The sequence below is a fragment of the Maribacter polysiphoniae genome (assembly GCF_003148665.1).
Classification (GTDB): domain Bacteria; phylum Bacteroidota; class Bacteroidia; order Flavobacteriales; family Flavobacteriaceae; genus Maribacter_A; species Maribacter_A polysiphoniae.
In genome coordinates this window covers 1-57,671 of the sequence record NZ_QGGQ01000006.1, presented here as the reverse complement: position 1 = coordinate 57,671, position 57,671 = coordinate 1, and the positions used below count along the sequence as shown (strand labels likewise).

Here is a 57,671-nt window from a genome sequence, read left to right as displayed (position 1 = left end):
ATTATTGATTATCAGCTTGGTATTCTAGACTTTTTCCTTGTTTCGTTTCTTGGAAGGTATCAAAGAAAGTGTCTTACAATGGAATATCTGATTTTATTGCCCCATTTTCTGCGATTTAAGGTAATGTCATTCCTAAGATTGCTGCCTTTTAGGCTATACTTCGTTTCCTACTTCTTTTTGCTCCCATTGTCTATGGTTTAAAAGGGATGTCCGGTTTAACTGGAATATGGATGGCATTGGCCGATAGTGATGGTTTGGCAGCTTTGATTTTCCTACAGTCCGTTTGAAAATATGCAGTTGTGACATAAAATGGGGATACATGGAATTAGGGGAAGGACTTTGGTTTTATACTTGGAACGACTATCTCAACAACCTGATGTTGTATGAAGGGGCATTTGTTGTTTTCAGTGGGCTAAAGCTTATAGGGTCGTGGCGGCAATCTGATGATGTAATTCCTTGGGGGTTGCCTGACTGTAAACCGCTTTGACTATCTCGTACAAATCGGGAATCACCGTCTTGGCAAGGGGTGAATTATTGTTCATCAATACACAGATTCCCAAATCCGATTCAGGATATACGGCAATCTCGTTTCTGTAGTTATTGACACTTCCACCGTGGTGCCATATGGTTTTTTCAAAAGTGCTATCCCCTTCGGTAAACTTGTGGATTCTCCACCCAAAACCGTAATACGACCTCGTGTGGCCCGGCCATCGTTGATAGTATTTACGATGTCCTGAAATCTCAATAAAAGGGTTGAATGCCTCGTCGATGGCCTCGCTTTTCATGACCTCGGGATGGTGTCCCAATAAAAAACGCATCCAACGGCCCATATCGTGGGCATTGGAACTGATGCCGCCAGCAGCTACCGCATTGTAATAATTATCCTTAAGATGGGCCGCCTTCCAACCATTCCGTGTTTTAACATGGGGCATGGCAATGTTGGCCTCATGGGTCAAGGTCTCATAATCGGTAGTAGTGGCACACATTTCCAAAGGTTTGAAAAATCGATTGTCCAAAAGGGTGTTGATTTTTTTACCGGTTGCTTTTTTCATCATTTCCCCACAAAGGGCGAACATGGCATTTTGATAGCTGTACATGAGCCCCGGTTTGCTTATGGGCATTACTTCCTTAAAACGTTTGGCTATATCCTTTAAGGGTAGGCCTGCCTCAACAAGATTCGTATAACTGTGGTATGGCGTACCCGATGTATGCGATAAAATATTCGCTAGGGTCACATTCGAAGTGTTCGTTCCATCACCCAATTGAAATTCAGGAAGATAATCACTCACTTTATCCGTCCAATTTAACTTTCCTTCACTTTTGATATTTGCGGCCAATATGCCGGCAAAACCTTTTGATAATGAACCCAGCCTAAAAACGGTTTCCCCGTTTACCGTACTTTGTTCAGCACTGTTCTTTTTGCCAAACCCTTCAGAGATTATAATGGAGTCCCCTTTTACAATACTCACCCCTGCCCCAATAACATCCCCTTTGGCAATGGCTTTCTTGAAATAGACGTTTAAGGCAGTTTGCAGTTCTTTTTGTCGGGTTGTGTAAAGCAATGCGTCCCTTTTGTTTTTTGAAGTTTTTTCCGTGGTTGATATTGCTGTTCCCACTTTTTGGGTACTATCTTTTGACTTGTGACTTAATAGACGTGAAGTAAGCGCCGATAAAGTAAAGACAACAAGCGCAGATGCGATTAAAATTCTATATCTCTGCATTGACGAACGGTTCTTTGATAGTTTAGGAGGAATAAAAATAGGATGAATTGCTTAAATAACGGTTGAAATGCTTCTTTCTTATGATTTTTAGTCAATTTTTACGCGTTTTTAACATTTTACTGGAATAACGGCCCTATTTGTTTGGGTCAAATGGGGTTTGCCCAATAAAATGATGGTCAATTTCCCTTAGGAAGGGATTGGCATTCCTACCAATACAATAAAACCTCTAATAACGAATATTTTTGGGTTGAATAATACCCACTTTCGATGTATCTTGCTTTGTCTCCCTTTTTGGCAGTGCTCTTGTGCAGGTACGGAAGAAGGGAAAAGTAGGGCCAATACTGGCCCCGATATATTTCGGTAAAGTGTAAGCTATAGGTATCGGACAATGCCCAGAATATGAAACAAACACATCAATTGGCCAACCGACTTCGCGAGGTTGTTTTAAATGGTACATGGATTGCGAACACCAACTACAAAGCGCAATTGGAGGGGACGGATTGGAAGGCCGTTACCATTAAAATCGATGCATTGAATTCAATTGCGATCATAGCCCAACACATTCATTATTATATCCATGGAATAAAGAATGTGTTCGAAGGGGGTGATCTTGATATAAAGGATAAATTCAGTTTTGACTTTCCACCCATAGAATCCCAATTGGCATGGGAATCCTTCCTGTCCCAATTTTGGATGGATACTGAAAAGCTAGTTGATTTGATAACCAACTTGCCCGAGGAAAAATTGAAGCATGTATTTGTAGATGAAAAATACGGCACTTATTTTAGGAACATTGACGGAATGATAGAACACTGTTATTATCATTTGGGGCAAATTGTCCTAATCAAAAAGTTGTTATGAATAACCGTCGGCAAGGTAATCGTGCTGCTATGGGTTAAAACCTATGGGCGATTTTATTTTCCTTCCAAAATCCCATGCCTTTCATGGGTTGAAAAACAAGAATTGCCCTTATCTTTATGGGAGTTTCCGGTCTAATTTTTTTGGTTGCGGTTATTGTTTGGGAAAGGTCATATCCAGAGAGTTTGTTTTTCCATTAAATAGGTGTGCCGAAAGGTGGAAATACCTATAACCGGATTCGTAGATCAATGATAATTTACTTTTTTAAACAATGGGAAAATACATCACTTTAATTCTAGTGTCCACGGTTTTGTTTGTTGGCTGTGATCGAAAAAAACAAGAGCAAATTGCCGAGAAGCCCAATGTGGTGGTCATATTCATTGATGATGAAGGTTATGGGGATGTAGGGTCCTATGGGGCAACAGGTTTTGAAACGCCCAATTTAGACCAAATGGCCAGTAAAGGAATGAGGTTTACGAATTTCTACGCTGCCCAGCCAGTTTGTAGTGCTTCACGTGCGGGACTGTTGACAGGGTGTTACCCAAATAGGATTGGGTTCTCCGGGGCTTTATTTCCTAATGATTCGATTGGGTTGAATACCAAAGAGTATACAATGGCCGAAATGTTCAAGGATCAAGGCTATGCAACTGCCTGCTTTGGAAAATGGCATTTGGGTAGGCCAAAGGAGTTTCTTCCCTTGCAGCATGGTTTTGATGAGTATGTAGGTTTGCCTTACTCCAACGACATGTGGCCAAATAGCAATGTTACAGGGGATCGGTTAGATCATAATGGGTGGAATTTCCCGGAATTACCTTTGATAGTCGGGAATGAAGTTACAGGATTCATCACCAGCTTGGAAGACCAGGATAAACTGACGACGCTTTATACCGAAAAAGCGGTTGATTTTATCAATAGGAATGCGGCACAGCCATTCTTTTTATATGTGCCGCACTCAATGGGGCATATCCCCCTCGGGGTTTCCAAAAAGTTCAAAGGCAAAAGTGAACAGGGTCTTTATGGTGATGTAATGATGGAAATAGATTGGTCGGTAGGTGAAATTAGCAAGGCATTGGAGAAGAATAATGTAGCGGATAATACGATTTTTATTTTTACGACAGACAATGGACCTTGGCTGAATTATGGTAACCAAGCAGGTTCGTCTGGGGGTCTCCGGGAGGGAAAAAGTACGAGTTGGGAAGGAGGACAACGTGTTCCTTTTATTATTCGCTGGCCAGGTAAGGTTCCTGAAGGCACTGTATGCAATCAATTGGCATGTGCGATTGATTTGTTGCCCACCTTCGCATCGATAACAAATGGTAGTTTATCGGCCAATAAAATTGATGGGGTCGATATCACATCACTTTGGAAAGGCGATTTTGAAGCTACCCCACGAGAGACCATTCTTTATTATTACGGTAAGAACAACCTAAATGGTGTACGAAAGGGAAATTGGAAGTTGGTCTTACCCCATACCTATGGTTCCTATAATGCAAAACCCGGTAATGATGGCCACGGGGGGAAACGGATAACAACGATTGTGGAGAAACCCGAACTTTATAATATGATGAGGGATCCGGGGGAGCGGTTCAATGTAATTGGGTCTTATCCGGAAAAAGTGCAGGAACTCATGGAAGTTGTTGGACAATCCCGGGCAGAATTGGGTGATTTGAATGTCGGAATCGAAAAAGGGTCCGGTAATAGGAAGATTGGTAGGATAGGGAAATAGTAGGGTAAGTGTTTGTCTTGGGGTATTGTCATTACAGCAATATATAAACAAATGCTGGAAACTATCGGGTAGGTCCATGGATCATCAGAAAGCGAATCCGGTTTGCCCGATGGGAGGTTTTTGGGATTCAGCTTTCTTAATCTTGTTATTAGTATTAATTTCATAGTATGCCGCATATTTTAAAAAACAGCAACCTAGAGATTCATTTTGACTTTCCGGAAGAGGGTTATGCCGGTTCGCGATTCGACTGGTCAGGAAAAATCACCAGGGTCATATTCGAAGGTTGTCCAATCACTACTGTGGAAAGGACGGATTACGAAGATGGGACGCACTTGGGGAAGGGGTTGTACAATGAATTCGGTATAGATTCCGCCTTGGGTTTTGAAGATGCCGAAATAGGAGGGTGGTTTCATAAAATCGGGGTGGGCTTATTGAAAAAAGAGGATCAAGAGTATCTATTCCATAAAGCCTATCAAACGCAACCGGCCCGGTTCAAAGTCAGTACTACCCCCTTTGATATCACAATCCGTTGTACCTCGGAAATGGTTAACGGCTTTGCCTATGTCCTGAACAAAAAGATCACCATAGGGGAAAGCGGTTGGGTTATCGATTATACCCTGCATAATGTTGGACAAAAAGCTATTCATACCGATGAATATGTACACAATTTCATGGCCGTAAATAACGAATCGATGGGGTGTGGTTATGTTTTGGAATTTCCTTTTCCGTTACAACCGGAGCGGTTTGGTGAAACTTTGAATACCGAGCAACAGGTTATCATGGGGTCCAACGAAATTGGTTTTGGGGGTACGCCCAACGACCAGTTCTTTTTCAGTAATCTTTCGGGAGGGGAAGATGTGAATGCTACTTGGGAATTACATCAACATGAACATAAGATTGGCATCTGTGAAAGGGGTGGTTTTAAAACCAACAAAATAAATCTTTGGGGGTGGAAACATGTCGTTTCCCCGGAATTGTTTTACCCTATTGCAATTCAACCGGGAAAAACCACCAAATGGTCAAGGAATTATACCGTTTTCAGGATAGACTGAAAATCCGTACAAACTTAATTCTGCCAGGAAAAGGCATTCGAGGATATGGAGGCCATCGGAATTGGGGTTGACCCATCAAAGTAGGGCATGTAAGGTTACTTGGTTGTTGTTTTGCCCGTTCACCAATAGGATCCCAATAAGGCAGCTGATATAGTTTCACCCTGTGTTTTTGAATTATTCCAAATTATCATTCCTTATTATTGAATATTCCGTAAATTACCACCCTAAAAACGAGTCTTAATTACAGATGAAACAAGTAACTCCCTATATTCCTAAAAATAAAGTACGTATTATTACGGCAGCTTCACTTTTTGATGGACACGATGCATCCATTAATATCATGCGTCGCATTATTCAGGCGACCGGGGTTGAGGTCATACACCTAGGCCATGACCGGAGTGTTGATGAGGTCGTGAATACGGCCATACAGGAGGATGCCAATGCCATTGCCATGACTTCCTACCAAGGAGGGCATAACGAGTACTTTAAGTACATGTTTGACCTGTTGCAGGAAAGAGGGGCAGACCACATCAAGATCTTTTGTGGTGGTGGCGGTGTAATTCTTCCTGAGGAAATCAAGGATTTAATGGACTATGGGATTACCCGGGTATATTCGCCGGATGATGGCCGTGCCATGGGCCTTCAAGGGATGATCAATGACTTGGTTGAAAACTCCGATTTCCCCATTGGGGACCGTCTTACTGATGAACTTCAACGTATTGAAGGGAAAGAGCACAAGGCCATTGCAAGAATGATTTCCGCTGCTGAAAATTTTCCGGAGGTGGCTAAAGATTTCATGCAGGCCCTACAAGCTAAAAATGAAAAATCAAATATTCCTGTTCTGGGTATTACAGGTACTGGAGGGGCGGGAAAATCATCCCTGGTCGATGAATTGGTGCGTCGTTTCTTGATCGATTTTCCTGAAAAGACCGTTGGTATTGTATCGGTAGACCCTTCCAAACGAAAAACGGGAGGCGCCTTGCTTGGCGATAGGATTCGGATGAACGCCATTAATAATCCGAGGGTGTATATGCGCAGTTTGGCAACCCGTCAAAGTAATTTGGCACTCTCAAGACATATACAAGAGGCTGTCGATATTTTAAAGGCGGCCCATTATGACCTGATTATTCTTGAAACTTCGGGAATTGGACAATCCGATACCGAGATAATAGAGCATTGCGATGTGTCGCTTTATGTGATGACACCTGAATTTGGAGCCGCTACCCAACTTGAGAAAATTGACATGCTCGATTTTGCCGATTTAGTGGCCATCAATAAATTTGATAAACGCGGCGCCCTTGATGCGCTACGTGATGTAAAGAAGCAATACATGCGTAACCACAACTTGTGGCATGCAAATCAAGATGATTTACCCGTTTTTGGTACCATAGCATCACAATTCAACGACCCGGGGATGAATACCCTTTATAGGGCTATAATGGACCGACTGGTAGAAAAGACCGAGGCGGACCTGAAATCCAGCTTGGCTATTTCAAAGGAACAATCCGAAAAGGTATATGTGATTCCGCCGGCCCGTACCCGATATCTTTCTGAAATTGCCGAGCGTAATCGGGCTTATGATCAAAAGGTCAATGGGCAGGTGCAAATTGCGCAGCAGCTTTACGGCATATTTAAAACAATTTGTGCTGTTGCGGGCCTTTCTGACGATAGGGGGAAATCCTATTTAAACAAGTCAGGATTAAAACAGGAAGCCATATTGGAACAGGTTCTGGATGATAAAGAAAAACAACAGCTACTAGAGTTGTTGTTCAAGGAATTCGACCGTGCTAAAATGGACCTTGATCCGTATTATTGGGAGATGTTGTTGCAATGGGACGAAAAGGTGGGGAAATATAAAGATCCCATATACACTTTTAAAGTAAGGGGTAAGGAAATAAAGATAGCAACGCATACCCAAACATTATCGTTCAACGATATTCCCAAGGTGGCTTTGCCAAAATACCAAGCCTGGGGCGACCTTCTGCGGTGGATGTTGCAAGAAAATGTGCCTGGTGAATTCCCATTTACCTCGGGCTTATATCCCTTTAAAAGAACAGGGGAGGATCCCACCCGTATGTTTGCCGGTGAGGGAGGTCCTGAACGTACCAATCGACGTTTCCATTATGTGAGTATGGGGCTGCCCGCCAAAAGACTTTCAACCGCATTCGACAGTGTAACCCTATACGGTAATGACCCCGACCATCGTCCTGACATCTACGGGAAAATCGGTAATGCAGGGGTGTCAGTCTGTTGTTTGGACGATGCGAAAAAATTGTATTCAGGCTTTGATCTTGCAGATGCCATGACCTCGGTGAGTATGACGATCAATGGTCCCGCCCCCATGTTGCTGGGGTTCTTTATGAATGCGGCCATAGACCAGCAATGTGAGTTGTATATTAAGGAAAATGGCCTCGAAAAAGAGGTTCGGAAAAAGATAAAATCGATATATCAGGAAAAAGGCCTTGAGCAACCCCATTATAACGGTGCCTTGCCTGAAGGACATAACGGGTTAGGATTATTGTTGTTGGGCGTGACAGGGGACCAAGTACTACCGCAGGAAATCTATAAAGAGATTAAGGCAAGGACACTCTCCCAAGTCCGGGGTACCGTACAAGCCGATATTTTAAAGGAGGATCAGGCACAGAATACCTGTATTTTCTCAACGGAGTTCGCACTGCGGTTAATGGGTGATGTACAAGAGTATTTCATTAAGGAGAAGGTGCGTAATTTTTATTCAGTATCCATTTCGGGGTATCATATTGCGGAGGCAGGGGCAAATCCCATATCGCAATTGGCATTTACACTTTCGAATGGTTTTACGTACGTGGAGTACTATTTGAGCCGTGGAATGGATATCAACGAATTTGGTCCAAACCTATCCTTCTTCTTCAGTAATGGCATCGATCCCGAATATGCCGTTATTGGTCGCGTAGCCCGTAAAATATGGGCCAAGGCCATGAGAGAAAAATATGGCGCCAACGAACGGGCACAGATGCTCAAATACCATATACAGACCTCGGGACGGAGTTTGCATGCGCAGGAAATCGATTTCAACGATATACGAACGACCCTACAAGCCTTATATGCCATCTATGACAATTGCAATTCCTTGCATACCAATGCCTATGATGAAGCCATAACCACGCCTACAGAGGAATCGGTTCGTAGGGCAATGGCCATACAATTGATCATTAACAAGGAACTGGGATTGGCGAAGAACGAAAACCCCATTCAGGGTGCTTTCATCATTGAGGAACTGACCGATTTGGTCGAGGAGGCGGTACTGTTGGAATTTGATCGTATCACCGATCGGGGTGGGGTCTTAGGGGCTATGGAAACCATGTACCAACGAAACAAAATACAGGAAGAGAGTCTACACTATGAGACGTTGAAACACTCTGGTGGATATCCCATTATTGGGGTAAATACCTTCTTGAGTTCCAAAGGGTCCCCAACCATTATGCCAGCGGAGGTGATTCGTGCAACCGAGGAGGAAAAGCAATTTCAGATCCAGACCAAGGAGAACCTACATAAGGCGAATGCGGAACAGGTTGAAGGACTCATCAAAAGCTTGCAGAATGCGGCCATCCACAATGAAAATCTTTTTGAAATAATGATGGAGATTACGAAATTCTGTTCCTTGGGCCAGATTACCTCGGCGTTGTACGAGGTAGGGGGGCAATATCGTAGGAATATGTAAAAGGATGATTCAGGAAAGAAGCTTTAAAAATAGTGTTACAACGATAAAATAGGATCAATTACTGAATGAAAAACGCCTTATTTTTATAGGGTGTTTTTCATTTATGATGTTCTAAATAGACAATCCTAAACCCTATGAGAGTATTTCTGATTTATTTGATCCTACTACTGATGCATTTTGCAGTAGTTGCCCAAGATTCGATTTCCCAGGGCCCAAAACGTACGAATCCTTTTGCTGCCAATCCAGACCCCAATGCAGCCGTAACCTATACCAACCCCATTATTCCGGGATTTTATTCCGATCCGAGCGTTTGCAGGGTAGGGGAAGACTATTATTTGGTTACCAGTACTTTTGAATACTTTCCGGGAGTTCCTGTTTTCCATAGTAGGGATTTGGTACATTGGGAACAAGTGGGCCACTGTATCCATCGGAGGGAGCAATTACCCAACGGCATCAATATTTTTGCAGCTACGCTTCGACACCATAAGGGCATTTTTTATATGATTACCACAAATGTTGTCAATGGGGGTAATTTCTATGTTACGGCAACAAACCCGGCCGGACCTTGGTCCGATCCCATTTGGGTCGATATTCCGGGCATAGATCCTGACCTATTTTTCGATGGGGATGGAAAGGCGTATGTCATATCCTCCCCATTCATCCTATATGAAATCGATTTGGCCACAGGGAAATTATTGACCGAGGGACGAAAAATCTGGAATGGGACCGGTGGTCGATATGCCGAAGGGCCGCATTTGTATAAAAAAGACGGATTCTATTATTTGATGGGGGCCGAAGGGGGTACCGAAGAAGCCCATTCCGAAACCATTGCCCGTAGCCATAGTATTTGGGGTCCATATACCGACAATCCTGCAAATCCCATCCTAGCCCATGCCAATGCGGCGGGACAAGGCAACCCGATTCAGGGCGTTGGACATGCCGATATGATCAAAGCCCATGACGGATCGCGATGGATGGTGTTTCATGGCTATCGAAATATTGCGGATATGTCAGGAGGGGTACATCATATTTTGGGAAGGGAAACTTGTTTGGCACCCGTTGATTGGCCGGAAAACGGATGGCCGGTCGTAAACGGAAATGGAACGGTCAATGTAAATATGACTGCACCGACCCTACCGTTGAAACCTTTTCCCGAAAAATCCGGTAAGGTCGATTTTGATACGCCAAAGTTAGGACTCGAATGGAATTACATTCAGCTTCCTGATGAAAGCAATTACCAACTCGATCCTGAAAAAGGCGTTTTACACCTAAAAGGTTCCGAATTGGTCATTGGGGATCAAGGCTCTCCAACTTTTGTAGGGCGAAGGTTGCAACACCTGAATTTTACGGCCACCACATTAATGGATTTTGACCCTAAAAAGGAAAACGAGGAAGCGGGGATGATCTTGCTTAACAATGGTTCCCATTTTGATCTTTTGGTACATCGAAAGGATGGAAAAATGCTTTTGGTGGTCAAGCTTCAATTTGGTTCCACAACCTATACCTCGAAAACCATTGAATTGAAACCAGGCCCCGTTCAATTAAGGATTACTGGGGATAGGACCACTTTTACTTTTGCCTATGCGCAGGAAAATGGTGTTTTTAAGGATGTGGAAACCGTTGATGCCAAATTTTTGAGTTCAGAAGTCGTAGGGTGGTTTACAGGGGTGTATGTCGGACTATATGCCACTGGAAATGGTAAAAAGAGCAAGGAACGGGCTACTTATGATGGGTTTGAATACGAAGGGCATTAAGCGTATTTCCAATACTTGCTAAGGTATAGGGCCGCATTTTATTTCCTTGATGGCGCTATTGCGATCAATGATTTTGAGCAGGAGGACCCTGTTCATGATTGGATGGTAAAATAAGCTACTACAAGGTACTTATTACTTATATTTGAATAGGCCAATAATTAGAGCGATGAAAATACGGATCAAAGAAAATTCTGTTCGTTTTCGGTTAACACCCACCGAAGTGGAGAAATTCTGCAAAGAAGGTGCTATAGAGGAAGCTACCCAGTTTAAATCCACAACCTTTAAATATGCTGTAAAGCAAAAACAGATTGGGAATTTGCAGGTAGATTTCAATGATAATGCCATTACACTTTATGTGCCCGAAAGCTTTGCAAAAGATTGGAATACTAACAATGTGGTAGGTCTTGATCACCATGAACAACTTGTTGATGGTGGTACGTTTTTTTTGCTACTGGAGAAAGATTTTGCTTGTCTGGACAATACCCATGAAGACCAAACCGATAAATATCCCAATCCCAAGGCCGGTAAATGCTGATATTCTTTTTGTTATCCATAGTTTGATTACATTTAGGATATGGATGATGGATTTTATAGGAAAGTATCCCTTTTCGGGCCTAAGACTTTTACCAATATTAAATTAACAGCCCCCGCAAATTATGCTGCCGGAATACCAGGGGTTAAGGCTGCCATGTCACATGCCTTTAAGGAAATGGGCGTAGTGCGCTCTATGAAAGCGCTATCGCACATGAACCAAAATGAGGGATTTGAGTGTCCCAGTTGCGCCTGGCCAGATCCGGATAAGCCTTCGAAAATTGGGGAATTCTGTGAAAACGGAGCCAAGGCCTTGGCCGACGAGGCTACTACAGAACATATTGGTAGGGAGTTTTTTAAACGATATTCGGTCGAGGAACTTTCACAATGTACCGATTATGAATTGAATAGGTTCGGAAGACTTGTTGAGCCTTTGGTACTACGTTCAGGAAGTCTCCATTACGAACCCATTTCATGGCAAGATGCCTATGGAATAATAGCTGCGGAACTTTATAAATTGACTTCCCCGAATGAGGCTATTTTTTATACTTCGGGTCGTTCAAGTAATGAGGCGGCTTTTTTATATGGGATGTTCGCAAGGGCTTTTGGTACCAATAATATGCCCGATTGCTCCAATATGTGCCACGAAAGTAGTGGCGTGGCCCTATCACAAACTTTGGGTATTGGTAAAGGTTCTGTAAAACTGGAAGATCTTCATGGGGCCGAAGTCATCATTGTGGCAGGACAGAATCCCGGTACCAATCACCCCCGTATGCTTTCCGCCTTGGAAAAATGCAAGGAGAATGGGGGTAAAATCATCAGTATCAATCCGTTGGAGGAATCAGGACTTGTCAACTTCAAGAATCCACAAAGTATAAAAGGCATGATGGGTGGGGGCGAAGATCTAACGGACCTCCATCTACAGGTGAAGATCAATCAAGATATCCCCCTCGTAAAGTCCATTATCAAAAAACTGGCCGAATTGAACACCTCCAATGGTTTGGTTTTTGACCATGATTTTATTGAAGAATATGTAGATGGTTATGAATTGCTGATGAAGGATCTTGAAAAGTATGATCTTGGAAAGCTCATCGAATTGTCGGGCGTGGAAGGGGAAAGAATAGATGAAGCCGTACATCTGCTGTCATCCAAATCAAAGATCGTGGTGTGTTGGGCCATGGGGCTTACCCAACATAAAAATGGGGTAGCCACCATTCAGGAATATGTTAACCTATTATTGCTCAAGGGTGCTTTAGGAAAACCCTATGCGGGTACTTGTCCGGTTCGAGGGCATAGTAATGTGCAAGGGGATCGCAGTGTGGGCATCATGCATTATGTCAATAAAGGTTTAAATAAGCGTATCGAAAAACACCTTGGTTTCGTTCCACCGGATAAGGAGGGTGTTGATGTTGTTGGGGCCATGAAGGCCATGCATGATGGTGAAGGTAAGGTTTTCATATGTCTGGGGGGTAACTTTCTTATGGCGGCGAGCGATACCGAATATACGGCTAAGGCTTTACAACAATGTGAACTCACTGTCCAGATCAGTACCAAACTCAATCGCACCCATTTGGTAACCGGTAAAACAGCCTTGATCTTACCTACTTTCGGTCGGTCGGAAAAAGACATTAAGAACGGTAAACAACGTCATATTACCATTGAGAATAGCATGGGGAGGGTACGGAAGTCGAGGGGGTTGTTAAAACCTGCTTCCAAAATCATAAAAAGTGAACCCGAGATTATCGCTGAAATGGCTGACACCTTTTTTAAGGATGGACATCCCATGGATTGGAAGGCCTTGGGCCAGGATTATAATTTGATCAGGGCGTATATCGATAAGGTGGTAAAGGGGTTTGATAGTACCCATGGGAATTTAAAGGGGTCCGGTTATTATTTGCCCAATAATGTTCGGGAACGTGATTTTAGTATGTTACCGAATGGTAAGGCCCAGTTAACCTTGAACGCGTTACCCGATCATGGACTTGCAAAAGATGAATTTCTATTGATGACCATTCGTTCACATGACCAGTTCAATACCACGATTTATGGTTTGGATGATCGGTATAGGGGTGTTTATAATGAAAGAAGGGTCTTGTTTATGAATGAAAGGGATATGGAACGGCAGGGGTGGCAAAAACTGGAAGTCGTCGACATTCATAGTCTATACGATAACACCCAAAGGACAGCCCATAATTTTTTGGTCGTTCCGTATAATATTCCCGAAGGGAATCTTGGGGCTTATTTTCCTGAAACCAATGTCCTGGTGCCATACAATCATTTTGCGGATAAGAGTAAGACGCCCATTAGTAAATCGATTGTGGTGAAATTGAAAAAATCCGACACCAACTAAAAAGAGTCCGATCAATAAAGACCGGACTCTTTTACGAGAACACTATATGAAAATGAAAAAAATTTATTTCGTTTTTATTACATCGTAAATGTACCCTACCATTCCCTTTAGAAAAAAGAATTGATGCGTAGCAAGCAAATCTTGTGGTGAACACCTGTTTTTATGTTTTTTTATAGGATTATCATCCTTATTTAGGATTACTTTTCACAGGAATTCATCTTCGTTCAATAGGGAAAACCGAATAGGCATAGCTATGGGTTTTCTTTTAAGGAAAAAAAAGGAAGATGTATTATCATGTAGCGGCAATGATTATGGTTTTTTGCCGTTTAACCAAATCAATAAACAATCGAATCAAATTATGCTCAAAAATCCCCTAACCCTTGTTCTATTGACGATGTTGTTCATAGGATGTTCCAAAAGTGAATCCACAAATCCTACGATAATTCCTGAGGAGATACTAAGCGATGCCAAGGAAATATCATCGTTTAAGATTGCACTTGGCAATGAGGAATATACGGCCATTATCAGGAATGACAGTGTTTTGTACACATTCCCAGCAACTACCGTTTTAACGGCATTGGAACCTGTAATCACCTTTTCTGAAAAGGCGGAAATTGATCCCGCGTCCGGGGAAGCTGTTGATTTTACCAATCCGGTTAAATATACGGTGACCGCCGAGGATGAATCCAAAAAGGAATATATGGCTGTTTTGGACAAATATGATTCCGAAAAGGAGATCAAGTGGGTTTCGTTTGATGTTTCCGGTTCTTATAGTAGTGGAATATACGCCCAAAATCCTGCAGATATAGATACCCTGTATTATACGTTCACCTATGCCGATATAACTGATTTACAAGCGGAGATTGAAGTTTCTGAGGGGGCTACGGTTGAACCTGATCCTGCTGGAATAAGCGATTATTCCTCTCCGGTAAAGTATACGGTAACCGGGGCCGATGGAACGACGAACGAGGTTTTTGTGTGGGCAAAGAACTGGCCTTTGAAACAAGTGAAGATAGACGGATTTGTCTATAATGAATTTGACGAAGTTACTTTAGGAGGTGATATCACATTCGAAGTGAACGAACTAACACCCTATCAAGATAGTATTCAAGTACGTTTGTTCAGTGAACTGGAATCCTTTGATCTTGACATCAAGAGTATCAATGAAGAGACCAAGGAAATAACAGCGACCCTACCCGATTCCTATACAAATAATAGATTCGCATTGGAAGTTTCGATAGCAAGTGATAATACCGATGAATCTGACGGATTTAGGCTACTCAACGGAAAATTGAACTTTAAGGAAGTAATGACCCCGTACAATAATGGAAACCCGATACCCATTGAAACAGTCATTTGGCCAGGGCATTATTTAGACATTTTTGTGTATTTAAAGGATGATGCTGTTGATGATCATGAGTTTTTCCTCCTAAAAGATGGCATTTATTACGAAATGACAGTAAAGCAAACCTTTAATAATTTTATAACCACAGGTATTAGGGTCGAAATGCCTGATCTTCCGGATATATTGCCCGAAGGTGGTACCGATTACAAACTAGTGATACGTAATGCTGAAGGGGAAGAAACTTTTGATTTGACCAATGGTGAGGGCAATAAAATCAATGTAGTTTTGGCTCAAGCGCCAGAGGTGAATTCATTAAGTACCTATACCGTGCAAAAGGATGGGACTTTTAAGATTATGGGTGAGAATTTATTGGTAGGGCCGATTATTGGGTATACCAATTCATCGATTTTGAGTGATAGGAGTAGTATAAGGCTTAGTGATGCGCAAGGAAGCAGTTATTATATATATAGTGACACTGTGGATGCTAACGGAAACCTCGTTATTGATCTGTCCTCACGCTCTTATATGCCTTCCGGTTCGTATGGGATATTTTTCTCAAGTAATGTGAAGTTGTTTTCGGAAGTTGCTACGGGCTTAACGGTAACGGTGACACAACTGCCATCAGAGCATCCTAGCTTAGAGGTATCAAATGCCAAATTATATGGTAATAACCATGCAAGCCTACCGAAACAGATTCTTTTGACCTTTAATGAAAATATTGATAATTATAACATTAAAAGTATTGTAACAGGTAGGGAAGAAACGGTTGTCATCGAGAATTATTTTTTCTACCCGACAACGGTTCTTACAGGGACTTTGACCGATGATGAATATGGTCTTACACTACGTGACCGCGATGGTTATGTCGTTGTAGAGGATAATGGCGTAGATTATAGGATTTATTTCACATTGCAAATGGAATTCTAGAGAAGGTCCAAATGCGTATAGAATGCCCCAAGTCATAATTATGAATTGACTTGGGGCATTTTTAGTTTGGGAAATGTTCTTGAACATTTTCCAAACTAAAAAGAGTCCGATCAATGAAGACCGGACTCTTTTACGAGAACACTATATGAAAATGAAAAAATTTTATTTCGTTTTTATTACATGGTAAAAGTATACTACCAGGTCCTGTGAAGAAAAGAAATGATGTGAAGTACTCAAAAGTTGTGGTGTTTGCCCTGGATCTTGTTTTAAATGCTCAAGACACGTTGCTTTAGGAAACACCAAGGACCGTCAATAACGGATGATAACTAAAACTAAGGAACGATGTCTTTGTACTAAAAGGCGGGTATTCCCGTAATATCGGCTCCTGTGATCAAAAGGTGGATGTCATGGGTGCCTTCATAGGTAATGACACTCTCGAGGTTCATCATATGGCGCATAATGCAATAGTCCCCCGTAATTCCCATGGCTCCTAACACCTGTCTTGCTTCGCGGGCTATATGTAACGCCATGTCCACATTGTTGCGTTTTGCCATGGAGATTTGTGCCGTAGTGGCACGATCTTCGTTTTTTAACTGTCCCAATCGAAAGGCCAACAATTGGGCTTTGGTGATCTCGGTAATCATTTCGGCCAATTTTTTCTGTTGTAGTTGTTTGGACGCAATGGGTTTCCCGAATTGGATTCGTTCCTTGGCATATCTCAATGCCGTATCGTAACAATCCATAGCGGCCCCAATGGCACCCCAAGCTATACCATATCGGGCAGAATCCAGGCAGCCCAAAGGAGCCCCAAGACCATTTTTGCCGGGTAATAGGTTTTCTTTAGGCACTTTTACGTTATCGAAAATCAATTCCCCGGTAGCCGAAGCCCGTAAAGACCATTTACCGTGGGTTTCCGGGGTGGAAAAGCCTTCCATGCCACGCTCAACGATCAGACCATGGATACGGCCTTCTTCATTCTTGGCCCAGACAATGGCTATATCGGCAAAGGGGGCGTTCGATATCCAAAGTTTGGCCCCATTTAATAAGAAATGGTCGCCCATATCCTTGAATTTGGTTTCCATACCCGACGGATTTGAACCATGGTTGGGTTCGGTAAGTCCAAAACAGCCCATAAATTCACCGGAGGCTAATTTGGGTAGGTATTTTTTGCGTTGTTCCTCAGTGCCATATTTGAAAATAGGGTACATCACAAGGGATGATTGTACCGATGCCGTTGAACGCACGCCACTATCCCCGCGTTCAATTTCCTGCATAATGAGTCCATAACTGATCTGGTCTAAGCCAGCACCACCATATTCCTCGGGAATATAAGGACCGAAAGCACCGATTTCGGCCAAGCCGCCTATGATTTGTTTGGGAAACTCCGCTTTTTGGGCATACTCCTCAATAATGGGCGATACATCCCTTTTGACCCATTGACGGGCCGCATCGCGCACCAACAGATGTTCTTCTGAAAATAAATCGTCTAGATTGTAATAATCGGGAGCTTCAAATAAGTCGGGCTTCATAGGTATGGGTTTTAATCAAATATAATTAAAGAAATATAACACATCAAAAGCGAATTGTTACATATTTAAATAAAAATCTTTTGTCAAGGCTATATAGTCATCTGTATATTGATGTCTTTCCATTTCGATAATCAATTCATCCCTTAATACCTCTTTTTTGTTGAAGGAAAACTGAAGTAGACTTCTTTTGATTTCTGACGAGGGATTCCCTTTTACCCTTGTAATATGTTGAGGGTAAAGTCCTTTTTGTTCTGCAAGATCTATAAGTTGGACCTCTTCCTTGAAAGGGATGATTGTAGAAAAAATACCATCGGGGAAAAGTAACTTCGAGACCCCTTCAATCAATTCGTCAAAAGGAAGCGATTGGTTTTGCCTTGCGGTGTCCCTTGCAGCGTTTCCACTGGAGACCTCTTCGGAATAGAATGGCGGATTCGAAACGATCAAATCATACTGGTCTTCAATATCATCCAAGAACTCATCCAATCCGGCATGGTAACAAAAAAGACGGTCACCCCATGGTGAGGTCTCAAAATTGTCTACACACTGTTCATAGGCATCCTCATCGATTTCCAAAGCGTCGATGGTATCGGCCCCACTTCTTTGCGCCAACATCAAGGCCAATAAACCTGTTCCCGCACCGATGTCCAAAATAGTTCCAGGATGGTTTACGATGGATGTCCATGCCCCTAAGAGTACCCCGTCGGTGCCTATTTTCATGGCACAGCGGTCTTGGTGTATCTCGAATTGTTTGAACTTGAAGGGTTTGGTCATATTAGGTGTTGCTGTTTGTTCAGGGTAAAAATAGGATGTTTTGTCATTCCTGTCTTTGTAGGGGTCTTTTTTTTTCTGAACATTACAATGTGTTCATTGTTTTTTAATTGATTCCTGCCTTCGCAGGAATGACATGGTGTTAGGGTTTTGTTTTTAAGTGATTCCTGCCTTCGCAGGAATGACAGATCTTTGGATCTTTATAACAGGGGTCTGGCCTTCACGGGAATGACATTGTATTTGTTTCTTGTTCTTAATCATCCCTATCCTTTTTTGTAAATAAACCGATGTGATATCTAATAAGTAATATTTTATATGGTTTGTGCAGGTTCGTGTGGATTGTCATTCCTGCGCATGCAGGAATCCCTTTTAGTCATACCAATCGATTGCCAAATCCATCCATTCCGGATTATCCTCCTCGATGAGGTTTATTTTCCATTGACGTTTCCATTTTTTCATACGTTTCTCCCTTAGGATAGCATCCTGAACATATAGAAAACTTTCCATGAACACTACTTTGTCCAAGTTGTATTTTTGGGTGAAGCCCTCAACCAATTTGTTTTTGTGTTCATAGATTCTTCTTTTCAGGTTATTGGTCATTCCAATATAAAGTGTACCATGCTTTTTGTTGGTGAGGATGTAAACATAATATTGATGTTGTAAAGGTTGCATGTTTATGATGGTTTCCTGCCTTCGCAGCAATGACATGGTGTTAGGGTTTTGTTTTTAATTGATTCCTGCCTTCGGTGGAATGATAGACGATGGAATTTTATAACAGGATTCGCGTCTTCACAGGAATGGCAAAACTATTTTTGTACAATGCGTCCTGGTTCCCGTGACTCACTACCTTCCAGTTCCAAGAGGGAATCACCCAATCTAAAGCGCATGTCATTGGCAAGTAATTTTATTTCCGCTACGATTTCGGGATTCTCATCGGCAACATTCCGGGTCTCACTGACGTCGTTTTCCACATCGTACAATTCGATTTCTTCCAAGTCGACCATCCGGTATTCACCCGGTTGTCCATCTTTTCCAGGCTCCTGACCTTCCATGGTGCGATAGCGGTGTGGAAAATACAATTTCCATTTTCCGTAGCGGACGCCAAAGAGCTCATTGACCCGATAATAAAAGAAATAGGCCTTTTGTGGACTTTTTGTCGTTTGTCCGGTAAGTACATCCCAAACATTTTTACCATCGATGGTCAATTCGGGCAGTTTGGAATCGGTAAGGGCTGCAAGGGTCGGGAGCATATCAATCGCCATCACAGGAACATCAACGGTTTTTCCTGCCTGTAATTTATTCGGGTATTTCATAATAAAGGGTTCACGTTGCCCACCTTCCCAGGCTGTTCCTTTGCCCTCCCGATATGGCAAGGCACTTCCCGCATGGTTGCCATAGGACAGCCATGGGCCATTGTCCGAGGTAAAAATAACAATGGTGTTGTCTTCAAGTCCGTTCTTTTTTAGGGCCTCAAGGATTTGCCCAACAGACCAATCAATTTCCATGATCACATCACCATACAGCCCTCTTTTCGATTTTCCCTTGAATTTGTCTGAAACGAATAAAGGTACATGGGGCTGCGGATGGGGTACATACAAGAAAAAAGGATTTTCCTTATTCCTATTGATAAAATCAACACTGCGTTCGGTAATTTGGGTGGTCAATTGTGATTGTTCGGTCAAGGTGTCTATAACCGTTTCATTTTCATATAACGGTAAATCAGGGAAATTAAAGATAGGACCTTGTTGCGGATGAAAAGGCCACATGTCATTGGAGTAGGGGATACCGAAATATTCATCAAAACCATGTCGGTTCGGCATAAATTCAGGATAATGCCCCAAATGCCATTTTCCGAAAATGGCGGTTTTATAACCCTTGGCCTTAAGCATTTCGGCTATGGTGGTCTCCGAACTGTTGATGCCATGGGTGTTATCGGGCCCTAAGGCATTATGGATTCCAATACGGTTGGGGTAGCAACCGGTCAATAAGCCGGCACGCGAAGCGGAACACACGGCTTGGGCTGCGTAGTAATTGGTCAATTTCACCCCTTCCGAGGCCATTTGGTCCAAATGTGGGGTTTCTATATTGGGAGATCCGAATATGCCCACATCCTGATAACCCTGGTCATCCGTCAAAATGAGGACAACATTGGGTTGACGGGTTGGTTTTTCGGGTAAGTGCCCTTGTTTTTCTTTACAAGAAAGGCCGAATACCACTAAAAAGTAGACCAGAACATATTTTACATTGGAGCTTTTGTCAATAGTATTATTTAGGAAGGTCATAAGAAATCTTGTTAATGAACCTGAAAATAGTTAATTTTCTGAAATAATTACATTCCATGAAACATAAAGAAAAACCAGGTAGAAGAAGATTTTTGACAAATGGCTTGATGTTGGCCGCAGGCTCTACCTTGATAGGTCCGTCCCTTTTCGGGGCTCCTTCGATATTGAAGTATTACAACAAACCAAACTCCATGATCAATGGGGTACAGATAGGGGTGATCACCTACTCTTTTCGAAGTATGGGGAATCAAAGTGCGGAGGCTACCTTAAAATATGTCTTGGATTGTGGTGTCAGTGCCATTGAATTGATGGGTGATCCTGCCGAAGCCTTCGCAGGTAAACCGGAAAACCCTGTGGATCGGAAGGCTTTCTCTCGTCTTTGGAAGACAAAACGGGAAGGGAAGTTGACAAGGGACCAAGAAAAGGAAATGGCTGAATTACAGGCTCAAACGGATTCCTATAATAAGCAAGTGGCAGCTTGGAGGGGTAAAGTACCTATGGATGCCTTTGCGAAACTGCGAAAGATGTATAACGACGCTGGCGTAACCATCTACGCCTTTAAACCCAGTGCTTTTAAAAAAGGCAATTCGGATGCTGAGATTGCCTGGGGTATGAAAACGGCAAAAGTTTTAGGGGCAAGCCACGTTACTGTGGAACACCCAAGTGATGATGCCCATACCCTGCGATTGGGTAATATGGCCAAAAAACATGGTATTTATGTAGGGTACCATGGCCATGAGCAGCAGACCCCTACCTTATGGGATACTGCATTGGGGCAATCACCATATAACGCCATGAACTTGGATTTTGGGCATTATGTCGCTGCAGGAAATAAAAACCCCCTTCAAATCATTAAGGATAAACATGAGCGTATCAAGAGTATGCATATCAAAGACCGTCAGACCGTCGCCCATGGTAAGGGTAATTTGGTGTGGGGTTCAGGGGATACCCCAATCATTGAGGCACTTCAATTGATGCGGGATAACAAGTATGCTTTTCCGGCTACTATTGAGTTGGAATACGCGATTCCCGAAGGTTCAGATGCCGTAACGGAAGTTCAGAAGTGTTTGGCCTATTGTAGGCAGGCCCTGAAATAGGGGATATCCGTTTTCATTTGCGGGATTTTGGGTTATCCCAAATAAAGGTCTACCAAGCCCTCAGGGGTAGTGACATAGATGGTTTTATTCTCCCGATCCACTTTGGTGATAATCTGGTCATTGATGGGGATCAATAATTCCTTTTCGTCTTTTTTGACCTCAAACAAGGCCTGTGAGGTGGTGTCGTTGATGCTTTCTATGATACCAATATCACCATGTACGCTATCGATAAGGTTGAATCCGATGACTTCGTGGAAATAGAATTTGTCCCCACTTAATTTGGGAAGAAAGGAAAGGGGTAAGTAGAGTTCGCAACCCATGATACGGTCGGCATCATTTTCGGTTTTGACCTCCTCAAAGTCGACACGCAGGAGACTGCTTTTGTGAAGACGGCATTTGTCAATAAAAAATGGAACCAGATTGTTTCCAAGTGAAACAAATACTGATTCCATATTTTCGTAAATCTCAGGTTCGTCGGTATCGAGTTTAACAAGTACCTCCCCTTTGAAACTATATTTTGAAACGATTTTACCTAGGTAGAAACAAGAAGACTTGTCCATCGTTTCCTGTGTTATTTACTCTTTTTCCTTTGTTTCCTCAGGAGCGGCTTCCTCAGCAGCAGGTGCTTCAGTAGCGGTTTCCTCTACTACTTCAGCGGTGGCTTCTATCTCTGCCTCAGCTTCTTCCCCTTCAGGGGTTTCTGGCAATGCGGCAGCGGCAGCATCTGCAGCCCGTTTTTCGTTTATTTCTTTTTCAGCAGCCAATGCTTTGGCCTTGGCATCTGCTTTTACCTGATCTAAACCACTTACTTTGGATGCTACGGATTGTTCTTTTTCGGCCAACCAAGCTTTGAATTTTTCTTCGGCTTGCTCCTCGGTCAATGCTCCTTTACGAACACCACCTAATAAATGGTGTTTCAATAAAACACCTTTATATGAAAGAATGGCTCTTGCTGTATCAGTGGGTTGTGCCCCGTTGTTCAACCATTGTACCGAATTGTCAACATTGATTTCGATGGTTGCTGGGTTGGTGTTTGGATTGTAGATTCCTAATTTTTCCAAGAATTTACCATCTCTTTTTGCACGGGCGTCCGCGGCTACGATCCAATAAAAAGGTTTACCTTTTTTTCCGTGTCTCTGTAATCTAATTTTAACTGGCATATCACATTAATTTTGTAGGGTGCCCGACCCTCGGTTATTAATTCTTTTTTATTTGTCCCCTTAAAAGGGCTGCAAATATACTTCAATTCTTTAAATGTGCAATAGGTTTTTTGGTTAATTGCATAGTTTGGGTGGGTACGTTGATAACTCCTGATAACTACCATTTTTTCTAACGCTTCTTTTTGTATAATTTTATAGGCTATTTTTTCCTACTAAAATACACTGCATGTACCTGATTTTTGATACCGAGACTACCGGCTTACCCAAGCGATGGGATGCACCTATCACTGATGTTGACAATTGGCCCCGCTGTATACAGATTGCATGGCAATTGCATGACGGGATGGGTAATTTGGTTGAGAGTCAGGATTATTTGGTGCGTCCCGATGGTTTCAATATACCTTATGATGCGGAACAGATCCATGGTATCTCCACGGAATTGGCCGCCCAAAAAGGGATTGCATTGTCCGAGGTTTTGGAAAAATTCAATGTGGCCATGTCCAAAACGAAGTTTATCGTTGGACAGAATGTAGGCTTTGATGTGAATATCATGGGGGCGGAGTACCATCGTCTTGGGGTGGCAAACCCATTACAGGAGCTTCCTGTTTTGGATACCTGTACCGAGCAGACCGCCTTGCTATGTAAGATACCCGGTGGGCGTGGGGGGAAATTTAAACTGCCCACCCTTACCGAACTTCACGAGTTTTTATTTAAGGAGCCTTTTGCGGAGGCCCATAATGCCACTGCCGATGTCGAGGCGACTACGCGTTGTTTTTTGGAATTGGTGCGTCAACAGCATTATTCCCAGGAGCAACTGGATGTGCAACCCGATTACTTTCAAAAATTCTCAGAGGCCAATCCCAAGGAGATAGCACTTATTGGGCTAAAGCACGTCAATCTTAAAAAAGCTTCCAAAAAAATTGCCGATGCCCTTTGGGAGAAGGATACCGGTGGAATTTCAAAGGAAGAGATCAAGGAGAATCTAGCGACCTTGGAAACGGCGAATTTCGCCCACCTTCACAATCATACGCAGTTTTCTATTTTACAGTCAACCATTAGTATCCCTGCCTTGATCTCGGCAACCGCCAAGGCCAAAATGCCTGCGGTGGCGATGACGGATCACGCCAATATGATGGGGGCCTTTCATTTTGTCAATGGGGTCATCAACCATAATAAAAAGGTTGTTGACAAGAACAAGGAAAATCTAAAGCGTTACGAGGCCACGAAGAACGGAACATTGGAAGAGGGACAGGAGCCCTTGGAAGAACTTCCGGAACCAGAGGTGGAGATTACGCCGATTATAGGTTGTGAGTTTCAGGTATGTGAGGATCACACCAATAAGTCCCAAAAGGATAACGGGTATCAAATAGTGATGCTGGCCAAAAACAAAACGGGATATTTGAATTTGGCAAAAATGTCTTCCATTGCCTTTGTGGATGGGAAGTATTATGTTCCCCGTATTGATAAAAAGGTAATTGAGCAATACAAGGAGGATATTATCGTATTGACGGGTAACCTTTACGGTGAGGTTCCCAGTAAGGTATTGAACGTAGGGGAAAAACAGGCAGAAGAGGCCCTCCTTTGGTGGAAGGAGACTTTCGGGGATGACCTATATATAGAGATTATGCGGCATGGTCAAGAGGATGAGGACCGTGTGAACCAAGTATTGATCCAATTTGCCAAAAAACATAATATAAAACTGATAGGTACCAACAATACCTATTATCTGGAAAAAAAGGATGCACATGCACACGATATTTTACTTTGTGTAAAGGATGGTGAAAAGCAGGCAACCCCCATAGGTCGTGGTCGTGGTTATCGATATGGGTTGCCCAATCAGGAATATTACTTTAAGTCCTCGGATGAAATGAAGGACCTTTTTAAGGATATTCCCGATGCGATTACCAATATTCAGGAGGTTATAGATAAGGTAGAGGTGTTCACCCTTGCCCGTGATGTGTTGTTGCCGGCTTTCGATATTCCAGAGGAGTTTCAGTTTGAAGAGGATAAGCTCGATGGCGGTAAACGTGGGGAGAACAAATATCTTCGTCACATTACCTATGAAGGGGCGAAAAAACGATATGGTGAGATAACCCCCGAGATTGCCGAGCGAATCGATTTTGAGTTGCAGGTAATCGAAAAAACAGGATATCCCGGTTATTTCTTGATTGTGGAGGACTTTATTCGGGCAGCCCGTAAAATGGATGTGTCCGTAGGTCCCGGTCGTGGATCCGCAGCGGGTTCGGTTGTTGCTTATTGTTTATGGATCACGAATTTGGATCCCATTAAGTACGATCTGCTTTTTGAGCGTTTCCTAAATCCGGATCGTGTATCCATGCCCGATATCGATATCGATTTTGATGATGAAGGCCGGGGTCGTGTCATGGATTATGTGATCGATAAGTATGGTTCCAATCAGGTGGCCCAGATCATTACCTATGGTACCATGGCGGCAAAATCATCCATTCGTGATACCGCACGTGCCTTGGATTTACCTTTGGGTGATGCGGATCGTATGGCCAAGTTGATCCCCAACATGTCCAAGCTCAAAAAAATCATAGGGGTAGATGAAAAGACACTAAAAGCGAAGTTCAACAGCGAGGAGCTTGTAAAGATCAACGAATTGTTGGCCATTTCGGAAGGTGATGGTTTGGAGTCCGAGACCTTGAACCAAGCGTATGTTTTGGAGGGCTCTGTCCGTAACACCGGTATCCATGCCTGTGGGGTGATCATCACACCTGATGACATCACCAAGTTCGTACCCGTGGCATTGGCGAAGGATTCTGAAATGTACTGTACCCAGTTTGATAACTCGGTGGTAGAAAGTGCGGGCTTGTTGAAAATGGATTTCTTGGGGTTGAAAACATTGACCTTGATCAAGGATACCGTTAAAATTGTAAAAGCAAAACACGGCATCGAATTAGATCCGGAGAATTTTCCTTTGGATGATGAGAAGACCTATGAGCTTTTCCAGCGTGGGGAAACCGTTGGGGTGTTCCAATATGAATCCCCAGGGATGCAAAAACACATGCGGGCGTTAAAACCCACCGTTTTTGCCGATTTAATTGCTATGAACGCCTTGTACCGTCCCGGTCCAATGGAATACATACCCAGTTTTATTGCCCGTAAACACGGTACTGAGGAAATCATCTATGACCTTGATGCCTGTGAAGAGTATCTGGCGGAAACCTACGGAATTACCGTGTATCAAGAGCAGGTGATGCTCCTTTCCCAGAAGCTGGCGGATTTCACCAAAGGTGAGGCCGACGTTTTGCGTAAGGCGATGGGTAAAAAACAAAAGCATGTCCTTGATAAAATGAAGCCCAAGTTTATTGAACAGGCTTCCGCAAAAGGGCATCCAGTGGATAAACTGGAAAAAATCTGGAAGGATTGGGAAGCTTTTGCAGCCTATGCATTTAATAAATCCCACTCTACCTGTTATGCTTGGATAGCATATCAGACCGCCTATTGTAAGGCTCATTATCCTGCGGAATATATGGCAGCGGTACTGTCCAATAACATGAACGACATAAAGCAGGTGACCTTCTTTATGGAGGAATGTAAGCGTATGGGCTTGGATGTGTTGGGTCCCGATGTCAATGAATCCTACTATAAGTTTGCCGTGAACAAGGACGGGGCGGTACGTTTTGGAATGGGGGCCGTTAAAGGGGTTGGCCGTGCCGCGGTCGAAACCATTGTTGAGAACAGGAAGGAAGGACCTTACAAATCGGTTTTCGATTTGGCAAAACGTATCGATCTACGGGCGTCTAACAAAAAGGCCTTTGAAAGTTTGGCCGTTGCCGGTGGGTTCGATTCTTTTGGAACGACCCACAGGGCCCAATATTTTCATCATGATGGTGACGGGGTCACCTTCTTGGAGAAAGTCATGAAGTATGGATCAAAATTCCAGGAGAATGAAAATTCTTCCCAGGTGAGTCTCTTTGGTGATGCCAGTGAGGTACAGATCCCTGAACCCGAAGTACCCCCTTGTGAGGAGTGGGGCACCATGGAAAAACTACGTCGTGAAAAAGAGGTGGTGGGTATCTATATTTCGGGCCATCCCTTGGATGATTTTAGGACCGAGATCAATGCTTTCTGTAATGCAAGTGTTTCCAATGTCCAGAATTTGGGGGAAATCGTAAATCGGGAAATCTCAATAGCCGGCGTGGTCACCGATGTACAGCACCGCATTTCAAAGAACGGGAAAGGATGGGCGATGTTCACGATTGAGGATTATACCGATTCCTTTGAATTCCGGATTTTCGGGGAGGAGTACTTAAAATTCAGGCACTTCCTCATGATCAATTCCTTTGTCTATATTAAGATATTCGTTCGGGAAGGATGGGTAAATCGTGAGACAGGTAAAAAAGGGGATCCAAGAATGCAGTTCAATAATTTTATGTTGCTTCAGGATGTCATGGAGGCCTTTGCCAGGAAATTGACCATTAAACTTAATATCGATGAGCTTCGGGAAGAGAATATCGATGATTTAAAGAATACCTTGGTATCGCATATGGGAAACCATCCCTTGAATTTTGTGGTTTACGAAATGGAGGAGGAAATAAAGGTGAATTTATCCAGTAGAAAGCAAAAGGTTCAGATAACCAGTGAATTGTTGCATCAGTTGGAAGAGAAAGAGGTACACTATAAATTAAATTAATCATCGATTTAATTGATACAACAATAGGGAAAATGTATATTGCGTTAGTAAGGTTAAGGTCAAATAATTGACTAAATTTGCATAATACTAAAATATACAGAAATGGCATTAGAAATAACAGATGCTACTTTTGACGAAGTAGTCTTGAAAAGTGATAAACCAGTAGTAGTGGATTTTTGGGCAGCTTGGTGTGGTCCTTGTAGAATGGTAGGTCCTATCATCGATGAGGTAAGTACCGAATATGAAGGCAAAGCAGTTATCGGCAAGGTTGATGTTGATGCAAACCAAGAGTTCGCGGCAAAATATGGGGTACGTAATATCCCAACGGTATTGGTATTCAAAGATGGTGAAATCGTGAATAGGCAAGTAGGGGTCTCTCCGAAAAAAGTCTATACCGACGCTATCGATGCACTATTGTAAAAAGGAAATTATTTAATGTAAAAAGGCCCTGACGGTACAGTCAGGGCCTTTTTGTTTTATCTTAGTAGTTCATTCAAATATATGGATCTTAGGTCAGCATTAGACAAAGCAAGCTTGTTCCCGAATTTGGAACTTTTGGCCCAACAAGTGGTCGAAGGGTTTATCAGTGGTATACATAAGAGTCCGTTCCACGGGTTCTCTGCGGAATTTGCCGAACATAAGATATATAACAGGGGCGAAAGCACCAAGCACATCGATTGGAAGCTTTTTGCCAAGACGGACAAGCTGTACACCAAAAGGTATGAGGAGGAGACCAATCTGAGATGCCATATGATCTTGGACAATTCGGCCTCTATGTATTATCCCGAAATCGCAACCCCCACATTGCATAATCTCAATAAGATTGGATTTGGGGTTTTGGCCATTGCCGCGATAATGAATGTGCTTAAAAGACAACGTGATGCCGTAGGTTTAAGTGTTTTCTCGGACACCTATAATTTCTATTCGTCGGAAAAGGGGAGTGAAAGACATCATCAAATGCTTTTGTCGAAACTCGGTGAGATCAGTTTGGATACCAAACCGGCCAAGCAAACCGATATCTATAACTATTTGCACTTGATAGCGGAAAAAATAAAAAGAAGGAGTCTCATTTTCTTGTTTACCGATATGTTCCAGACCACCATGGACGATGATAAGATATTCGAGGCCCTACGCCATCTGAAATACAATAAACACGAGGTTGTGTTGTTTCACTTGTTGGATGCGGACAAGGAATTGCATTTCGATTTTGGGAATTCTCCCAGACGTTTTTTGGATGTTGAGACGGGGGAACATATAGACCTTTTTTCCGATAATGTAAAAGCCGGTTATGAAAAAGCCATACGGACGTATTTTGAAACGCTTAAAATGAAATGCGCCCAATACAAGATCAAGTATGTTGAGGTCGATGTACGGGGTGATTTCTCAAAGGTGTTGAATACTTTTATGGTAGAACGGCAAAAATTCCTTTAGTGTTCTTGAATATTTTATAAGAAATTGTTTGCGGAATTCAATTAGCAGTGTATATTTGCACTCGCTAAACGCCACGGTCTGGTAGTTCAGTTGGTTAGAATACCTGCCTGTCACGCAGGGGGTCGCGGGTTCGAGTCCCGTCCAGACCGCCAAAAGCTCCACGAAAGTGGGGCTTTTTTCATTTTAGGGGACGAATAAACTTAAAATAGTTTAATATTTTACTGAGTCCCGATTAAGTATATCACCCATTCTAAAAGTTCAAATTGGGAAACTTCTGATTCCAGAAAAGAATTTCCTATCCGTATTCATTTACCTGATTCTGATAATCCAGTATTATTTTTGAGCACTGTCAATCCAATGGTATTCAGTACTTTTTGTTTTCCATAAGTTCCAACCAATGTGCATACGATTCGTGCTCTTCTGTTGAAGAAACATTCGGAAAGTATGTTTTTATCATTTCCGACCGTGGTTTTGAAAAATCAACGGTACTATTCCAAAGTCCAATCCCTAATCCAGAAATTAGTGCAGCACCCCAAGCCGAAACATCAGTAATGCCCATATTGGAAATTGGGGTTTTTAACAAATTGGCTATGAACTGCATTAAAAATTCATTCTCAGTGATACCTCCATTTACTTTTAACTCTTTAAGAGGTGTTTTTGTTTTTGTTTCAATATGTTGAATAACATCCTTTACTTGAAAGGCAATGGATTCCAATGCTGCTCTAACCAGATGTGCTTTGGTTGTCCCAAAGGTAATTCCGTGTATGGATGCTTTCCAATCCTTTTGCCAATAAGGGGCTCCCATGCCACTAAAGGAAGGAATTAAGTATACCCCTTCATTGGAATTCAAAGAGGTAGCCATAGTTTCTATTTGGTCATGTGAAGTAAAAATACCCAGTTGATTTTTTAACCACTCTAAAGTAGATCCACAACTGACAATAACACCTTCTAAGGCATAATTTACCTGTCCGTCAATACTCCATCCAATAGTGGTTAACATCCCATTACTGATCTCTTTGGATATATTTTCTGAATTGTATAGAATGGAAGAACCTGTACCCAATGTCGCCTTTGCCATTCCATTGGTAAAACATCCTTCACCAAAAAAAGCAGCCTGGGAGTCTCCTATCATACCGGTTATAGGAAGTGGTTTATTAAATATACCTTCAAAAGTAGAATCCCCAAAATGGTCTGAAGAAAAGGTTACTTCCGGTAGATTTATATTTTCAATTTTAAATACTTTTAAAAGTGATTCGTCCCATTCCAAATTATAGATGTTATAAAATAAGGTCCGCGAAGCATTCGTATAATCTGTTTTATAACTTTTGCCCCCTGTAAGTTTGAAAAGTATCCAGGTATCAACGGTTCCGAAAAATGCGTTACCAGTATCAATGGCATGCTTGATTTTCTCGTTGTTTTCATAAAACCAGGTTACCTTCGTTGCAGAAAAATAAGGGTCAATTGTTAGTCCTGTACTCGCATTTATGGTAGATTCTAAGTTGTTTTCCTTTAAACGTCCGCAAACTTCAGTAGATCGCTTACATTGCCAAACCACAGCGTTATGAAGAGGGATTCCTTTTTCATCCCATAAGACAAACGTTTCCCTTTGATTTGATATGCCGCAGGATACTATCTTGTTTTCCTCGCTAGAAAATTGTTCATTAAATTGACGGATACAACTTTTAACGGCCTTTATAACCGATTGATAGATTTCTTGAGGGTCTTGTTCGACAAAACTAGGCGTAGGATAATTTGATGTTAAGGGTTCAGTGGTTTTAATGACGACGACACCAAATTCATCAAAAATGACGGCCTTTGTTCCGCTAGTTCCTTGGTCAATTGATAAAATATATGATTTTAACATGTACTTTTTTTATCTTAAAAATGGGAAATAAATTCAATCTTCGTTTGGATGATTCAATCGGTCCATAATGACAGCTAACAAAATCACCACGCCTTTAATTATTTGTTGCCAAAAGGGGGATACATTAAGCAATACCAAACCACTATTTAAAACACCGATTATCAACGCTCCTTGAACAGTCCCCATAATAGAACCTCTACCACCTGATAGTGATGTACCTCCGATAACCACCGCAGCAATAGAATCCAACTCGTAACTCATACCTGCATTAGGTTGGGCAGAATCTAATCTGGCAGTTAGAATAATACCACCGACAGCAGCTAAAATCCCAGCTATGGCATATACCCATGTTTTTATTTTATTGATGTTTATCCCTGATAATCTTGCTGCACTTTCGTTACCACCAATAGCATATATATGTCTTCCGAATTTTGTCTTTTTGGTAAGAATGACAGCAAGTACAACCACAATCACGGTTATCCAAACCGGCATGGGTATTCCTAAAAACCAACCCGTTCCTATTATCGCAAAATCAGCTCCTAATCCTGTGATCGGAAAACCACCTGTCCATAACATCGTTGCGCCCCTAGCAATGGCCAGCATGGCTAAAGTGGCCACGAAAGGAGGTACTTTAAAACGGGTAATCATCCAGCCATTTAACACGCCTAGTCCACCACCAACGGTCAACCCGGCAAGGATAGCACCAAATACGGTAAAACCAATATAGGTGTTCATTGAAGGGATTTCCAATCCATATTTTAAAAGACCAGCTGCAATGGCACCGCTAAAAGCAAGAATAGATCCAACGGATAAATCGATACCCTTTGTTAATATAACCATGGTCATACCAACGGAAATACATACATTAATGGAAATTTGCCGGGCAATGTTCCATCCATTTTCAAGGGTGAAAAATTTATCGGACAGAATCGTTAAAACCACGCATAGCACCAATAAGGCAATGATGGATTGAAATTTAACCAAAATGGATTTTAAATCTGTCATTTTATAATAATCTTATTTCGTTGGTTTTGATACATTTTCTTTATCAACTACGACTGACTATGCCGTGGCAGCTTTCATTATAGCCTCTTCGTTTGCATTCCCTTGATTGAATTCCCCTGAAATTTTAGAATTGCTCAAAACCAAAATGCGATCTGAAATCGCCATGATTTCAGGAAGTTCAGAAGACACGACAACAATACCCAATCCTTCCTTTGCCAGAGTGTTAATGAGGTGATAGATTTCATTTTTGGCATTCACATCAATACCTCTTGTCGGTTCGTCCAAAAACAAAACCTTAGGATTTGTAGCAAGCCATTTCGCTAAAACTACTTTTTGTTGGTTTCCACCACTTAGATTTTTAGAAAGTTGTTTTTCCGATGGCGTTTTGATATTAAGGGATTCAATATACTTTTTAGATAAAAGTGATTCTAGTTCGCTGTTTAAAAAACCGTTTTTCACAACCTTGTCAACACAAGCCATGCTAACATTTTTACTTATTTCCATTGGCAGGACCAGTCCATCTTCCTTACGGTTTTCAGGAACTAGACCCATACCATTTTGTATGGCATCCATGACTGATTTGATTTTCACCTCTTTATTATCAATAAAAACAGAGCCTGTCATAATTTTCGGATGTAACCCGAAAAGGGTTTCAAGCAATTCCGTTCTTCCGGCCCCCATTAAGCCAAACAACCCTAAAACCTCTCCTTTCCTTACACTGAAATTAATATTCTCTATTAAAAAACAGGATTTATTAGTGGCCTTTGGAAGGCATATATCCTTTACCTTAAGAATCTCGTCTCCAAAAGTAACAGCATCTTTTTCATATATGTTTTTTATATCCCTCCCGACCATTAAACGGATAAGGTCGTCTTTGGTTGCTCCTTCGACTTGCTCAATGGTTCCAACCGTTTTTCCGTCTCGCAAGCCAATAAACCTATCGGCAATTAAAAAAAGTTCATCTAATTTATGTGAGATATACAAAATAGAAACATTGTGCTTTTTAAGATTCGCAATAATCTTGAATAAAGATTCTACTTCGGTATCGGATATAGCTGAAGTAGGCTCATCCATGATAACGATTTTGGCATCCTCTAGAAGTGCTTTTGCTATTTCTATTAGCTGTTGTTCTCCAACCCTAAGTTCTGATACTAGGGTTTTTGGATTCAAGTAGCAGTCTAAGCGCTCTAATAGTTTTTTGGTTTGTTTTACCATTTGTCTGGAATCTAGAATTCCAAACGCATTATGGATTTCCCTTCCTAAAAAAATATTCTCAGCAATGCTTAAATAGGGGATTAAGTTTAATTCTTGATGGATAATGGCAATGCCTTTTCGCATCGCTTCCTTAGGGTTATTGAAGTTTACTTGTTCATTGTTTAAAAGCAGTTCTCCTTCGTATTCAGGATATACACCTGAAAGAATCTTCATCAAAGTGGATTTCCCCGCACCATTTTCGCCAACAATAACATTTACCTTCCCTAAATGAACATCAAGGTTTACATTATCCAAAGCTATGACGCCACCAAATCTTTTGGTAATGTTTTTAGCCTGCAATATGATGTTTGGTTGGTCTTTCAAAGTTTTATTTTTTGATTTTTAATACAAGGGGAATGACTCTTAAATCTTCAAACTTTGGTTTTTTTGTATTTAACCTAACAGCCCCTTTAAAATAGAGACTATCACTTTTTTTAACCTTTTGGATAAAAGGAGGTAGAATGGTTTCTCTAACAATATTGTTCGATTCAACCGAAATATTGTTGTAATCCATAGTGTTTTGGTAGTCGCCGATATGTGCCATTTGCGTGCCTTCACGAATGGCGTTTCCAAAAATGAAATCTGTTGCAATTTTCATTTTTTGGTGGTCATCATCCAGGGTTACCAGAATATATTCATCTTCAATTTCCACTACGGAAGCATTTCCATCGATTATAAAATAATAATCCGTACTTATACCAAGCTTGTTTCCGTTTTCTTCGGAATACCCTTTAACATCGGCTTTTATGTTATTCAAAAAATCTGCGGCGGCAGTGCTTGAAACGGTCTCTAATTTTGAATTGAAAAAGTCATTTGCATAGGTTTTGGCATCAAAGGTTGCCTTGGTTTGTTCTTTCTTAACGTCGTCCAGTTTTTTGATATAAACGGAATTGTAAGCAACGATACCTAAAATGAGTGCTATAAGGAAATAAGTAAGTGGTTTTTTCATAGCTGTTTATTTTTCAGAACCATAAGCACCAAATTCATTTATATTTTCTTGCGTAACCACATCAACGGCAAGTGGTGTTTTTGCCATAAAATCGCGCTTACCTTTGATGTATTTATCCGCTAATTCAGCCGCAGTCTTTGCCATTGCCTTTGGTGATTGCATTACTGTAGCCTTTATTTTTTTATCGTGAATAGCATTCATTACATCATCAGCACCGTCAAAACCAAAGACCATAACCTCTTTTTCCTTACCTGATGCAACCAAGGCTTGATAAGCACCCATAGCCATAGCGTCGTTACCACAAAAAACGGCATCGATATCAGGATTCGATTGCATAATGGACTCTAATACTTCCATGGCTTTACTTCTGTCAAAATCCGCACTTTGTTGGGAAACCATTACCAAATCTGGAAAATGGTCAACAACACTGTGAAATCCCTTAGAACGATTCCATGTATTATTATCGCCAACCAAACCTAGAAGCTCTACATATTTACCCTTTTTATCAAGTTGTCTGACAAAGTACTCTCCCAGTTCTACGCAGCCAGAAAAACTATCGGAGATAATTTGTGAAGTAGCTGCATCTAAGGAATTTATTTCCCTATCCATACAAAAAACAGGGACACCTGCTTTTTTTGCCCGTTTTACATTGGATACCGAGCCTTCAGAATCTGTTGGGTTGAATAAAACCGCACTATAACCGGCAGCAATTAAATTTTCAAAGTGCTCCGCTTCCTTTGAAGTATTGTTTTGTGAATCGAAAATCGTCGCTTCATACCCCAATGCTCTTGCACGTTCGGCGGCAGATTCCCCTAAAACAACAAACCAAGGATTGTTTAAGGTGGAGATTACCACAGCTATTTTTTTAGGAGCATCCTCTTTTTTTGGATTACAGCTAAATACAGTACATACGGCTAGTAATAGAAAAATGGAATGTTGTGCTTTGAATGCTTTAATAGGTAGGGTCATAAATCTGAATTTAAATGGCTAACAATTCCTTACAGGTTTTATACAGACCATTTTCTGATATTCCATAGTGGTTGAATATTTCTATTTGCGAACCTGTAACGGTATACTCATCAGGAATACCTACAATTTTAAATTTATTTGTATTTCCCTTTTGAAATAGATACGAAGCACAGGCTTCTCCTAAACCACCATTGACCATATGCTCTTCAACCGTAACTATAGGGTTTCCATTTGAGGCCAATTGATTTAATAAGTCGGTATCTAACGGTTTTATAGTATGCATGCTGACAACTGTTGCTTTTATGCCGTTTTCATCTTCAAGTTTTTGTGCAGCTAGCCACGCAGGGTAAACTGTTTCTCCAGACGCTATTATGGTAATATCTTCCCCTTTTCGCACAATGCGACCTTTACCAAATTCAAAGGTTTGATTGCTTTCATCTAAATAGGGCATGGCTTTTTTGCCAAAACGCATATAAACGGGCTTGCTGGATTTGGCTGCCAAACGAACGGCCTGCTCCGTTTCAAAATTATCTGCCGGTGCTACAATAATTATATTGTTTATGGCACGTAGTGCGGCATAATCGTGCAGACTATGATGGGTCGTTCCCAGGGCTCCATAACTAACCCCTGAACTAATACCTACGAGGGTTACGGGGTTATCTGAATAACAGACATCATTTTTTATTTGCTCCAAGGCACGGGCACTTAAAAAGCAGGCAGGTGACACTGCAAATGCTTTTTTGCCTGCAGACGCCAATCCTGCGGCAACACCTACTAAATTTTGTTCTGCAATTCCCACTTCAACAATCTGAAATGGGTATTTTTCTCCAAAGGGCACTAATTTACCAGAACCACGTGAGTCACTTGTTACGGCAATAATGTCTCTATCCGTTTCTGCCAATTCTTGCATTATTTGAGAGAATACCTCTTGATTGGCCTTTCCCATCTTCAATACTTTTTCCTCTATTTTATCTAATTCCATGATGTTCTAGATTAATACTTCCGCTTCTGTCAATTCTGTCATTGCCAATTCATATTGTTCAGGCGACGGAACTCCATGATGCCATTTCGTTACGCCTTCCATATAGCTAATTCCCTTTCCCTTTATGGTATGGGCAATAATAAAATTCGGCTTTCCAGCTTCAAATGGCCCATTGTTTAGTGCCTCTTCCAGTTCTTCGAGATTATGGCCATCAACTTCCCTTACGGCCCAACCAAAAGCTTCCAACTTTTCCCGGACGGAATCGGTATTCATAACATCCTTATTATAACCCGTAATTTGTTGTTTGTTATTATCCAATATGGCATACAGGTTGTCTAGCTTATACTGTGACGCAGACAAGAATGCTTCCCAATTGGAACCTTCTGGCAATTCACCATCCCCTAAAAGCGTAAAAATCCTATGGGACTTATGATCCAATTTGGCCGCAATGGCCTCTCCCACACATATAGGCAAGCCATGCCCCAATGCTCCTGTGTTTTGCTCAACTCCATTTACTTTCTTTGTGGGATGTCCTATATAGTGTGATTGGTATTTACAAAGCGTCTCCAAATCCGATTCTGGAAAAAAACCACGATCGGCTAAGGTCACAAAAAGTGCTTCCACACAATGTCCCTTACTTTGAATATACCGGTCCCTGTCTGGGGATTTAAAATTTTTGGGATCGACATTTAAAACGCGGTTGTAAAGAACATTTAATGTGTCTACACACGAAAGACTGCCTCCTGTATGTCCGGCTTTCGCTATATAAATGTATTTGAGAAGATTCTTTCTCAGGAATACCGACTTTAATTTTAGTTCTTTGTTTGTCATCTATATGATTTTCTTAAATAAACAATCGATTGCATTTTTGGTTATAATTTATGATTATAAATATCCCATCCCATGTAATTCCCTAAAGCTTCTTCTAAAATAGAACCTGTTTTAGAGGCATTCATAACGACATGATGCTCAAAACCATTTCTACATACATAATTCATTAAACCTTGTAAGTTCCCAATTTGTGCTACGGCCCTATTACCGAATGTAGCTAGCGGGTCATTTGTTAATTCACCTTCCCCGATATAGGCTTTGATTATTCCTTTTGGATCATCCGTACTGATTCTTCCATAGGTTAATGGCATTGCTGGAGTGCGGCCATCCAATGCACCATACGTATTTTCAACACCTACGGTAGTTCCCAAAATTGGGGCATTACTTATTTCAATGTCCGGTAAAAATGATTTTGCCCAGTTACCACAATGAAACAATACGCATTTATTCGGGTCCTCTGCATAATTATTGTTCCAGTCTACCAAAGCACTCGGTGACCCTGAAGCCAATTGCATGGCATACATCGTAAGCGTACCGGTCACATCAACTTCACAAGCTGATGGCAACATATTCTCTGACATAATACTCATACTTGTACATACATTGCACCCAAAATTCTGTTGAAGGGAAGTCCAGCATTGTATAGCCGTGGCATCCAAAGCATATTCTTCAACGTAATTATTTAATACGACATCTAGTTTTGCAATTTGAATCATTGCTTCATCAGGTGTTTTTCCTTTTGAAGCGTACGCATTGATCTTCTCTAAATGCTGCTTCACGGAAGCATCATCTTTCGTGAGTTTATTTGCATTACCAAGTATCTCGGACAAATCTATGGTCGTTACTGTAATTCCGTTTCTTTGCAATATTTTTTCTGAATATCGGACCGTGTTAAAGGCTCCAGGTCTTGCCCCTACCGCACCTATCCTAACATTTCTTAACCCTTTTGCCACACGGCAAACGGCAACAAAATCTTTTAAATCATTTTGGAATATTTCTTCGGTTGGGGAAGAAACGTGTTTACTGGTTAAGGTATATTTTATTCCATATTGATATAAATTATTACAAACTGATATTTTGCCACACCAAGAATCACGTCGATTAATAACATTCATTTTCGACAATTCATCGGGGTATGCCTGTATCAATACAGGTACATTTAAGCCCGCCAGTTTAAGCGTATCCGCAACGCCTCTTTCATCACCAAAATTTGGAAGTAATACTAAAATTCCTGCTACTTCATTTCTGTGTTTTTTAAATAGGTCGGCACATTTTTGAGAGTCCTTAAACGTCTCAACACCACCTAATTTCGTGTCCGTAGTATCTAATAAGATAGGTTTTATTCTTAATTTGGCAAACACTTCAATAATTTCAGTTCTTGCTTTCTCTACCAAACTATCAGGAAAAAAATCGCGATTCCCAATTATTATTCCAATACTTAATGCTGATTTTGACATGATTATATTTTTTATTCTTTTATGATATAATTACTTCAATTTCATGATCCTTAAACACCTTTTTATCCCGCTCTTCCATGCTGGAATCTGTAACTAAATAGTCAATCAGGGATAGAGCCCCTAAACTCGCCAAGGCACTTTTACCGATTTTAGTACTGTCAGCGACCAAATAGGTAATATCAGCGGCATCGATCATTGCCTTTTTCACTACCAAATCACTAATACTAGGGTAAGTCAAGCCTGCTTTTAATGAAATCCCTGCCGTAGCTAAAAATAACTTTTGAACATTCAAACCTTTAAAAAAATCAGCTGCCTTTTGCCCTGTCAGTGATAATGTTGGCGGTTTAAATTCACCACCGGTCATAATAACTTCAATTCCAGGTTTTGTGCCCAACATCATCGCAATATTCAACGCATTGGTAATAACCGTTAAGCTTTTAAAACCTATTAATCTTTTTGCAATTTCAGTGGTAGTGCTTCCTGAATCTAAAATAATAGTGTCTCCAATCTCAATAAAATCAAGACATTTAAGAGCAATACTCTCCTTCTTTTCCATATTTTCTTGATGGAATAAAGCGAAGTTTTTCACTTGATCTTCCATATTTTTAAGAAAAGCACCACCATGTGCCCTAACAATCAAGCCCCGCTTTTCAAGCTTTTCTAGATCTTGCCTTACTGTTACTTCAGTTACTTTAAAAATCTTGGCTAAATCGGAAACTTTTGCAGATCCATCTTCTTGCAAAAGCTCTATGATTTTTTCTCGTCGTATATTGGGTAGTGTTGCCATAGTACAAATTAAAGAAAATAAAAACAAATAAACGAAAATAAACGAAAATCGAAGATGTATATCCTTGGTTTGTTTGTTTTTATAAGCCTCAATTCATAATAACACGCTTGTTAATGAAAATTCCATTCCAATACACTCACGGCGACTTTTTCATTCCATATGGGTATCTTTATAAGTATATTATTTTCCGATATGTGCGATAGAACATCCCATACAAAAGAGACTGGTTGTATTTTTCCACGTTTCCTATACCTGGAAATTAATGGGCAATTGGGCACGGGACAATTCGCGGAAAGCATTCCAAACCTGGATTTGGAAGTCGTGGACGGAATGGCCAAAAAGCTTGGCTTGACCTTTGTTACCGAAAATGAACCCGAAAGTAATGTGTGTTTTATAAATAGTCCGGAATTAAGGGATGATTACAAATCAACCTTTACGCCAAGGGATGTTTTGGACTATTTTTATGCCGTGTTGCAGACGCCAACCTATGGCCAGTCCCAGAATGTCGATTTTTCGCATATGCCCCACCCAAAGGACTCGGATACTTTTTGGAAATGGGTGCAATTAGGGGGGCAAATACGACAACTTCATACGCTGGAGTCCTCCAAAATGGAAAGTCCCAATACAAGCTTTCCCAACGAAGGGGACAATACAATAACGCGGAAGCTTACCAAAACGGATGGGGGGTATGAACCCATTGATGAATCAAAAGGTAAGGTGTGGATCAATGATAAACAGTATTTTGATAAGGTGCCTTTATTGGCTTGGGAGTTCTATGTAGGTGGTTGTCAACCGGCCCAAAAATGGTTAAGGGATCGCATGGGGCAAACCCTTGGGGTCGATGCTATTCTGCACTATCAAAAAATCATTGTCGCACTTGAGGAAACCGACAGGCTTTTGAAAGCCATGGGTCCATTGGAAATGGCTTGATCATTATTTGTAAATGGTGGGTTTGTTTTTTACCAAACGGAATACATCCGTTTGGTTCACATGATAAGGGGAATAGATGGCCAACATGCGCAATATGTGACATTTACTATGCAGATTGATTCAATTTAATCTTCGTTTTAGGCTATCTTTATTGTTTTGATTAAGTTTGATAACCATCCCATTGGGAGCAAAATGCCATGGCCATACCATTGGATCCGTGCAGGAAATATTTTTACGATGAACGGTTTTTGAATACACGCCTAACGAGCGTATGGAGTGTGGAATTAGGGTCGGGTATTTTGGTTTCGACACCAAGGGGGATGCGTTATGTATTAGGTGAATATCGTTTAAATAACCCATAAGAATGAAACTCAAAAATGCAATTTTAGTCTATCTCGTCTTGATCGTATTGACTTCCTGTTCAACCAAACACTATCAAAAAGTGGATGATGGTATCATCGTCGACCTAGAGCATCCCGAAAGTAACCAGACCGGTAAATTATATCTCGGGGTTTTAGGGGAAAACATCGTTCATGTTTCGGCAACTCCGGAAAAGGAATTCCCAAAAGATTCAAGTTTAATTATTGTTGCGGATACGCAATCGGTTCCGTTTACCGTGAATGAGGAAAAGAACACCGTTGTACTCGAAACGGCCAAACTAAAGGTCATCGTATCCATCGTGGATGGTACCATACAATACAAGGATAAGGCGGGGAAGACGATTTTGGCCGAGTCCGAGGGGGGTGGTAGATCGTTTACGCCCATTGAGGTGGAAGGTACCCAAGGTTACACCATACGCCAAATTTTCGAATCGCCGGAAGACGAATCGTTCTATGGTCTCGGGCAACACCAGGCAGATGAGTTCAATTACAAGGGTAAAAGCGAGGAACTTTTTCAATACAACACCAAGGTTTCGGTACCCTTTATAGTTTCCAACAAGAATTATGGATTACTATGGGATAGTTATTCGTTGAGTCGTTTTGGTGATAGTCGACCTTATGGGCCATTGAATTCGGTCTTTAAGTTATATGATAAAAAGGGCGCCATAGGGGCCTTGACGGGTACGTATACAGCCCCGGAAAATGGGGGAATGCAAATTGTCCGGGATGAGCCGACCATTTTCTTCGAGGATATCAAGAGTGTTAAGAACCTGCCTAAGGATTTTCCTTTAAAAAATGCCGATGTCTCCTATGAAGGGGAAATTGAAGCTTCGGAAACGGGAAAATTTCAATTTACACTCTATTATGCCGGATATATCAAATTGTATCTAGACAATAAATTGGTGGTCCCCGAACGATGGAGAACGGCCTGGAACCCCAATAGTTATAAGTTTACCATGAACATGGAAAAAGGGAAACGCGTTCCCTTGCATATTGAATGGAAACCCGATGGGGGTGTGTCCTATTGCGGACTACGCGCAAGAAAACCACAGTTGGCCGAGGAAAAGGACAACCAGGTTTGGTGGAGTGAGATGAATAAGAAGTTGGATTATTACTTCGTGTATGGCGAATCCATGGATGAGATCATCAAAGGGTATCGCACCTTGACGGGAAAATCCCAAATCATGCCCAAGTGGGTCATGGGGTACTGGCAAAGTCGCGAACGTTATAAGACCCAAGACGAGATCCTTACGGCATTGAAGCAATTCAGGGAACGTAAATTCCCGATCGATAATATTGTGATGGACTGGAGCCATTGGGAGGAAGATCAGTGGGGAAGCCATGAATTTGATAAGGCTCGCTTTCCGGATCCAAAAGGTATGGTCGACTCCATCCATGCGATGAATGGTAAAATGATGATTTCCATTTGGCCTAAATTCTATAGCAATACCGAACATTTCAAGGAATTCAATGACAAGGGTTGGATGTACCAACAAGCCTTAAAGGACAGTATCCGTGATTGGGTAGGTACCGGTCATATGGGGTCGTTCTACGATGCTTATTCGGCAGGGGCCAGAAAATTGTTCTGGGAACAGATTTATGAGCATTATTATCCCTTGAACATCGATGCCTGGTGGATGGATGCCAGTGAACCGAACATCTTGGACTGTACCGATATGGATTATCGGAAGGCATTACAAGGCCCTACCGCATTGGGACCTTCTACAGAATATTTCAACACCTATGCTTTAATGAATGCCGAGGCAATCTATAATGGGCAACGCGATGTAGCACCCAATAAACGGGTGTTCTTATTGACGCGGTCCGGTTTTGCAGGGTTACAACGGTACTCTACGGCCACTTGGAGTGGTGATATCGGTACGCGTTGGGAAGATATGAAGGCCCAGATTTCGGCCGGACTTAATTTTGCGGTAAGTGGCATACCGTATTGGACCATGGATATCGGTGGTTTTTGTGTCGAAGACCGTTATGTAAGTGCCCAATTGCACTATGATCAAACCGGTAATGAGAATGCCGATTATAAGGAGTGGCGCGAGTTGAATACGCGATGGCATCAGTTTGGGGCTTTTGCCCCCTTGTACCGTTCGCACGGCCAGTTTCCTTTTCGTGAGCCATGGGAAATCGCCCCAGAAGGCCATCCGGCCTATGAGTCCATTCTGTATTATGCCCATTTGCGGTATAAGTTGATGCCCTATATATATACCCTGGCAGGTAAGACCTATTTTGATGATTATACCATAATGCGACCATTGGTGATGGACTTTCCAACGGATAAAAAAGTGGAAAATGTCAGTGATCAATTTATGTTCGGTCCTTCGATCATGGTTTGTCCCGTATATCGTTATGGTGCCCGTGATCGGGAAGTGTATCTTCCCAAAGGGTCCAATTGGTACGATTTCTATACAGGTGATATGCTCCAAGGTGGCCAAGAAATGACTGCCGAGGCACCTTATGGCCGTCTTCCCTTGTTTATTCCCGAAGGGGCGATCATTCCAGTGGGTCCTGCGATTCAATATACCGATGAAAAACCAGCGGAAACAATCACATTGTATGTTTACGGGGGTAAGGATGGGAATTTTACCCTGTATGAGGATGAAGGCGTCAATTACAATTATGAGGAAGGTAACTATTCGAATATTCCCTTCGTGTATAATGAGGCCAAAGGCACCTTGACCATTGGTCAGCGTGAAGGTGGATTCGAGGGTATGCTGAAGAACCGGAATTTTAAAGTGGTGTTTGTCAATAAGGACAACCCTAAGGCATTCGGTGATGATGCCCCAGGAAAAACCGTTGACTATACCGGGGAGGAACTGACCATTGAATTAACTGATTTGGGTAAAGGGTAAAACGGTGAAAAGGAATTTTATCATAGGGATATTGGCGATTTTGGGTCTGGGGTTAAATGCCCAGGATACAGCACGTTTTTTCCCGAAGGAAGATTTAATGTCCTTTGGAATATACTATTATCCCGAACATTGGGATAAAAGTCAATGGGAACGCGATATCCGTAATATCTCGGAAATCGGGTTCGATTTTATCCATCTGTCGGAATTTGCTTGGGCCGATATGGAACCCCAGGAAGGCACCTATGATTTCGATTGGCTGGATCAGGTGATCGATCTTGCCGCCAAATACCGATTAAAGGTCATATTAGGCACCCCGACCGCCATTCCCCCGGTTTGGATGGGCATAAAACACCCTGAAATATATCGTATGGGCTCCGATTATTTGCGGGGGGAACATGGAACAAGGGCCCTACAGTCCTTAAGTAACCCTATTTGGCGGGACTATTCCAAAAAGATCATTGCTCAAATGGGACAGCGGTATGGCCATCATCCGACCGTCGTGGGTTGGCAATTGGACAATGAACCGGAAGCCAAGGAAGATTATAGTCCCACTTCCCAGGAAGCCTTTCGGCAATGGCTGAAAGAGAAATACAAAACCATTGCGGCTTTGAACCAGGCCTGGGGTGCTGCTTTTTGGAGCCAGAAATATGCCGATTTCAAGCAAATAAGCATACCCAACGCCGATCATGTCGGATGGTGGGGAACCAATCCACATGCCTTGTTGGACTTTAAGCGGTACACAGCGGATACCCAAGCCGAATTTTTGGATTTTCAGGTGGCTATCTTAAGACCTTTGATCTCTAAAAACCAATATATTACGACCAATTATACGGCCACAACCTTTGGCGCGGATCCTTGGCGAACCCAAAAGCTCGATTTTGATTCGTTTACCAGTTATCCGAACAAGGGACAGGCAAACATCGGTAAGAACGGGTTTAGACTTGGGGATCCCAAGGAATTGTCCTTTGCCCTGAGTTACTTTAAACAACACGATAAGGTTTCGGGGGTCATGGAGCTGCAACCCGGTTTCGTCAATTGGGGGGCCATTAACCCCTTATTACAGCCCGGGGCCCTACGCATGTGGTTATACCATTGTTTTGGGGGTGATCTGTCTTTTGCCTGTTCGTATCGCTATCGACAAATTAATTATGGTGCCGAACAGTATCATGCCGGTATGACCACCCTGGATGGTCATTCACTGTCCCAAGGGGGAAAGGAATACCAACAGGTCATTGAAGAGCGGAAGATCCTTAGGGAGGCTTATGATCCCAAGGCAAAAAAACCAAAGATCCTGGAGCAGCGACGTACCGCCTTACTCTGGAGCCATGATAATCGTTGGAGCCTGTCGCGACAAGCACAGACGAGTCAATGGAATACCATGTCCTTTTTTCAAAAGTATTTGGAGACCGTAAAATCCTTTGGGGCTACTGCCGAAATCGTGGATGGGGAAGCCGACCTCAAGGCCTATAAGGTTGTAATCGTGCCGGCGTACGAGATGGTCGATGAAGCGATGTTGAAAAAATGGCAGGACTATGTTGCCCAAGGGGGTAATTTGGTCCTGACGATACGAACAGGGGTGAAGGATAAACGGGGGCATTTGTTCCAAGGGGCGTATGCCCATAAGATATATCCCTTGATTGATGCGGAAATTGACTATTTCGACCAATTGTTGCCCAACGCAAAAGGAACGATCAAAGCAAAAGGCCAGGAATATTATTGGAATAATTGGGCCGATCTCATTCATGCCCATACCCCGGAAAATGTTTGGGCCACCTATACGGATCAGTTCTATGCGGGGAAGTCCGCCGTGGTTACGAATACCATAGGAAAAGGCACCGTCACCTATATCGGTGTGGATACCGATACGGGTGACTTGGAACGCGATATCTTGGCACAGGTCTATGAAAATGCCCATATCCCCATAGCGAATTACCCGGAAGGGGTCTATGTACAATGGCGCGATGGGTTTTGGGTCGCCGTAAACTATTCTTCAGAGGATTATGGATTGACCTTGCCCACGGACGCAGAAATACTTTTGGGCACCCCAACCGTACCCTCGGGCGGTGTTACCGTTTGGACGGAATAATTTCCTAAGGGAATCTCCCCAAAAAACCAGTGGTTTTCATAGAGTGGCAGGTGTCGTTTATCAAAAATCGGCAACTTGCCTCTTTATTATAGGTTATATTTGGGTTTGGATTTCAAAATGGGGTTTTTTATGATAAGGAAGTATTGTTTCGTTTGGGGTGTTGTTCTTTTCCTTTTTGGCATGCCGCAGGTAACCGCACAAAGGGGAAGTATTACCATTACGGGAAAAGTGGTGGACCAGGCCAATGGCACTCCCATTGAGTTTGCCACGGTCCTTGTAGGGGATCCTACCAATGAAAAACCGATTGTCGGTACGACCACTATTGAGGATGGTAGTTTTACCTTGGAAACGAAAGCTACCGATTTTTATATAGAGATAAGTTTTATCGGCTTTACGACAAAGCGTATCGACGGTGCGAAGGCCGTGGATGGTCGCATAGATGTTGGCAGGGTCGTACTTGGGGAAGATGCGCAACAATTGAACGAGGTCGTGGTCGAAGGGGAAATTTCGCAAACGGTCTTTAAACTTGATAAACGTGTGTTTAATGTAGGGGCCGATTTGAGCAGCACTGGAGCAAGTGCGTTGGAAGTTTTGAACAACGTGCCCTCAGTAAACGTGAATATCGAAGGTCAAGTCAGTTTACGGGGTAGCTCAGGGGTACAAATGCTCATTAACGGGAAACCTTCGGTCATTGCCAATGAACAGGGCAATGCCCTTGGTACCTTGACCGCCGATATGATCGAGCGTATCGAAGTAATTACGAACCCTTCCGCGAAATACGATGCCGAGGGTACTTCGGGAATCATCAATATCGTACTGAAGAAAGAGGAGAAAAGAGGTCTGAACGGTGCCGTTACCCTCAATACGGGTGCCCCCAACAACCATAGTGTTGGACTTAGCCTGAATCGACGCACCGAAAAATTCAACCTGTTCAGTCAATTGGGTTTTGGCCGTAGGACCTTCCCCAGTGACAACGAAAGTGAGAATCGGAATTTGGTCGAAAACACGGCCATCAACAGCATAGGCGAAAGCGATAAGAACGAGACTTTTTTCAACCTTATTCTCGGTACCGATTACCATATTGACGAATACAATGTACTCACCCTTTCGGGGAATTTCGCCTACGAATGGGAAAAGGAGAATTCCGATGCCGTTTTTAGTACGTACGATCCAGGAAATACGATAACCGATGCCTTTAAGCGCCGTGAGCTCACCGAGGCCACCAACCCAAAATATTCCTATGAACTGCAGTATAAAAAGGACTTTGAGGGCCATGAGGACCAGTCGTTGTTGATCAGTGCCACGGGCAATCTTTTTGCCAAGGACCAATCTTCCGATTTTATAAATACCACAACGGTTGGTGATGGGGAAGACGAACAACAAAGGACCCGGACCGACTTTAGTCAGGCCGATTATACCTTTAAAGTCGATTATACCCATCCTTGGGCCGAAAAATATACCGTTGAGACGGGGGCGCAATACCAAATCAACGATGTGGGGAATGACTTTGCCGTGAGTGATTTTGATGGCGTCGGTTTTGAGGAGAACCCCGATCTGACCAATGTGTTCGAATGGACACAGAAAGTGTTGGGGGTGTACACAACGGCGGCTTATGAGGATGATGCATGGGGATTGAAATTGGGGGTCCGGTTTGAGGATACCGATGTAAACACACTCTTGCAAACGAACGATGTACGGGGTAATAAACGGTACAACAATTTTTTCCCTAGCGGGCATACCTCGTATAAGATCAATGATGACCTATCGCTACAAGCGGGATATTCGAAAAGGATATTCCGACCTAGGATGTGGGACCTGAATCCCTTTTTCAACATCCGTAATAATTACAACATCCGTACGGGAAATCCCGATTTACAACCCGAGTATACCGATAGCTACGAAATTACCAGTATATACAAGGTGGGTAAGGTATCCATGAACTTGGGTGTATACTATCGCCATACCGAGGATGTGGTAGAGCGGGTGGTCGTTTTTGAGGACAACGTGAGTGTCTCACAACCCCAGAACATAGGTACCAACAATACAACGGGCATTGAGTTCAATGCCAAGTATATTCCTGCAAAATGGATTTCGTTCACCAACGATTTCAACTTTGGTCACTTTGAGAGGGCGGGTTCGTTCGAAGGTACTTCCTTCGATTTTACGGGGGAGCAATGGTCGACACGACTTATCGGTAAGATCAAGCTTCCGGCAGATATCGATATTGAATTAACGGGCAATTATATCTCTGGGTATCGAACGTATCAAGAGGAAATATCGGAAAACCTATTTATGGATTTCGGTGCACGGAAGAAAATCCTAAAGGGGAAGGCCATTCTCAACCTCAGTGTACGGGATGTCTTCGCTTCCCGAATCCGGGAAAGTATAACCGACCAGCCCGATTATTACCTTCGAAATTTCAGTCAGCGTGGGCGTTTTGTCACCTTTGGGATCAGTTTTGGTTTCGGAAAAGGGGAGGCCATGGAATTTTCAGGACAAAAACGGTTTTAAGATACGGTTGGCCCGGTAAGGCACTTAATCCTGACAAACGGCACAGTTCGATTCCCCGGTCAAGCGGCCATTTTTATCGAGCTCGTATTTACAGCATTCGTTGAAGTTTTTCTTTAGGATGTCCTTGGCCCTACGTATCCTGGCCTTTACATTCACAAGGCTTATGTCCAATATTTCTGCCGCTTCATGTTGTTTTTTCCCTTGGATATAAACGAGTTCGATCACCTCCCGGTAGATTTTGGGCAAATTGGTTATGAACTTGTCAAAACAGCAGATATGTTGGTAATTTTGCAACGGTATGTCGGTATCGGTATGGGTTTTTGTCACATACAGCGATTCCTTATTGAAATGGTTCGCTATTTCGTTCCGGGCAATCTGAAAGACCCACGCCCTTAGTTTCGTTTCGTCTTGAAGCTGCGACCGGTTTTTATGGACCTTTAGGAAGGTATTCTGGAAAATATCGCTGGTAGCGGTTTTGTCATTCACCTTTTTAAGAATGAAGAAATAGACTTCATTGTTGAAACGATCCCATATTTCTTGTGTTTCCATGGCTAAAAATAACAAAAGGTTAGCTTTTGGGGCTAACCTTTATGGGGTTTAACAACAATCGCATTTGTCACATTCGCATTTATCACAAGGACAGTTGTTTGTTGAGCAATTGCCGCAATTGCATTTGGTGCAATCACAGTCGGTGCATGTGCATGTATTCATAGGTGTATGATTTTATGGTTCATTAGGTAGACCCATAAACACTGAAAAAGATACATGGAATCCTGTTTTTTTATGTCTAGGGAGGGATTATGGAACAGGAATATGCCTTTTGGCCGTACAATTTATGGGTAATTACGGATTTCCGTAAACCGGACAACCTTTCTTTATCTAGATTTGTAAACAGTAAAAGAAAACCCATGCTTAAAAAAACGGCTTTTTTAATCCTTCTATTTTTTTCATGCCTTGCCTTTTCCCAAAAGGGGGAAGTACAGCTTGTTTCCTGGAACATCCAGGATTTCGGGAAAACCAAGAACAGTGAAGAACTGGAACAAATGGCGGAGATTGTCCGGGATGCCGATATACTGGTCATTCAAGAGGTGGTCGCGGGCTATGGAGGCGCCCAGGCCGTGGCCAAGTTAAGCGATATCCTGAACCGTAAAGGAAGCAAGTGGGACTATGTGATCAGCAACCCCACAAAGAGTCCGAAATATGTTACCGAACGCTATGCCTTTATTTGGAAAACCCGACATATCAAGATCAAGAATAGGGGGGAACTCATACAACCCTTGGAGGCGATTATCGATCGGGAGCCTTTCCTGCTGGATTTCTATATTGACGGGAGAAAATTATCCCTGATCAACTTTCATTCCAGGCCTCATGATAAAGGGCCAGAACCTGAAATAGAGGCGCTGACCCAGTACATTACCGCTAACTTTACGGCACCCACCATCCTTGCGGGGGATTTCAATGTTGAGGAATCCCAACCCCTATTCGATACTTTTAAGGGCAAGGGGTATACGGCCGCCATAACCCACCAAAAAACAACGCTGAAGAAGGTATGTGACGGTACCGACTATTTAAACCATGCCATCGACAATATCTTTTACGGTAAGGATATCGGAAAGACCGAAAGTGGGGTGTTGGATTTTGTGCGCTTTTGTGGGGATTTGGGAACTGCCCGAAAACTGTCCGATCATCTGCCCGTGTTTTTAAGGTTCCATTTAAAATGAAGCCCACCGAAGCAGGACTGATATTATTTTGTAATTGAGGACGGAAACATACTCGCGCCATGGGCATGTACCCGACTTTTCAATGTACAGGAAGGTTATAAGAACTGTTTAACCAGGACCACCAATCCCAAAACGCCGAATATCAGACCCCAATATTCCATCTTGATCCAAAAAAGGCTGTGATTGGGTTTTAGGGTCACTTCTTGTCCCGATTCCTTATCGACCAAGGTTCTAGTGTTTTTTTGATTCCATTTTTTACCCATAAACCAACTGAATATCCCTGCGATGAACAAACTGATGATTATGCCGTAATTCCCCTGTTCCTTGGGTAAAATATACGCGAGTATAACAATGCTTGCGATTAAAACCACTGCGGAGAGAAACCCTCTACCTGACCATACTATCATATTTTCATTTTTTATTTGTGCTTACTCCCGCTTAACGTCTTTTTTCAGCTTGTTCAGACCAAATCGGTTACCCATTGTGGTTTTGGGATGCAACCGAATAGAGCGAAGAAAGATAGTTTTTTTATTTTAGAACACAAATTCTAGCGATTCCGAGTGGGTTCGTATAAAAGAAGAATCGATTTTAAAAGTACATGCTGCCTTTATTTGTCATGTGGGTTTGTTATGAGTGGAAAGATACTTGCGCCAGTGGGGGAATTAGGGGTTGGTGCAACGGTTACTATTGTAGTCGCGCATTTTTATTCTGTTTTCCATTTCGATCCAATGATCTTTTCGCATCCAGTACAAAAAGCGGTTATAGCACATTATTTTCCACCTAAAAAAACGATTCTTTCTTTTAAGGTAAACTTTTTCACAAGCTTCATGCAGCCAGTTTTCATCAAATCCATTCCATACGCCGGCAGCACTTAGTAAATTTTCCTTAAGAACAGGAAATACCTCATACAAATCCATTGCTTTTAGTTCCTCAATATCAAAACCGGATGCCATAAGCGTCTTGGAAATCCGGTCATAGTCAGCTTCCTGAAGTTCGGTGTCAAGATAAAACTCCGAAATCACATTCCAAATGGGTTTCCTCCTTTCAATCGTTTTGTTTAGGGTCATTGTATATGTCACGTCCTAAAAACGGCTACAGATTACCATTGAATGTAACCGGCATCTTGATGCACGTCATTAGGTGTTTTGTAATCTAAAGATAAATGTAATCGTTTATTGTTGTACAACTTGATTGCATTTTTGTTCGCTTTTTTAGTAGGAACCACGCTCGTAAAGGTCATGCCGACCGTTATTTTTTACCTTGTACATAGGGAAGAAAGAATAGGAATGTTCAGCCGTCATTATTAGTTATAGTTCTAAGTGGGTATTACTTTTGTGGCAGAAAAAAATAGTTATGATCAGACAATTATTCTTGATACTCGTATGTCTTGCCCTTGGTGAGATGGTAGTTTATTTTACGGGCATTAAGATCCCCTCGAGTATCATAGGCATGTTGTTGTTGACAGCAGGCCTTCATTTTAAAATCATCAAACTTAAATGGATCCAAGGAATTGCTGATTTTCTATTGGACAATATGGTATTCTTCTTTATTCCCCCGGGCATCGCCATTATGTGTTATTTGGATTTGATTTCCAAAGAATGGATACCCATACTGGCATCGGTTATCGGAAGCACGGTCTTGGTATTGATAAGCACGAGTTTTACCCATCAGGTATTGCGCAAAACAAGATCCAAGAAACCAAATACCGATAAAAAATGAAACTGATTTCAGAACCTTATATCCTATTGACCATCACGATAGGAATTTATTGGTTGACAAAGTATCTTCAAAATAAAACCAACTCGGTTTTTCTAAATCCCATATTAATAACCATAATCGCGGTAATAGCCATTTTAAAAGCTGCAGGGATCTCCTATGACACCTATCATGAAGCGGGTAAGTATATAGAGTTTTTTCTAAAACCCTCGATTGTGGCCTTGGGCGTGCCCCTCTACCTTCAAATAAGCAAAATAAAGAAACAGGTGATACCTATTGTTATTTCGCAATTAGTGGGGGCTATAGTAGGCATAATTTCGGGCGTCCTTATCGCGAAATGGTTGGGGGCCTCCAATGAGGTGATCATCTCAATAGCACCCAAGTCGGTTACGACGCCCTTGGCGATAGATATTTCCACTTCAATCGGTGGTATACCATCGCTTACAGCCTCAATGGTCGTAATGGTAGGGATCTTCGGGTCTGTAGCGGGTTTTAAGATCTTGCAACTCTTCAAAGTGAAGAACCCCATGTCTAAAAGTCTTTCCATGGGTACCGCAAGTCATGGTCTTGGAACCGCCCAAGCCATGGCCATTAGTCAACGGTTTGGTGCGTATTCCAGTATGGGACTTATTCTGAACGGATTGTTTACAGCCCTATTTACGCCTATTATCTTGGCGCTGCTTGGGTTTATATGATGCGGGTATTGTTGGCCCCATGCTATGGTTTACCACTTCGAAAGTGGCAAAAAAGGGTTGGGCCTATAGTGTATACGTTGTGGGCACGAGCAGAAAGATGACCGGACCAGCGGGGTGGTAGGTTTTACTGTACGCAGGCCTTTACTTTCTCGATTCTCGATATTGATATTTGTTTTCAACAAAAACCAAATAATGTGACATGTTCAAAATATCGCTATTTCCTTTGATTTTCACAATCAAATACCATTTTTGGTTTTCAATGACTTGCGGATTTTCCCAGTCAATTTCAATATAATTTGGTTGTCTTCTTTGCACAGTTTCAATATTCAGTCCACGTTCTAGATTATCAACCCATTCTATCGTTTCATTATAATAGTCTTTGCAACCCGCTATGGTTATTGAAAGAAATAATAAAACAAAAATTTTATTCAGATACATCGTTTATGGCTTTTGGATGGATTATATACACAGTAGAAAGGGTTTCTAACTATTTTGAATCATAAAATAAGCAATTTTTAATTCCTTCAATTACGAAAAGTAAGTTTATTGAGGTTAGTTGATAGTTACCCATTCGATTTCGAAAATTTTGTTACGCATGTCAGGTTGAGCGCAGTCGAAACCTATTTGTTGTGACCAAAAAGTTCTCGACTGCGCTCGAACGGACTGATAGGTGTGTTTTAAACATTGAAAGCCAATACCATATGATTTTGTTTTGGTAGGTATCCACTAACGTAAGTTTAATTAGAAGGGGTGTTGATTCCTATGGTTTCAATCAGTTGTATGGTTGATTATATAAGGCTGTTCCACCTTGCAAATTGGAATGGGGGAGGTGTGCGTTTTGTTAAATACGGATATTTATTTCAAACCTTGTATTGGCCACAACGGTTTTTCTTTATACACTGCGGAAGCAAAATAATGTTTGTTTTTCGACACGCTTAAAGCACATTTTTTTGTTTTTTAGCTCAGTTCTTTGTTTTGCACTGATTTACAAGATCGCTATATTTTTAAGAACTCGATTTATCAATTCAATACAAAAATATCCATCGTTGTTTTTCTCGTCAATGGGCTCAAAATTTATTTCAAAATTTGTATTTGAGTCAAACAAAGGACAGATAAAAGCTATGTAGTATTCACTTCTCCAATTTTTAAACTTCATAAAGCTATTATTGGATTCAATAAGTTGGTCTATTTCAAAAGCATATATGGCATCAAAATTCTCAATAAAATTCCTTAATTCTATTTTTTGGGTTGAATTTATATTGGTATGGTTACCTTCAAGGATAATAAAAGTATCATTTTGAAATGGTCCAATTCTTTTATTGATTTTCCAATTTAAAGATTTCGTTGCATCTTTTTTTCTTGTTTTATCACTTTCTATTTGTCCAAAAAAAGTATCGTGTTTGATAATTTTTTCACCCAATAGTAAATCTAAAATTCCCATATATACTTTTCATGTGGTTTGTCTAATGGTGCATAACGCCTAAGTTATGAACCGTACGGGAGCAAAATAACGCTTGCTTTCCGCCTGCTGTACAAGGTAGCAAAAAACGCATTGAATGGCAACGGGCAGAAAGAGGCTCGCGCCAGTGGGGGGGACAGCTGGATACTTCGGTTCGTTTTGTGCCACGCGTTTCGGTGTTATAGTGCCACGCATTTCGGTTTGATCTGTGCCACTTTAGGTGTGGAACGCCTTCCATTTCAGTTCTTATTACGCCACTTCATTTAAACCAACTATACTTATTCAAAAGACGCACTTTGTTGTTTTTAAAGTGTTGATAAAAATAAAAAGGTTTTAACATTTCAAGCGCTATAAAAGGAATATGAAATTCAGTATTTTTATAGCTATTTTCAAAACATAATATCATGAAGAAATTTTTTCTTGCAATTATTGTCTTTATCATCTCATTTACGTCAGTAATGGCAGATGAAGGGATGTGGTTTTTAATGCATATAGAGCGCTTAAATTATCGCGATATGCAAAAAATGGGTTTGCAATTAACCCCCGAAGAAATCTACAGTATTAACAATCAAAGTTTAAAAGATGCCATTGTACAATTTAACGGTGGCTGTACGGCAAGTATAGTTTCAGATAGCGGATTGGTATTAACTAACCATCATTGTGGTTATGATGCTATTGCAGAATTATCCACTGCAGAACAGAATCATTTAAAAAATGGTTTTTGGGCAGGGTCTTTAAAAGAGGAAATGAAACCAGAAAGCTTATATGTTCGCTTTTTTGTGAGAATGGACGACGTTACAAAACGTATGTTGGCCCAAGTTAATGATAGCATGAGCGAAAAGGAACGCGAAGCAGCACTTAATAAAGAGATTGCTAAAATTGAACAAGAAAATAGTGAAGGTGGAAAATATACTGTTTCGGTTCGTTCATTTTATCAAGGCAACGAGTTTTACTACTTTGTTTACGAAGATTATAACGATGTACGTTTGGTAGGAACACCTCCAGAAAATGTTGGTAAATATGGTGGAGACACAGACAACTGGGAATGGCCAAGACATACTGGTGATTTTTCATTATTTAGAGTGTATGCAGATAAAGACGGGAAACCAGCAGAATACGCTACGGATAATGTGCCTTTAAAAGCAAAATATCATTTACCTGTTAGTATTAAAGGCATAAAAGAAAATGACTTTGCAATGATCTTGGGTTATCCTGGAAGAACCAACCGTTGGATGCCGGCATCTGGTGTAGAGCAAAATGTGAACTACGCATATCCTGCATGGGTTGAAGGTTCTAAATTAAGCATGGATGTGATGAAAAAATACATGAATGAAGATGAATCCATAAACCTGATGTATGCATCTTCTTATGCAAGTATTGCCAACTACTGGAAAAACAGGGCAGGAATGATCAAAGCTTTAACCGAACATAAAACGGTGGAAAAAAAGCGCAAAACGGAAAAGAAATTTGTAAAGTGGGCAAATAAGAAAGCGAATAAAGCGATGTATGGTAACGTAATTGAAAACATCAACAATTACTATAATCTTACAAATGAAAAAGCAAAACAGGCCAATTATTTAATAAGCTTGTTGCGTTCCAGTAAATTTGCGGTTTTACCGAATAGAATTGGTCAAAATCTTGAATATTACATGGGTCAGAATGAAGCGAAACGCGAAGAATTGAAACCTAGATTAAATGCTTTGGTTGTAAGCTCTTATAAAGATTTTTACCTGCCTTTGGAAAAAGAAGTTTTAGCAAAACAATTGGGTTTATATGCTTCAAAATCCAATTATCCATTACCGGAAATTGTTGCAGAAATAGGAGGGAAGAACAACAACGATTTTACTTCTTACGTCAATACAATTTTTGATGAAAGTATATTTATCTCAAAAGAGAAAGTAGAAGCATTCATTGAAAATCCAGACGCAACCGTGTTGGCTAACGACCCATTATATAAATTATCTGGTCAATTACTGGATAAGTATAGAGAAAGTCCTGAGGAATTAGAACAACCAGAAAACGATTTTCAAGCGTCATTCAGATTGTTGGTAAAAGGTTTACGGGAGTCTGGATTAAGTGATATAAAATATCCTGATGCCAACTCTACCTTACGATTATCTTACGGAAAAGTGAGAGCCTTGCCAGCAGATAGTAGAAATGATGCGAATGTGAATAATTATACCACTTTAAAAGGGATGATCAATAAGTATAAGCCTAATGATAGTGAGTTTGATTTAGAACAAAGCATGTTGGATATTTACGAAAAGAAAGATTATGGTCGGTATGCTAATGAGTTTGGTGAACTACCAGTAAACTTCTTAACGGATAATGATATTACTGGCGGAAACTCTGGTTCGCCTGTTGTGAACGGAAAAGGAGAATTAATTGGTTTAGCTTTTGATGGAAATATTGAAGCCATGGCCGGAGATGTCATTTTTGATTCAAATTTACAACGTACCATTAATGTAGATATCAGATATGTTCTTTGGTTGATTGATAAATACGCTAACGCAAAACATATTGTTGATGAGTTGACTGTTGTTACCAACTAATAGTATGGTTCTTAATAAAACCCATAGTTGGTTCGACCCCAAAAAATCATATTCTACAACCCATTTTAGGGGGCACATGTTACACGATGTCAAGTGTGTTGATAGGCAGTGTTGCTTGGGGTGAGGGAAGATGTCATACCCCATGAGCGGCACGCCTGGCTTGCGATAGTCAGGCTCGCGCCAGCGGGGGGCTTAGTGTAATTGTGAATAAAAGCACTAACCATCACAGCGCATTAACCTTATACAATGATGGCATCAGTTATTTTTTGTCAATTCCGAAGTTAAGTTGTCGCTTGTATTCTTTGTTGTCAAAATGACCTTTTGATTCTTGGATTAATCCATCTGTATTGAAAGTCCATTCTTCAAATCCATTAATTTTTATTTTGTTTCCGGTTCCGTTTAGCCCATTATTTGTTCCACTTAATGTCCAATAGAATCGTATTCTGTCAGATTTAGTGACTAGACTATCCATTGAAACAATCATATCAGGAAAAGCGTCCATAAATCCTTTAGCAACATTTGTAATGGCATTTCTACCAACGGCAGGTTCTCCGTCATTCACTTGTAATGAACCGTCTTCGGCATAAAACATAGCAACAAACTCAGGTCGGTTACTACCCCAGACTTGGGCATAGTTGCGTGCATAGAGATTTAAGTCGAATTCTCTTTCTTCTTCGGGAATCCGGTTAGCGGTCCATGAAACACTTAATAGTTTCCATTGGTCGCTGTCTTTCATCATTATAGCATGATTGACCTCATTGCTACTGGCAACACCGAATTTTGAAATGACGGTAGGTATTATTACTGAGGCCAATCGATCTTCGGTTATATTTATCTTATACGAATTGGCGGATTCTAAAATAGGCTTTGGATCTTTCATATCTCGGATGGTTTGCAAATACGAGTCAATAGTCATCTCTTGATGCTGCCATTGTCCATCCTTCGGATATGTATATGCGATAATGGCCTGGTCGAAACTCAGGTCATCCAATTCTTGAGCATCCCTGTTTCCAACTGCAGCCAAGATTCTTTCCAGTATAGCTTTTATTTCTTTTTCTGATTGACTTGATGTGCTTTCTATTTGGTCTGAAGTAGTGTTTTCTGAACGTTCTTCTGTGCTTTGTTTAGATTTACAACTAACAATCATCAAGGAAACTAGAAAGGATAATAAAATTTGATTTCTCGTAATATTGTTCATTTTTCGATTGGTTTAATTGCTGCCAACGTATGAATATGTGTACAATTATACATATCCATTTTAGGTGTAATTTATTAAATATCAGTAAATACAAGTGTTCTATCCGATTGAAAAGTGCGTTAGACGTATAATATACGGTTCAAAACGACTAAAAAAGGACTATCCCATAAAGTGTGTAAAAGGACTATCCCATAAAGTGTGTAAATAGAAAAAATAGCGTTGGCATTAACGGACTTTAAATAATCCGGGTCTGTAAATTAAACTCTGTCCGTTGTTCCAATTCCTTTGGGGCTAGCCCCAAAGGAATTGGCGTTTAAGACCAGTGGTATCCTCTCCCCAAATTTAATATAAAGTTGTTGAACGGTAAGACTCCAATTATGTAATGGGCTTGTCCACTTTTTTTCGATGTTCTTTGTGGCCAGGTATACCAGTTTCAACAAGGCCATGTCGTTGGTAAATGCCCCCTTGGTCTTGGTTACCTTACGAACTTGGCGATGAAAACCTTCCACGGCGTTGGTCGTATAGATGATCTTCCTGATGGGTTCGGTGTACTGGAAGTACTGCGAT

43 protein-coding genes and 1 tRNA gene are annotated in these 57,671 nt (G+C 41.5%); 21 read left to right on the top strand and 23 right to left on the bottom strand.

Annotated features, from left to right (window positions below; translation table 11 throughout):
• Nucleotides 1–419: 419 nt before the first annotated feature.
• Nucleotides 420–1,721 (bottom strand): serine hydrolase domain-containing protein, encoded by a 1,302-nt coding sequence (locus LX92_RS13330; RefSeq protein WP_109651416.1) that lies wholly within the window; start codon nt 1,719–1,721, stop codon nt 420–422.
• A gap of 399 nt (nt 1,722–2,120) precedes the next feature.
• Here LX92_RS13330 and LX92_RS13325 point away from each other — a divergent pair, with 399 nt between their 5' ends.
• From LX92_RS13325 to LX92_RS13290, 8 genes are all read left to right on the top strand, one after another.
• Nucleotides 2,121–2,582, top strand: a complete 462-nt coding sequence (locus LX92_RS13325; protein ID WP_109651414.1) for a DUF1572 family protein — start codon at nt 2,121–2,123, stop codon at nt 2,580–2,582.
• A 268-nt stretch (nt 2,583–2,850) separates the two neighbouring features.
• A complete protein-coding gene (locus LX92_RS13320; RefSeq protein WP_109651412.1) occupies nt 2,851–4,305 on the top strand; it encodes a sulfatase family protein in 1,455 nt (484 codons plus the stop codon).
• 167 nt (nt 4,306–4,472) lie between these two features.
• A complete protein-coding gene (locus tag LX92_RS13315) occupies nt 4,473–5,357 on the top strand; it encodes a hypothetical protein (RefSeq protein WP_109651409.1) in 885 nt (294 codons plus the stop codon).
• 247 nt (nt 5,358–5,604) lie between these two features.
• The gene (locus LX92_RS13310) at nt 5,605–9,057 is read left to right on the top strand and encodes a methylmalonyl-CoA mutase family protein (RefSeq protein ID WP_109651407.1); all 3,453 of its coding nucleotides are present in this window, start codon (nt 5,605–5,607) and stop codon (nt 9,055–9,057) included.
• A gap of 134 nt (nt 9,058–9,191) precedes the next feature.
• Nucleotides 9,192–10,811, top strand: a complete 1,620-nt coding sequence (locus LX92_RS13305; protein WP_109651405.1) for a glycoside hydrolase family 43 protein — start codon at nt 9,192–9,194, stop codon at nt 10,809–10,811.
• Nucleotides 10,812–10,977: 166 nt separating this feature from the next.
• On the top strand, nt 10,978–11,346 hold the full coding sequence (locus LX92_RS13300; RefSeq protein WP_109651403.1) for a DUF7009 family protein: 369 nt from the start codon (nt 10,978–10,980) through the stop codon (nt 11,344–11,346).
• A 39-nt stretch (nt 11,347–11,385) separates the two neighbouring features.
• A complete protein-coding gene (locus tag LX92_RS13295; protein ID WP_109651401.1) occupies nt 11,386–13,692 on the top strand; it encodes an FdhF/YdeP family oxidoreductase in 2,307 nt (768 codons plus the stop codon).
• A 253-nt stretch (nt 13,693–13,945) separates the two neighbouring features.
• Complete coding sequence (locus tag LX92_RS13290; protein ID WP_109651399.1) at nt 13,946–15,964, top strand: DUF5018 domain-containing protein; 2,019 nt, start codon at nt 13,946–13,948, stop codon at nt 15,962–15,964.
• 353 nt (nt 15,965–16,317) lie between these two features.
• Here the strand turns inward: LX92_RS13290 and LX92_RS13285 are convergent, their stop codons facing one another.
• The 4 genes from LX92_RS13285 to LX92_RS13270 form a co-directional block, all read right to left on the bottom strand.
• Complete coding sequence (locus LX92_RS13285; protein WP_109651397.1) at nt 16,318–17,493, bottom strand: acyl-CoA dehydrogenase family protein; 1,176 nt, start codon at nt 17,491–17,493, stop codon at nt 16,318–16,320.
• A 57-nt stretch (nt 17,494–17,550) separates the two neighbouring features.
• Entirely contained in the window at nt 17,551–18,264 is a 714-nt protein-coding gene (locus LX92_RS13280) for a tRNA1(Val) (adenine(37)-N6)-methyltransferase (RefSeq protein ID WP_109651395.1), read from the bottom strand.
• Nucleotides 18,265–18,630: 366 nt separating this feature from the next.
• On the bottom strand, nt 18,631–18,969 hold the full coding sequence (locus LX92_RS13275) for a GIY-YIG nuclease family protein (RefSeq protein WP_223308369.1): 339 nt from the start codon (nt 18,967–18,969) through the stop codon (nt 18,631–18,633).
• A 98-nt stretch (nt 18,970–19,067) separates the two neighbouring features.
• On the bottom strand, nt 19,068–20,543 hold the full coding sequence (locus tag LX92_RS13270; protein WP_109651393.1) for a sulfatase family protein: 1,476 nt from the start codon (nt 20,541–20,543) through the stop codon (nt 19,068–19,070).
• Nucleotides 20,544–20,599: 56 nt separating this feature from the next.
• On the opposite strand from LX92_RS13270, the gene LX92_RS13265 reads away from it, so the two are divergent.
• Nucleotides 20,600–21,640, top strand: a complete 1,041-nt coding sequence (locus LX92_RS13265) for a sugar phosphate isomerase/epimerase family protein (RefSeq protein ID WP_109651391.1) — start codon at nt 20,600–20,602, stop codon at nt 21,638–21,640.
• Nucleotides 21,641–21,672: 32 nt separating this feature from the next.
• Here LX92_RS13265 and rimM read toward each other — a convergent pair whose 3' ends face one another.
• Together rimM and LX92_RS13255 are read right to left on the bottom strand one after the other, a co-directional pair.
• Nucleotides 21,673–22,200 (bottom strand): ribosome maturation factor RimM, encoded by a 528-nt coding sequence (rimM, locus tag LX92_RS13260; RefSeq protein WP_109651389.1) that lies wholly within the window; start codon nt 22,198–22,200, stop codon nt 21,673–21,675.
• 15 nt (nt 22,201–22,215) lie between these two features.
• Nucleotides 22,216–22,800 (bottom strand): 30S ribosomal protein S16, encoded by a 585-nt coding sequence (locus tag LX92_RS13255; protein WP_109651387.1) that lies wholly within the window; start codon nt 22,798–22,800, stop codon nt 22,216–22,218.
• 226 nt (nt 22,801–23,026) lie between these two features.
• On the opposite strand from LX92_RS13255, the gene dnaE reads away from it, so the two are divergent.
• From dnaE to LX92_RS13235, 4 genes are all read left to right on the top strand, one after another.
• Nucleotides 23,027–27,460 carry a DNA polymerase III subunit alpha gene (gene dnaE, locus LX92_RS13250; protein ID WP_109651385.1) on the top strand — a complete coding sequence of 1,478 codons (4,434 nt, stop codon included), beginning with the start codon at nt 23,027–23,029 and terminating at the stop codon, nt 27,458–27,460.
• A gap of 102 nt (nt 27,461–27,562) precedes the next feature.
• Complete coding sequence (gene trxA / locus LX92_RS13245) at nt 27,563–27,880, top strand: thioredoxin (protein WP_109651383.1); 318 nt, start codon at nt 27,563–27,565, stop codon at nt 27,878–27,880.
• An 81-nt stretch (nt 27,881–27,961) separates the two neighbouring features.
• Nucleotides 27,962–28,891 carry a DUF58 domain-containing protein gene (locus LX92_RS13240; protein WP_109651381.1) on the top strand — a complete coding sequence of 310 codons (930 nt, stop codon included), beginning with the start codon at nt 27,962–27,964 and terminating at the stop codon, nt 28,889–28,891.
• 75 nt (nt 28,892–28,966) lie between these two features.
• Nucleotides 28,967–29,043: transfer RNA gene (locus LX92_RS13235), tRNA-Asp, on the top strand.
• Nucleotides 29,044–29,255: 212 nt separating this feature from the next.
• Here the strand turns inward: LX92_RS13235 and LX92_RS13230 are convergent.
• Genes LX92_RS13230 through LX92_RS13190 form a run of 9 tightly spaced genes read right to left on the bottom strand, consistent with a single transcriptional unit; the run spans nt 29,256 to nt 38,989 of the window.
• Nucleotides 29,256–30,755, bottom strand: a complete 1,500-nt coding sequence (locus LX92_RS13230; RefSeq protein ID WP_109651379.1) for an FGGY family carbohydrate kinase — start codon at nt 30,753–30,755, stop codon at nt 29,256–29,258.
• A 33-nt stretch (nt 30,756–30,788) separates the two neighbouring features.
• The gene (locus tag LX92_RS13225; protein WP_109651377.1) at nt 30,789–31,760 is read right to left on the bottom strand and encodes an ABC transporter permease; all 972 of its coding nucleotides are present in this window, start codon (nt 31,758–31,760) and stop codon (nt 30,789–30,791) included.
• 57 nt (nt 31,761–31,817) lie between these two features.
• The gene (locus LX92_RS13220; protein ID WP_211315877.1) at nt 31,818–33,338 is read right to left on the bottom strand and encodes a sugar ABC transporter ATP-binding protein; all 1,521 of its coding nucleotides are present in this window, start codon (nt 33,336–33,338) and stop codon (nt 31,818–31,820) included.
• A 4-nt stretch (nt 33,339–33,342) separates the two neighbouring features.
• A complete protein-coding gene (locus LX92_RS13215; protein ID WP_109651374.1) occupies nt 33,343–33,963 on the bottom strand; it encodes a DUF2291 family protein in 621 nt (206 codons plus the stop codon).
• Between the two features lie 6 nt (nt 33,964–33,969).
• Nucleotides 33,970–34,932: a D-ribose ABC transporter substrate-binding protein gene (locus LX92_RS13210; RefSeq protein ID WP_109651372.1), complete on the bottom strand. Its 963-nt coding sequence runs from the start codon at nt 34,930–34,932 to the stop codon at nt 33,970–33,972.
• Between the two features lie 10 nt (nt 34,933–34,942).
• Complete coding sequence (locus LX92_RS13205; RefSeq protein WP_109651370.1) at nt 34,943–35,914, bottom strand: transketolase family protein; 972 nt, start codon at nt 35,912–35,914, stop codon at nt 34,943–34,945.
• 6 nt (nt 35,915–35,920) lie between these two features.
• Entirely contained in the window at nt 35,921–36,745 is an 825-nt protein-coding gene (locus tag LX92_RS13200) for a transketolase (RefSeq protein WP_109651368.1), read from the bottom strand.
• A 41-nt stretch (nt 36,746–36,786) separates the two neighbouring features.
• A complete protein-coding gene (locus tag LX92_RS13195; protein ID WP_109651366.1) occupies nt 36,787–38,202 on the bottom strand; it encodes an L-fucose/L-arabinose isomerase family protein in 1,416 nt (471 codons plus the stop codon).
• A 19-nt stretch (nt 38,203–38,221) separates the two neighbouring features.
• Nucleotides 38,222–38,989 (bottom strand): DeoR/GlpR family DNA-binding transcription regulator, encoded by a 768-nt coding sequence (locus LX92_RS13190; protein WP_109651364.1) that lies wholly within the window; start codon nt 38,987–38,989, stop codon nt 38,222–38,224.
• 159 nt (nt 38,990–39,148) lie between these two features.
• Between LX92_RS13190 and LX92_RS13185 the strand changes: the two genes are divergently transcribed.
• The 4 genes from LX92_RS13185 to LX92_RS13170 all read left to right on the top strand — a co-directional run bounded on the left by LX92_RS13185 (nt 39,149) and on the right by LX92_RS13170 (nt 47,763).
• Nucleotides 39,149–39,919 carry a type ISP restriction/modification enzyme gene (locus tag LX92_RS13185; protein ID WP_109651362.1) on the top strand — a complete coding sequence of 257 codons (771 nt, stop codon included), beginning with the start codon at nt 39,149–39,151 and terminating at the stop codon, nt 39,917–39,919.
• Nucleotides 39,920–40,283: 364 nt separating this feature from the next.
• Nucleotides 40,284–43,166, top strand: a complete 2,883-nt coding sequence (locus tag LX92_RS13180; protein WP_109651359.1) for a TIM-barrel domain-containing protein — start codon at nt 40,284–40,286, stop codon at nt 43,164–43,166.
• A gap of 4 nt (nt 43,167–43,170) precedes the next feature.
• Entirely contained in the window at nt 43,171–45,252 is a 2,082-nt protein-coding gene (locus LX92_RS13175; protein WP_244915932.1) for a beta-galactosidase, read from the top strand.
• Between the two features lie 129 nt (nt 45,253–45,381).
• Nucleotides 45,382–47,763, top strand: coding sequence for a TonB-dependent receptor domain-containing protein (locus LX92_RS13170; protein WP_109651873.1), 2,382 nt, complete (start codon nt 45,382–45,384; stop codon nt 47,761–47,763).
• 24 nt (nt 47,764–47,787) lie between these two features.
• Here LX92_RS13170 and LX92_RS13165 read toward each other — a convergent pair whose 3' ends face one another.
• The gene (locus tag LX92_RS13165) at nt 47,788–48,312 is read right to left on the bottom strand and encodes a sigma-70 family RNA polymerase sigma factor (RefSeq protein ID WP_109651357.1); all 525 of its coding nucleotides are present in this window, start codon (nt 48,310–48,312) and stop codon (nt 47,788–47,790) included.
• Between the two features lie 359 nt (nt 48,313–48,671).
• On the opposite strand from LX92_RS13165, the gene LX92_RS13160 reads away from it, so the two are divergent.
• Nucleotides 48,672–49,484: an endonuclease/exonuclease/phosphatase family protein gene (locus LX92_RS13160; RefSeq protein ID WP_109651869.1), complete on the top strand. Its 813-nt coding sequence runs from the start codon at nt 48,672–48,674 to the stop codon at nt 49,482–49,484.
• A 95-nt stretch (nt 49,485–49,579) separates the two neighbouring features.
• Here LX92_RS13160 and LX92_RS13155 read toward each other — a convergent pair whose 3' ends face one another.
• Together LX92_RS13155 and LX92_RS13150 are read right to left on the bottom strand one after the other, a co-directional pair.
• Complete coding sequence (locus tag LX92_RS13155; protein ID WP_109651356.1) at nt 49,580–49,891, bottom strand: hypothetical protein; 312 nt, start codon at nt 49,889–49,891, stop codon at nt 49,580–49,582.
• Nucleotides 49,892–50,146: 255 nt separating this feature from the next.
• The gene (locus LX92_RS13150; protein ID WP_109651354.1) at nt 50,147–50,551 is read right to left on the bottom strand and encodes a DUF7079 family protein; all 405 of its coding nucleotides are present in this window, start codon (nt 50,549–50,551) and stop codon (nt 50,147–50,149) included.
• A gap of 286 nt (nt 50,552–50,837) precedes the next feature.
• On the opposite strand from LX92_RS13150, the gene LX92_RS13145 reads away from it, so the two are divergent.
• Together LX92_RS13145 and LX92_RS13140 are read left to right on the top strand one after the other, a co-directional pair.
• On the top strand, nt 50,838–51,203 hold the full coding sequence (locus LX92_RS13145; protein WP_109651352.1) for a CidA/LrgA family protein: 366 nt from the start codon (nt 50,838–50,840) through the stop codon (nt 51,201–51,203).
• Nucleotides 51,200–51,895, top strand: a complete 696-nt coding sequence (locus LX92_RS13140) for an LrgB family protein (RefSeq protein WP_109651350.1) — start codon at nt 51,200–51,202, stop codon at nt 51,893–51,895. Before LX92_RS13145 ends, LX92_RS13140 begins: the two co-directional genes overlap by 4 nt.
• Nucleotides 51,896–52,036: 141 nt before the next feature.
• Here LX92_RS13140 and LX92_RS13135 read toward each other — a convergent pair whose 3' ends face one another.
• Together LX92_RS13135 and LX92_RS13130 are read right to left on the bottom strand one after the other, a co-directional pair.
• A complete protein-coding gene (locus tag LX92_RS13135; RefSeq protein ID WP_109651348.1) occupies nt 52,037–52,333 on the bottom strand; it encodes a hypothetical protein in 297 nt (98 codons plus the stop codon).
• Nucleotides 52,334–52,880: 547 nt separating this feature from the next.
• Complete coding sequence (locus LX92_RS13130; protein ID WP_109651346.1) at nt 52,881–53,336, bottom strand: hypothetical protein; 456 nt, start codon at nt 53,334–53,336, stop codon at nt 52,881–52,883.
• Between the two features lie 422 nt (nt 53,337–53,758).
• Between LX92_RS13130 and LX92_RS13125 the strand changes: the two genes are divergently transcribed.
• Nucleotides 53,759–55,906, top strand: coding sequence for a S46 family peptidase (locus LX92_RS13125; RefSeq protein ID WP_109651344.1), 2,148 nt, complete (start codon nt 53,759–53,761; stop codon nt 55,904–55,906).
• Nucleotides 55,907–56,165: 259 nt separating this feature from the next.
• Here the strand turns inward: LX92_RS13125 and LX92_RS13120 are convergent, their stop codons facing one another.
• Nucleotides 56,166–57,104, bottom strand: coding sequence for an ester cyclase (locus tag LX92_RS13120; protein ID WP_109651342.1), 939 nt, complete (start codon nt 57,102–57,104; stop codon nt 56,166–56,168).
• A gap of 257 nt (nt 57,105–57,361) precedes the next feature.
• On the bottom strand, nt 57,362–57,671 hold a 310-nt coding region (locus tag LX92_RS13115), incomplete at its 5' end, for a transposase (protein WP_146197832.1).

Bases quoted from the DNA above. Each gene is read 5' to 3' on its own strand.
- LX92_RS13330 (WP_109651416.1), bottom strand. From the start codon at position 1,721: ATGCAGAGATATAGAATTTTAATCGCATCTGCGCTTGTTGTCTTTACT.
- LX92_RS13325 (WP_109651414.1), top strand. From the start codon at position 2,121: ATGAAACAAACACATCAATTGGCCAACCGACTTCGCGAGGTTGTTTTA.
- LX92_RS13320 (WP_109651412.1), top strand. From the start codon at position 2,851: ATGGGAAAATACATCACTTTAATTCTAGTGTCCACGGTTTTGTTTGTT.
- LX92_RS13315 (WP_109651409.1), top strand. From the start codon at position 4,473: ATGCCGCATATTTTAAAAAACAGCAACCTAGAGATTCATTTTGACTTT.
- LX92_RS13310 (WP_109651407.1), top strand. From the start codon at position 5,605: ATGAAACAAGTAACTCCCTATATTCCTAAAAATAAAGTACGTATTATT.
- LX92_RS13305 (WP_109651405.1), top strand. From the start codon at position 9,192: ATGAGAGTATTTCTGATTTATTTGATCCTACTACTGATGCATTTTGCA.
- LX92_RS13300 (WP_109651403.1), top strand. From the start codon at position 10,978: ATGAAAATACGGATCAAAGAAAATTCTGTTCGTTTTCGGTTAACACCC.
- LX92_RS13295 (WP_109651401.1), top strand. From the start codon at position 11,386: ATGGATGATGGATTTTATAGGAAAGTATCCCTTTTCGGGCCTAAGACT.
- LX92_RS13290 (WP_109651399.1), top strand. From the start codon at position 13,946: ATGGGTTTTCTTTTAAGGAAAAAAAAGGAAGATGTATTATCATGTAGC.
- LX92_RS13285 (WP_109651397.1), bottom strand. From the start codon at position 17,493: ATGAAGCCCGACTTATTTGAAGCTCCCGATTATTACAATCTAGACGAT.
- LX92_RS13280 (WP_109651395.1), bottom strand. From the start codon at position 18,264: ATGACCAAACCCTTCAAGTTCAAACAATTCGAGATACACCAAGACCGC.
- LX92_RS13275 (WP_223308369.1), bottom strand. From the start codon at position 18,969: ATGTCATTGCTGCGAAGGCAGGAAACCATCATAAACATGCAACCTTTA.
- LX92_RS13270 (WP_109651393.1), bottom strand. From the start codon at position 20,543: ATGACCTTCCTAAATAATACTATTGACAAAAGCTCCAATGTAAAATAT.
- LX92_RS13265 (WP_109651391.1), top strand. From the start codon at position 20,600: ATGAAACATAAAGAAAAACCAGGTAGAAGAAGATTTTTGACAAATGGC.
- rimM (WP_109651389.1), bottom strand. From the start codon at position 22,200: ATGGACAAGTCTTCTTGTTTCTACCTAGGTAAAATCGTTTCAAAATAT.
- LX92_RS13255 (WP_109651387.1), bottom strand. From the start codon at position 22,800: ATGCCAGTTAAAATTAGATTACAGAGACACGGAAAAAAAGGTAAACCT.
- dnaE (WP_109651385.1), top strand. From the start codon at position 23,027: ATGTACCTGATTTTTGATACCGAGACTACCGGCTTACCCAAGCGATGG.
- trxA (WP_109651383.1), top strand. From the start codon at position 27,563: ATGGCATTAGAAATAACAGATGCTACTTTTGACGAAGTAGTCTTGAAA.
- LX92_RS13240 (WP_109651381.1), top strand. From the start codon at position 27,962: ATGGATCTTAGGTCAGCATTAGACAAAGCAAGCTTGTTCCCGAATTTG.
- LX92_RS13230 (WP_109651379.1), bottom strand. From the start codon at position 30,755: ATGTTAAAATCATATATTTTATCAATTGACCAAGGAACTAGCGGAACA.
- LX92_RS13225 (WP_109651377.1), bottom strand. From the start codon at position 31,760: ATGACAGATTTAAAATCCATTTTGGTTAAATTTCAATCCATCATTGCC.
- LX92_RS13215 (WP_109651374.1), bottom strand. From the start codon at position 33,963: ATGAAAAAACCACTTACTTATTTCCTTATAGCACTCATTTTAGGTATC.
- LX92_RS13210 (WP_109651372.1), bottom strand. From the start codon at position 34,932: ATGACCCTACCTATTAAAGCATTCAAAGCACAACATTCCATTTTTCTA.
- LX92_RS13205 (WP_109651370.1), bottom strand. From the start codon at position 35,914: ATGGAATTAGATAAAATAGAGGAAAAAGTATTGAAGATGGGAAAGGCC.
- LX92_RS13200 (WP_109651368.1), bottom strand. From the start codon at position 36,745: ATGACAAACAAAGAACTAAAATTAAAGTCGGTATTCCTGAGAAAGAAT.
- LX92_RS13195 (WP_109651366.1), bottom strand. From the start codon at position 38,202: ATGTCAAAATCAGCATTAAGTATTGGAATAATAATTGGGAATCGCGAT.
- LX92_RS13190 (WP_109651364.1), bottom strand. From the start codon at position 38,989: ATGGCAACACTACCCAATATACGACGAGAAAAAATCATAGAGCTTTTG.
- LX92_RS13185 (WP_109651362.1), top strand. From the start codon at position 39,149: ATGGGTATCTTTATAAGTATATTATTTTCCGATATGTGCGATAGAACA.
- LX92_RS13180 (WP_109651359.1), top strand. From the start codon at position 40,284: ATGAAACTCAAAAATGCAATTTTAGTCTATCTCGTCTTGATCGTATTG.
- LX92_RS13170 (WP_109651873.1), top strand. From the start codon at position 45,382: ATGATAAGGAAGTATTGTTTCGTTTGGGGTGTTGTTCTTTTCCTTTTT.
- LX92_RS13165 (WP_109651357.1), bottom strand. From the start codon at position 48,312: ATGGAAACACAAGAAATATGGGATCGTTTCAACAATGAAGTCTATTTC.
- LX92_RS13160 (WP_109651869.1), top strand. From the start codon at position 48,672: ATGCTTAAAAAAACGGCTTTTTTAATCCTTCTATTTTTTTCATGCCTT.
- LX92_RS13155 (WP_109651356.1), bottom strand. From the start codon at position 49,891: ATGATAGTATGGTCAGGTAGAGGGTTTCTCTCCGCAGTGGTTTTAATC.
- LX92_RS13150 (WP_109651354.1), bottom strand. From the start codon at position 50,551: ATGACCCTAAACAAAACGATTGAAAGGAGGAAACCCATTTGGAATGTG.
- LX92_RS13145 (WP_109651352.1), top strand. From the start codon at position 50,838: ATGATCAGACAATTATTCTTGATACTCGTATGTCTTGCCCTTGGTGAG.
- LX92_RS13140 (WP_109651350.1), top strand. From the start codon at position 51,200: ATGAAACTGATTTCAGAACCTTATATCCTATTGACCATCACGATAGGA.
- LX92_RS13135 (WP_109651348.1), bottom strand. From the start codon at position 52,333: ATGTATCTGAATAAAATTTTTGTTTTATTATTTCTTTCAATAACCATA.
- LX92_RS13130 (WP_109651346.1), bottom strand. From the start codon at position 53,336: ATGGGAATTTTAGATTTACTATTGGGTGAAAAAATTATCAAACACGAT.
- LX92_RS13125 (WP_109651344.1), top strand. From the start codon at position 53,759: ATGAAGAAATTTTTTCTTGCAATTATTGTCTTTATCATCTCATTTACG.
- LX92_RS13120 (WP_109651342.1), bottom strand. From the start codon at position 57,104: ATGAACAATATTACGAGAAATCAAATTTTATTATCCTTTCTAGTTTCC.